This is a genomic window from uncultured Escherichia sp. (assembly GCF_948475835.1).
In the GTDB taxonomy this organism is placed as follows: domain Bacteria; phylum Pseudomonadota; class Gammaproteobacteria; order Enterobacterales; family Enterobacteriaceae; genus ECMA0423.
On sequence record NZ_CAOLGM010000007.1, the window covers coordinates 1 to 57671 of the forward strand.

Annotated in this window: 54 protein-coding genes (1 of these 54 running past the window's edge); 24 read left to right on the plus strand and 30 right to left on the minus strand. The window is 51.6% G+C overall.

The genetic code is table 11. The features are described from left to right. Positions 1–355 (minus strand): HAD-IIB family hydrolase (locus QZF50_RS02610; RefSeq protein WP_250313295.1); only part of this gene is annotated, 355 nt, incomplete at its 3' end. Positions 356–454: 99 nt separating this feature from the next. On the opposite strand from QZF50_RS02610, the gene QZF50_RS02615 reads away from it, so the two are divergent. Both QZF50_RS02615 and queC read left to right on the plus strand, forming a co-directional pair. Continuing rightward, positions 455–2155: an SgrR family transcriptional regulator gene (locus QZF50_RS02615; protein ID WP_001238231.1), complete on the plus strand. Its 1701-nt coding sequence runs from the start codon at positions 455–457 to the stop codon at positions 2153–2155. Positions 2156–2219: 64 nt separating this feature from the next. Then, on the plus strand, positions 2220–2915 hold the full coding sequence (queC, locus tag QZF50_RS02620) for a 7-cyano-7-deazaguanine synthase QueC (protein ID WP_242391566.1): 696 nt from the start codon (positions 2220–2222) through the stop codon (positions 2913–2915). A 51-nt stretch (positions 2916–2966) separates the two neighbouring features. Here queC and fadM read toward each other — a convergent pair whose 3' ends face one another. The 9 genes from fadM to bolA all read right to left on the minus strand — a co-directional run bounded on the left by fadM (position 2967) and on the right by bolA (position 13295). Continuing rightward, the gene (gene fadM, locus QZF50_RS02625; protein ID WP_290388819.1) at positions 2967–3365 is read right to left on the minus strand and encodes a long-chain acyl-CoA thioesterase FadM; all 399 of its coding nucleotides are present in this window, start codon (positions 3363–3365) and stop codon (positions 2967–2969) included. Positions 3366–3458: 93 nt separating this feature from the next. Then, positions 3459–3830 carry a helix-hairpin-helix domain-containing protein gene (locus QZF50_RS02630; protein ID WP_000680312.1) on the minus strand — a complete coding sequence of 124 codons (372 nt, stop codon included), beginning with the start codon at positions 3828–3830 and terminating at the stop codon, positions 3459–3461. 150 nt (positions 3831–3980) lie between these two features. Further along, positions 3981–5852, minus strand: a complete 1872-nt coding sequence (gene ppiD / locus QZF50_RS02635) for a peptidylprolyl isomerase (RefSeq protein ID WP_061892159.1) — start codon at positions 5850–5852, stop codon at positions 3981–3983. Between the two features lie 191 nt (positions 5853–6043). Further along, positions 6044–6334 carry a nucleoid-associated protein HU-beta gene (gene hupB, locus QZF50_RS02640; RefSeq protein ID WP_254892905.1) on the minus strand — a complete coding sequence of 97 codons (291 nt, stop codon included), beginning with the start codon at positions 6332–6334 and terminating at the stop codon, positions 6044–6046. A gap of 190 nt (positions 6335–6524) precedes the next feature. Beyond that, complete coding sequence (lon, locus tag QZF50_RS02645) at positions 6525–8879, minus strand: endopeptidase La (protein WP_001295325.1); 2355 nt, start codon at positions 8877–8879, stop codon at positions 6525–6527. 187 nt (positions 8880–9066) lie between these two features. Next, on the minus strand, positions 9067–10341 hold the full coding sequence (gene clpX, locus QZF50_RS02650) for an ATP-dependent protease ATP-binding subunit ClpX (protein ID WP_000130305.1): 1275 nt from the start codon (positions 10339–10341) through the stop codon (positions 9067–9069). 125 nt (positions 10342–10466) lie between these two features. Further along, positions 10467–11090: an ATP-dependent Clp endopeptidase proteolytic subunit ClpP gene (gene clpP / locus QZF50_RS02655; protein WP_000122253.1), complete on the minus strand. Its 624-nt coding sequence runs from the start codon at positions 11088–11090 to the stop codon at positions 10467–10469. A gap of 245 nt (positions 11091–11335) precedes the next feature. Next, positions 11336–12634 (minus strand): trigger factor, encoded by a 1299-nt coding sequence (tig, locus tag QZF50_RS02660; RefSeq protein WP_001198381.1) that lies wholly within the window; start codon positions 12632–12634, stop codon positions 11336–11338. A gap of 343 nt (positions 12635–12977) precedes the next feature. Then, positions 12978–13295 carry a transcriptional regulator BolA gene (bolA, locus tag QZF50_RS02665; RefSeq protein WP_000973448.1) on the minus strand — a complete coding sequence of 106 codons (318 nt, stop codon included), beginning with the start codon at positions 13293–13295 and terminating at the stop codon, positions 12978–12980. Positions 13296–13599: 304 nt separating this feature from the next. On the opposite strand from bolA, the gene QZF50_RS02670 reads away from it, so the two are divergent. The 9 genes from QZF50_RS02670 to QZF50_RS02710 all read left to right on the plus strand — a co-directional run bounded on the left by QZF50_RS02670 (position 13600) and on the right by QZF50_RS02710 (position 21974). Beyond that, positions 13600–14178: a lipoprotein gene (locus tag QZF50_RS02670; protein WP_001295326.1), complete on the plus strand. Its 579-nt coding sequence runs from the start codon at positions 13600–13602 to the stop codon at positions 14176–14178. A 43-nt stretch (positions 14179–14221) separates the two neighbouring features. Further along, entirely contained in the window at positions 14222–15697 is a 1476-nt protein-coding gene (gene ampG, locus QZF50_RS02675) for a muropeptide MFS transporter AmpG (protein ID WP_000098440.1), read from the plus strand. A gap of 459 nt (positions 15698–16156) precedes the next feature. Continuing rightward, complete coding sequence (cyoA, locus tag QZF50_RS02680; RefSeq protein WP_001239441.1) at positions 16157–17104, plus strand: cytochrome o ubiquinol oxidase subunit II; 948 nt, start codon at positions 16157–16159, stop codon at positions 17102–17104. Between the two features lie 21 nt (positions 17105–17125). Further along, positions 17126–19117, plus strand: a complete 1992-nt coding sequence (gene cyoB, locus QZF50_RS02685) for a cytochrome o ubiquinol oxidase subunit I (protein ID WP_000467180.1) — start codon at positions 17126–17128, stop codon at positions 19115–19117. Next, a complete protein-coding gene (locus tag QZF50_RS02690) occupies positions 19107–19721 on the plus strand; it encodes a cytochrome o ubiquinol oxidase subunit III (RefSeq protein ID WP_000179819.1) in 615 nt (204 codons plus the stop codon). Before cyoB ends, QZF50_RS02690 begins: the two co-directional genes overlap by 11 nt. Further along, complete coding sequence (locus tag QZF50_RS02695) at positions 19721–20050, plus strand: cytochrome o ubiquinol oxidase subunit IV (protein WP_000019869.1); 330 nt, start codon at positions 19721–19723, stop codon at positions 20048–20050. Before QZF50_RS02690 ends, QZF50_RS02695 begins: the two co-directional genes overlap by 1 nt. A gap of 11 nt (positions 20051–20061) precedes the next feature. Then, on the plus strand, positions 20062–20952 hold the full coding sequence (gene cyoE, locus QZF50_RS02700) for a heme o synthase (RefSeq protein ID WP_000971336.1): 891 nt from the start codon (positions 20062–20064) through the stop codon (positions 20950–20952). A 184-nt stretch (positions 20953–21136) separates the two neighbouring features. Beyond that, positions 21137–21448: a DUF1778 domain-containing protein gene (locus tag QZF50_RS02705; protein WP_001297137.1), complete on the plus strand. Its 312-nt coding sequence runs from the start codon at positions 21137–21139 to the stop codon at positions 21446–21448. Then, positions 21432–21974 carry a GNAT family N-acetyltransferase gene (locus QZF50_RS02710; protein ID WP_000227784.1) on the plus strand — a complete coding sequence of 181 codons (543 nt, stop codon included), beginning with the start codon at positions 21432–21434 and terminating at the stop codon, positions 21972–21974. Before QZF50_RS02705 ends, QZF50_RS02710 begins: the two co-directional genes overlap by 17 nt. Before the next feature lie 55 nt (positions 21975–22029). Here the strand turns inward: QZF50_RS02710 and QZF50_RS02715 are convergent, their stop codons facing one another. Beyond that, positions 22030–22965, minus strand: coding sequence for a tetratricopeptide repeat protein (locus QZF50_RS02715; protein ID WP_001368479.1), 936 nt, complete (start codon positions 22963–22965; stop codon positions 22030–22032). A 407-nt stretch (positions 22966–23372) separates the two neighbouring features. Here QZF50_RS02715 and QZF50_RS02720 point away from each other — a divergent pair, with 407 nt between their 5' ends. Further along, the gene (locus QZF50_RS02720) at positions 23373–24737 is read left to right on the plus strand and encodes an MFS transporter (RefSeq protein ID WP_001000960.1); all 1365 of its coding nucleotides are present in this window, start codon (positions 23373–23375) and stop codon (positions 24735–24737) included. Between the two features lie 127 nt (positions 24738–24864). Here the strand turns inward: QZF50_RS02720 and yajQ are convergent, their stop codons facing one another. Further along, positions 24865–25356, minus strand: coding sequence for a nucleotide binding protein YajQ (gene yajQ / locus QZF50_RS02725; protein ID WP_001138904.1), 492 nt, complete (start codon positions 25354–25356; stop codon positions 24865–24867). A gap of 167 nt (positions 25357–25523) precedes the next feature. Between yajQ and panE the strand changes: the two genes are divergently transcribed. After that, positions 25524–26435, plus strand: a complete 912-nt coding sequence (panE, locus tag QZF50_RS02730) for a 2-dehydropantoate 2-reductase (RefSeq protein WP_000705874.1) — start codon at positions 25524–25526, stop codon at positions 26433–26435. Further along, a complete protein-coding gene (gene yajL, locus QZF50_RS02735; protein WP_001276309.1) occupies positions 26398–26988 on the plus strand; it encodes a protein deglycase YajL in 591 nt (196 codons plus the stop codon). The genes panE and yajL overlap by 38 nt, the downstream gene beginning before the upstream one ends. 53 nt (positions 26989–27041) lie before the next feature. On the opposite strand, the gene thiI is transcribed toward yajL, so the two are convergent. Next, complete coding sequence (gene thiI / locus QZF50_RS02740) at positions 27042–28490, minus strand: tRNA uracil 4-sulfurtransferase ThiI (RefSeq protein ID WP_290388820.1); 1449 nt, start codon at positions 28488–28490, stop codon at positions 27042–27044. 205 nt (positions 28491–28695) lie between these two features. On the opposite strand from thiI, the gene xseB reads away from it, so the two are divergent. The 4 genes from xseB to yajO all read left to right on the plus strand — a co-directional run bounded on the left by xseB (position 28696) and on the right by yajO (position 32878). Next, the gene (xseB, locus tag QZF50_RS02745; protein ID WP_001124935.1) at positions 28696–28938 is read left to right on the plus strand and encodes an exodeoxyribonuclease VII small subunit; all 243 of its coding nucleotides are present in this window, start codon (positions 28696–28698) and stop codon (positions 28936–28938) included. Next, a complete protein-coding gene (ispA, locus tag QZF50_RS02750) occupies positions 28938–29837 on the plus strand; it encodes a (2E,6E)-farnesyl diphosphate synthase (protein WP_000347217.1) in 900 nt (299 codons plus the stop codon). The genes xseB and ispA overlap by 1 nt, the downstream gene beginning before the upstream one ends. 24 nt (positions 29838–29861) lie before the next feature. Continuing rightward, on the plus strand, positions 29862–31724 hold the full coding sequence (gene dxs, locus QZF50_RS02755) for a 1-deoxy-D-xylulose-5-phosphate synthase (RefSeq protein ID WP_001583256.1): 1863 nt from the start codon (positions 29862–29864) through the stop codon (positions 31722–31724). A gap of 179 nt (positions 31725–31903) precedes the next feature. Further along, positions 31904–32878: a 1-deoxyxylulose-5-phosphate synthase YajO gene (yajO, locus tag QZF50_RS02760; RefSeq protein WP_001199817.1), complete on the plus strand. Its 975-nt coding sequence runs from the start codon at positions 31904–31906 to the stop codon at positions 32876–32878. A 53-nt stretch (positions 32879–32931) separates the two neighbouring features. Here the strand turns inward: yajO and pgpA are convergent, their stop codons facing one another. The 6 genes from pgpA to nrdR form a co-directional block, all read right to left on the minus strand. Further along, the gene (gene pgpA, locus QZF50_RS02765; RefSeq protein WP_000154049.1) at positions 32932–33450 is read right to left on the minus strand and encodes a phosphatidylglycerophosphatase A; all 519 of its coding nucleotides are present in this window, start codon (positions 33448–33450) and stop codon (positions 32932–32934) included. Then, positions 33428–34405, minus strand: coding sequence for a thiamine-phosphate kinase (gene thiL / locus QZF50_RS02770; RefSeq protein ID WP_000742089.1), 978 nt, complete (start codon positions 34403–34405; stop codon positions 33428–33430). The genes pgpA and thiL overlap by 23 nt, the downstream gene beginning before the upstream one ends. A gap of 77 nt (positions 34406–34482) precedes the next feature. Continuing rightward, positions 34483–34902: a transcription antitermination factor NusB gene (gene nusB, locus QZF50_RS02775; protein WP_000801125.1), complete on the minus strand. Its 420-nt coding sequence runs from the start codon at positions 34900–34902 to the stop codon at positions 34483–34485. A 19-nt stretch (positions 34903–34921) separates the two neighbouring features. Continuing rightward, the gene (gene ribE / locus QZF50_RS02780; protein ID WP_001021161.1) at positions 34922–35392 is read right to left on the minus strand and encodes a 6,7-dimethyl-8-ribityllumazine synthase; all 471 of its coding nucleotides are present in this window, start codon (positions 35390–35392) and stop codon (positions 34922–34924) included. 88 nt (positions 35393–35480) lie between these two features. Next, positions 35481–36584 (minus strand): bifunctional diaminohydroxyphosphoribosylaminopyrimidine deaminase/5-amino-6-(5-phosphoribosylamino)uracil reductase RibD, encoded by a 1104-nt coding sequence (gene ribD / locus QZF50_RS02785; RefSeq protein ID WP_001150472.1) that lies wholly within the window; start codon positions 36582–36584, stop codon positions 35481–35483. A gap of 3 nt (positions 36585–36587) precedes the next feature. Then, complete coding sequence (gene nrdR, locus QZF50_RS02790) at positions 36588–37037, minus strand: transcriptional regulator NrdR (protein ID WP_000543535.1); 450 nt, start codon at positions 37035–37037, stop codon at positions 36588–36590. A gap of 150 nt (positions 37038–37187) precedes the next feature. On the opposite strand from nrdR, the gene QZF50_RS02795 reads away from it, so the two are divergent. Further along, a complete protein-coding gene (locus tag QZF50_RS02795; protein WP_001295327.1) occupies positions 37188–37727 on the plus strand; it encodes a DUF3251 domain-containing protein in 540 nt (179 codons plus the stop codon). A gap of 298 nt (positions 37728–38025) precedes the next feature. Next, positions 38026–38910, plus strand: coding sequence for a nucleoside-specific channel-forming protein Tsx (gene tsx / locus QZF50_RS02800; RefSeq protein WP_001295328.1), 885 nt, complete (start codon positions 38026–38028; stop codon positions 38908–38910). Between the two features lie 176 nt (positions 38911–39086). On the opposite strand, the gene yajD is transcribed toward tsx, so the two are convergent. The 6 genes from yajD to queA form a co-directional block, all read right to left on the minus strand. Continuing rightward, positions 39087–39434 (minus strand): HNH nuclease YajD, encoded by a 348-nt coding sequence (gene yajD, locus QZF50_RS02805; RefSeq protein WP_000974813.1) that lies wholly within the window; start codon positions 39432–39434, stop codon positions 39087–39089. A gap of 128 nt (positions 39435–39562) precedes the next feature. Continuing rightward, positions 39563–40534: a protein translocase subunit SecF gene (gene secF, locus QZF50_RS02810; RefSeq protein ID WP_000046637.1), complete on the minus strand. Its 972-nt coding sequence runs from the start codon at positions 40532–40534 to the stop codon at positions 39563–39565. A 10-nt stretch (positions 40535–40544) separates the two neighbouring features. Beyond that, on the minus strand, positions 40545–42392 hold the full coding sequence (gene secD / locus QZF50_RS02815; protein ID WP_000934822.1) for a protein translocase subunit SecD: 1848 nt from the start codon (positions 42390–42392) through the stop codon (positions 40545–40547). Positions 42393–42419: 27 nt separating this feature from the next. After that, entirely contained in the window at positions 42420–42752 is a 333-nt protein-coding gene (gene yajC, locus QZF50_RS02820; protein ID WP_000007629.1) for a preprotein translocase subunit YajC, read from the minus strand. A 22-nt stretch (positions 42753–42774) separates the two neighbouring features. Further along, the gene (gene tgt, locus QZF50_RS02825; RefSeq protein WP_000667319.1) at positions 42775–43902 is read right to left on the minus strand and encodes a tRNA guanosine(34) transglycosylase Tgt; all 1128 of its coding nucleotides are present in this window, start codon (positions 43900–43902) and stop codon (positions 42775–42777) included. Positions 43903–43957: 55 nt separating this feature from the next. Then, positions 43958–45028: a tRNA preQ1(34) S-adenosylmethionine ribosyltransferase-isomerase QueA gene (queA, locus tag QZF50_RS02830; RefSeq protein WP_001266503.1), complete on the minus strand. Its 1071-nt coding sequence runs from the start codon at positions 45026–45028 to the stop codon at positions 43958–43960. A 92-nt stretch (positions 45029–45120) separates the two neighbouring features. On the opposite strand from queA, the gene acpH reads away from it, so the two are divergent. Beyond that, a complete protein-coding gene (gene acpH, locus QZF50_RS02835; RefSeq protein ID WP_001009884.1) occupies positions 45121–45702 on the plus strand; it encodes an ACP phosphodiesterase in 582 nt (193 codons plus the stop codon). A 4-nt stretch (positions 45703–45706) separates the two neighbouring features. Here the strand turns inward: acpH and malZ are convergent, their stop codons facing one another. The 5 genes from malZ to phoB all read right to left on the minus strand — a co-directional run bounded on the left by malZ (position 45707) and on the right by phoB (position 52897). Next, positions 45707–47524 (minus strand): maltodextrin glucosidase, encoded by a 1818-nt coding sequence (malZ, locus tag QZF50_RS02840; protein ID WP_001299113.1) that lies wholly within the window; start codon positions 47522–47524, stop codon positions 45707–45709. A 155-nt stretch (positions 47525–47679) separates the two neighbouring features. After that, a complete protein-coding gene (gene proY, locus QZF50_RS02845) occupies positions 47680–49053 on the minus strand; it encodes a proline-specific permease ProY (protein ID WP_001295329.1) in 1374 nt (457 codons plus the stop codon). 75 nt (positions 49054–49128) lie between these two features. Then, entirely contained in the window at positions 49129–50448 is a 1320-nt protein-coding gene (gene brnQ, locus QZF50_RS02850; protein WP_000149639.1) for a branched-chain amino acid transporter carrier protein BrnQ, read from the minus strand. Positions 50449–50854: 406 nt separating this feature from the next. After that, positions 50855–52150: a phosphate regulon sensor histidine kinase PhoR gene (phoR, locus tag QZF50_RS02855; RefSeq protein WP_000893600.1), complete on the minus strand. Its 1296-nt coding sequence runs from the start codon at positions 52148–52150 to the stop codon at positions 50855–50857. A 57-nt stretch (positions 52151–52207) separates the two neighbouring features. Then, positions 52208–52897 carry a phosphate response regulator transcription factor PhoB gene (phoB, locus tag QZF50_RS02860; RefSeq protein ID WP_000113933.1) on the minus strand — a complete coding sequence of 230 codons (690 nt, stop codon included), beginning with the start codon at positions 52895–52897 and terminating at the stop codon, positions 52208–52210. Between the two features lie 189 nt (positions 52898–53086). Between phoB and sbcD the strand changes: the two genes are divergently transcribed. The 3 genes from sbcD to araJ all read left to right on the plus strand — a co-directional run. After that, the gene (gene sbcD, locus QZF50_RS02865) at positions 53087–54289 is read left to right on the plus strand and encodes an exonuclease subunit SbcD (RefSeq protein ID WP_001221319.1); all 1203 of its coding nucleotides are present in this window, start codon (positions 53087–53089) and stop codon (positions 54287–54289) included. Next, a complete protein-coding gene (sbcC, locus tag QZF50_RS02870; RefSeq protein ID WP_001471124.1) occupies positions 54286–57429 on the plus strand; it encodes an exonuclease subunit SbcC in 3144 nt (1047 codons plus the stop codon). Before sbcD ends, sbcC begins: the two co-directional genes overlap by 4 nt. A gap of 125 nt (positions 57430–57554) precedes the next feature. After that, positions 57555–57671, plus strand: the start of a protein-coding gene (gene araJ, locus QZF50_RS02875) for an MFS transporter AraJ (RefSeq protein ID WP_290388821.1). Its footprint extends 1068 nt past the window's final position; only the first 117 of its 1185 coding nucleotides appear in the window; its start codon is at positions 57555–57557; its stop codon lies beyond the right edge, outside the window.

Genomic DNA, 57671 nt, shown 5'->3' on the forward strand with positions numbered 1-57671 from the left:
ACGCAGGGATCTCTTTCCCGGTAAACCAACCGTCGTCATTGAAGATATGCATGCTGGCTCGGGTATCCCATTGCTGATACAGCACCAGCTCCGCGACATCCGCAGGTAAATCATCACGATGTAAAAGTTCACCTTCCAGAGAATGCACGCGCGTTCCGTTGCCGGTAATCAAATATGCATCCAGCGATAGCGCCCCGAGAATATGCTGCATCTCCAGCGCATGACGCCCCGTGGCAAAAGTGAGGGTAATGTCGCGTTCACGCAGTCGCGCCAAAGTAGAGAGGGTTTTCTCACCTAAATGATGGTCAGGCATCAATAAAGTGCCATCCATATCAAATGCTGCCAGACGAGCCATTTCTTTCTCCACTCTGTGACACGGTTAATGGTGATTGAGTATCACCTGATATATACGGAAGTAATAGTGAATAGTTAAATAATATTGTTCCGGGTTTATATGCGATTGCTCAACCGTCTTAACCAGTATCAACGTCTGTGGCAACCTTCAGCCGGAAAGCCGCAAACCGTCACCGTCAGCGAACTGGCCGAACGCTGTTTTTGCAGCGAACGCCATGTTCGTACGCTGTTGCGTCAGGCACAGGAGGCGGGATGGCTGGAGTGGCAGGCGCAGTCAGGACGCGGAAAGCGCGGACAATTACGCTTTCTGGTCACGCCGGAATCGCTACGCAATGCGATGATGGAACAGGCACTGGAAACCGGAAAGCAGCAAGATGTGCTGGAGCTGGCGCAACTGGCCCCAGGTGAGCTGCGCACTCTGTTACAGCCGTTTATGGGCGGACAATGGCAAAACGATACACCCACGTTGCGTATTCCCTACTATCGCCCGCTCGAACCGCTACAACCAGGCTTTTTGCCCGGCCGTGCCGAGCAGCATCTCGCCGGGCAGATATTTTCCGGCCTGACCCGCTTCGATAATAATACTCAGCGCCCGATTGGCGATTTAGCGCATCACTGGGAAACCTCTACTGACGGGTTACGCTGGGACTTTTATCTTCGTTCAACCCTACACTGGCATAACGGCGATGCAGTAAAAGCCTCACACTTACACCAGCGATTATTGATGCTGTTACAACTGCCAGCACTGGATCAATTATTTATTAGCGTGAAGCGTATTGAAGTCACCCATCCGCAGTGTCTGACCTTCTTTTTACATCGCCCCGATTACTGGCTTGCGCACCGGCTGGCGAGCTATTGCAGCCATCTGGCGCATCCGCAATTCCCACTGATCGGCACTGGTCCTTTTCGCTTAACACAATTCACAGCGGAGCTGGTGCGCCTGGAGAGCCATGATTATTACCATTTGCGTCATCCGCTGCTTAAAGCGGTTGAGTACTGGATAACTCCGCCGCTTTTCGAAAAAGATTTGGGAACCAGTTGTCGGCATCCCGTGCAAATCACCATCGGCAAACCGGAGGAGCTGCAACGGGTCAGCCAGGTCAGTAGTGGCATCAGTTTAGGTTTTTGCTATTTAACGTTGCGCAAAAGTCCCCGACTCTCCCTCTGGCAGGCGCGAAAAGTGATCTCCATTATTCATCAATCCGGTTTATTACAAACGTTAGAAGTCGGAGAAAACCTGATCACCGCCAGTCATGCATTACTGCCAGGCTGGACTATTCCGCACTGGCAAGTACCGGATGAAGTCAAACTACCGAAAACCTTGACGCTGGTTTATCACTTACCGATAGAACTTCATACCATGGCAGAACGCCTACAGGCGACACTGGCAGCGGAAGGCTGTGAACTCACAATTATTTTTCATAACGCAAAAAACTGGGACGACACGACCCTACTGGCACACGCAGACCTCATGATGGGCGACAGATTAATTGGCGAAGCACCGGAATATACTCTGGAGCAATGGCTACGTTGCGATCCACTATGGCCACATGTTTTCGACGCTCCAGCATATGCACATCTGCAATCGACGCTGGACGCGGTGCAAGTAATGCCTGATGAGGAAAACCGATTTAATGCCCTGAAAGCGGTTTTTAGCCAGTTAATGGCAGACGCGACGCTGACGCCGCTGTTCAACTATCACTATCGCATTAGTGCCCCTCCCGGCGTGAACGGTGTGCGACTGACACCGCGCGGCTGGTTTGAATTTACCGAAGCCTGGCTTCCCGCGCCGTCGCAATGAATAGCTGGTCCGGGTTAATCGCAGGCGTTACCATAACGCTTTTATTGTTCAAGCAGGATTATCTATGAAACGTGCTGTCGTTGTGTTCAGTGGAGGCCAGGATTCCACCACCTGTCTGGTGCAGGCATTACAACAATATGATGAAGTCCATTGCGTGACGTTCGATTACGGTCAGCGACATCGCGCAGAAATCGACGTGGCACGCGAACTGGCGCTGAAACTGGGAGCACGCGCGCATAAGGTTCTTGATGTAACGCTGCTCAACGAGCTGGCGGTCAGCAGCCTGACACGTGACAGCATTCCGGTGCCTGATTATGAACCTGAAGCCGATGGCATCCCGAATACGTTTGTCACAGGGCGTAATATTTTGTTCCTGACGCTGGCGGCAATATATGCGTATCAGGTAAAAGCAGAAGCCGTAATTACCGGCGTCTGTGAAACGGATTTCTCCGGCTACCCGGATTGCCGCGATGAGTTTGTGAAAGCACTAAACCATGCCGTCAGTTTGGGCATGGCGAAAGATATTCGTTTTGAAACGCCGCTGATGTGGATTGATAAAGCGGAAACCTGGGCGCTGGCAGATTATTACGGCAAACTGGATTTAGTCCGTAACGAAACGTTGACCTGCTATAACGGCATTAAAGGCGACGGTTGCGGTCATTGTGCGGCATGTAATTTACGCGCCAACGGTTTGAATCATTATCTGGCCGATAAACCGACGGTGACGGCAGCGATGAAGCAGAAAACCGGGTTGAGGTAATTATTCCGGGTGTCGCCGGATGCGGCTTGAGCATCCGGCACCACAAAACGTTTACTTAACCATCTGCTCCAGCTTTTCGCGCAATTCCCCTTCCAGAGCTAATGCTTTCTGCGTTTTAAGATCAATACAAACAAACGTAATAAGCGCATCCGCTACCACCTGCCCTTCCGGCTCCAGTGTAATGACCTGGCTTAAGATGCCGCTTTTACCGTTTAATTGCTGCAACCGACTGGTAATAGTTAACAGGTCGCTTAATACCGCTGGGCGACGATAGTTAATATTGATATTGACCACGACGAAGGCGATGTTATGGGCCGTCATCCACTGAAAACTGTCGCTATTTTCCAACCCATCCCAGCGGGCTTCTTCGAGAAATTCAAGGTAGCGGGCGTTGTTGACGTGTTGGTAAACGTCGAGATGATATCCACGAACTTTGATTTGTGTTTGCATAGCGCAATAACCTTACGTTGTTGTTATAAGTACAGAGGTCATAACTGGTATGACCTCTTCAGTCTGGCAAAAAATTGCCACTATGCAAATTAATTACAGGGTTAATACCGCCAGATTACGTTCCACCAGCGAATTGCCCATCCCCGGCACCTGCTTTAGATCCTCCACCGTTTTAAACGGACCGTACTCTTCGCGATAACTGACAATCGCCTGCGCTTTCTTCAGGCCAACGCCATTCATCGCGCGGGCTAGCTCTTCCGCGCTGGCATTATTAATGCTGACCCGGGTGCCTTCTTCGTCACTGGCTTTCGCCGGTACTGCTGCTTTACTTTGTGCTGCAGGAGCTTCCGCTTTGGTTTCTACCGCCGTCGGTTTCGCCACAGAAGCTGCCGCCAGCGCGCTATGAGACATTCCGGCACAGGCCAGGGACAGGGTAATGAGCAGTGCTTTAATTCCGTGTTTCATACTGTTTTCTCCTTGTTTGTTAACAGTGGAATCACCTTAACGGCAGTGAAAACAGTAAACAAATGGCAATGTTCAGAAATGGAAAAGGCCGCGAAAGCGACCTTTTCTTGTTACAGCTGCAACGCATTTTTTTGCGAGGCGGCTTCAGGATTATTGCTGTTCCAGCGCATCGCCAATTTTGATTTTCGCCTCTTTACGCAGGTTACTCATCAGAGCTTCAAAGACGATTTGTGCGTTGTTCTGGGTGATACCCTGCACCATCGCTTTTTTCTGATCTTCCGGCATTGAACCTTGTTTCACTTCATCCAGCGCCAGCAGAACCACATTACCTTGCATATCGGTCGCCATACCGTAGCTCGGTTTGTCTTTCGCTGGCAGTGGCAGTGCAAACGCCGCCTGGCTAATCGGGTCACGACCGGAACGGCTTAAGATTTTCGGCTCGCCAAATTTCAGACCGGCAGCCTGCATAGCTTCCGCACCTTTGCCGGCTTTCAAATCAACCAGCAGTTTCTCAGCATCCACTTTCGCCTGTTGTTCAGCTTTGTTGTGCTGAACCAGTGCCTTAACTTGTTCCTGAACATCTGCCAACGGTTTCACCGCTTCCGGTTTGTGCTCGCTGATGCGCAGCACGAATGCGCGGTCGCCGTCTACGGTGATGATGTCAGAGTTGATGCCCGGCGCGCCGTTTTCACCTACCAGACCGCCGTTAAAGATAGCGTCGGCAACCGGCTTGAAGTTCAACTCTTCCGGCAGGTTATCTTTGCTAAACCAACCCGTCTGAGTGGCTTTAACGCCGGCAGCTTGCTCTGCACCGGCCAGAGACTCCGTGTCGTTGCTTGCCGCATCGCTCACTTTCTGCTGCAGCGCATAGTACGCATCGAGGGCTTTTTCGTGTTTCACTTTCGCCGCAATGTCGTCACGTACTTCGTCTAACGATTTCACTTTCGCTGGCTGAATGTCGTCCAGACGTACAATCAGGAAACCGACCGAAGATTTGATGACACCAGACAGTTGCCCTTTTTCTTTCAGACCAGCATTTTTCAGTTCGTCGGGGATAGTGGCATCTTCTAACCAACCCATATCGCCGCCGTTACGGGCAGAGATAATATCGGCAGATTTTTCTTTGGCTAATGCAGCAAAATCACCGCCTTTATTCAGCTCATCAAGTACCGCTTTCGCTTCATCTTCAGTTTTGGTCTGGATGATGCTGTAGCGGGTACGCTGCGGCTGGGTGAATTGATCCTGATGCTGATCGTAGTAGCTCTGGATATCCGCATCGCTAACCGGTTGCTGCATCGTTGCGGCATCCAGCTTGATGTAACTCACGCGGAATTGTTCCGGCGTCATGAAATTGTTTTTGTTTTGTTCGTAGTAGCTGGCAATCTCCTGTTCGGTCACAGGCTGCTTCGCCGCCAGCGCGTTAACATCGATAGTCGCCTCACGCACCACGCGTTGTTGCGCGACCAGTGCCGCCAGCTCGTCGGTTTCACCTTTCAGCATAAAATCGGTACCGGCAACACCGTTAATCAGCTGTTGGGTAGTGAGCTGGTTACGCAGCGCCTGGGCGTACTGATCGGCGGTCATCCCCATCTGGTTGAGGATACCGTTATAGCGGCTGTTATCAAATTTGCCGTCAACCTGGAAGGCTGGGGTCGCGAAAATCGCCTGTTTAACCTGCTCATCACTGATACCCAGTTTCAGCTCACGAGCGTACTGATCCAACAGCGCCTCGTCGATCAGACGATTCAGCACCTGTTGACGCAGGGTTTTCATATAGCCTTCATTCGCTGCCAGCTCGGAGTATTGATCGCCCAGCTGTTGCTGCATGCGATTACGCTCGCTGTTAAAGGCGTTCTCGAACTGCCCACGGCTGATTTCCTGGTCATTCACTTTTGCGGCGTAGTTATTGCTTCCGCCAATCAGGTAACCACTCACGCCGGTCAATATGAACGACACGATAATGATACCGAAAATAATCTTGAGCACGAGACTGTTTGCAGCCGTGCGTAAGCTGTCCATCATGGTGTAACAACACTCCGCTGTAGATGACTGTGTACCTCACGCAACGTATCGATGCGCGCAAAGGCCTATTGTGACAAGAAACGGGGGCAATTGTCAGCCCACAAGACGCAGAAAGTCACCGAATACAAATAAAAAAGGCACATCAGTAGATGCGCCCTTGAACTTCGTCACATCCCCACCGGGGACAACGCTTAGTTTACCGCGTCTTTCAGTGCTTTACCTGCACGGAAGCTCGGTACTTTAGCAGCAGCGATGGTGATCTCTTTACCGGTCTGCGGGTTGCGGCCAGTACGGGCAGCACGCTCTTTAACGGCAAAAGTACCAAAACCTACCAGTGCTACATCATCCCCTTCTTTCAGAGATTCAGTTACGGAAGCAATAATAGCATCTAACGCACGGCCAGCCGCAGCTTTAGAGATATCAGCCCCTGCAGCAATCTTGTCGATCAATTGAGATTTATTCACTCTTCTCTTCCTCTTTATAATTTATATCGCACTTGAATCCTTCAAGGTACGAACGCGCAGCAGTTATATCAGGCCAGCCATCCCCTTACAACACCCCTTAATAAGGGCAAGCCCGATCCGCCATCTAACTTAGCGAGACAAAAAAAGGCTGGCAAGCCCGAATTAGCCTGCCAGCCCTGTTTTTATTAGTGCATTTTGCGCGAGGTCACTATTTTGCAGTCACAACCTGCATACCAGACGGTTCATTTTGTAGCGCCAGAGTCAGAACTTCCTCAATGCGCTTCACAGGATGAATGTCCAGATCGGCAATTACGTTGTCAGGAATCTCTTCCAGATCGCGTTTATTTTCGAACGGAATTAGCACTGTTTTAATCCCGCCGCGATGCGCTGCCAGGAGTTTTTCTTTCAAACCACCGATCGGCAGTACCTGACCACGCAGAGTGATCTCACCGGTCATTGCCACATCGGCACGAACCGGGTTACCGGTCAGGCAAGAAACCAGCGCGGTGCACATAGCAATACCGGCACTCGGACCATCTTTCGGCGTCGCACCTTCCGGAACGTGGACGTGGATGTCACGTTTTTCGTAAAAATCAGGGTTGATCCCCAGTTTTTCCGCACGCGCACGAACCACCGTTAACGCCGCCTGAATAGACTCCTGCATCACTTCGCCGAGCGAACCGGTATAGGTCAGTTTGCCTTTACCCGGAACACATGCGGTTTCAATGGTCAGCAAGTCACCGCCCACTTCCGTCCACGCCAGACCGGTTACCTGACCGACACGGTTTTCGTTATCAGCGCGACCATAGTCGAAACGCTGAACACCGAGGTAGTCATGCAGGTTATCGCCGTTAATTTCGATATGTTTTAATGACTTATCGAGCAGTAACTGCTTAACCGCTTTGCGGCACAGTTTGGAGATTTCACGCTCCAGACCACGCACGCCCGCCTCACGGGTGTAGTAACGAATAATGCCGATAATGGCGCTATCGTCGACGGTCAGCTCACCTTTTTTCAGTGCATTACGTTCAATCTGCTTCGGCAGCAGGTGACGTTTGGCGATGTTCAGTTTTTCATCTTCGGTATAACCGGAGAGGCGAATCACTTCCATACGATCCAGCAGCGGTGCCGGAATGTTCATGGAGTTCGACGTCGCGACAAACATCACGTCGCTGAGATCGTAATCCACTTCCAGGTAGTGGTCGCTGAACGCTACGTTCTGCTCTGGATCCAGCACTTCAAGCAGTGCAGAGGCCGGATCGCCTCGCATGTCAGAAGACATTTTGTCGATCTCATCGAGCAGGAACAGCGGGTTTTTCACGCCCACTTTCGCCATTTTCTGGATCAGTTTACCCGGCATAGAACCGATGTAAGTACGGCGGTGACCACGGATTTCCGCTTCATCACGCACGCCGCCCAGCGCCATACGGACATATTTACGCCCGGTGGCTTTGGCAATGGACTGACCAAGAGAGGTTTTACCTACCCCCGGCGGCCCTACCAGGCAGAGGATCGGTCCCTTGATTTTGTTGACACGGCTTTGAACCGCAAGGTACTCAAGGATGCGATCTTTCACGCGCTCCAGACCATAATGGTCGGTATCAAGGATTTCCTGCGCCTGACGCAGGTCTTTTTTGACCTTGCTGCGCGCATTCCACGGTACCTGTACCATCCAGTCGATATAACCACGCACTACGGTCGCTTCTGCCGACATCGGAGACATCATTTTCAGCTTCTGCAACTCTGCTTCCGCTTTCTCTTTTGCCTCTTTCGGCATCTTCGCCGCGTCGATTTTGCGCTTCAGGGCTTCGTTTTCGTCCGGCGCGTCGTCCATTTCACCGAGTTCTTTCTGAATAGCTTTCATTTGCTCGTTCAGATAGTACTCACGCTGGGATTTCTCCATCTGCTTTTTAACGCGGTTGCGAATGCGTTTCTCAACCTGCAGCAGATCGATTTCCGATTCCATCATTGCCATCAGATATTCCAGACGTTCGTTAACGTCGGACATCTCCAGAACGGACTGTTTGTCAGCCAGTTTCAGCGGCATATGTGCAGCAATGGTATCCGCCAGACGCGCCGGATCGTCGATGCTATTCAGCGACGTCAGCACTTCTGGTGGGATTTTTTTGTTCAGCTTGATGTAGCCTTCGAACTGGCTGATTGCAGTACGCACCAGCACTTCCTGTTCCCGCTCATCAATGGTCGGCGACTCCAGATACTCCGCCTTCGCAGAAAAGTGTTCGCCATTGTCAGAGAGCGCAGAAATACGCGCGCGCTGTAACCCCTCGACCAGCACTTTGACGGTGCCGTCAGGCAGTTTCAGCATCTGCAATATAGAGGCCACGGTCCCGACGGTGAAAAGATCGTTTACACCCGGCTCATCCGTTGAAGCTTCTTTCTGCGCGACCAGCATAATTTTTTTATCATGGTCCATCGCCGCTTCCAGACAACGGATAGATTTTTCCCGCCCGACAAATAAGGGGATGACCATGTGCGGATAAACCACCACATCGCGCAGCGGCAATACGGGGATTTCAATGCGTTCAGAACGCTCAGGATTCATAGAGCTCTCTCTTAGTTTAATTTCCGCCAGGTAATCAGATGACACGACTGTGCTTCACGCCATCTATTAACATGTACGTCAGTATATGGGGATGTTTCCCCCACATTCAACGCCGAGAATAGAGGAAAAATTAAAGGGGAGATAAAATCCCCCCTTTTTGGTTAACTAATTGTATGGGAATGGTTAATTATTCACCAGATGCCTGTTGCGCTTCCGGCTTACCATAAATCAGCAACGGTTTGCTTTGACCATCAATTACCGACTCGTCGATAACCACTTTTTCGACATCTTCCATGGACGGCAGATCGTACATGGTATCGAGCAGTGCGGCTTCTACGATGGAACGCAGGCCACGGGCACCGGTTTTACGCGCCATCGCTTTCTTAGCGATAGCATCCAGCGCCTCGTCACGGAATTCCAGATCCACGCCTTCCAGATTAAACAGCGCCTGATACTGCTTGGTCAGGGCGTTTTTCGGCTCTTTGAGGATCTGAATCAGAGCTTCTTCGCTCAGTTCATTCAACGTTGCGACAACCGGCAGACGACCAATAAACTCAGGGATAAGACCAAACTTGATCAGATCTTCCGGTTCAACCTGCGCCAGCAGCTCGCCTTCGCTTGCTTTGTCGGACTTCGCTTTTACCGTCGCGCCAAAACCAATGCCGGAGCCGGTTTCTACACGGTGGGAAATCACTTTATCCAGACCGGCAAACGCACCGCCACAAATAAACAGGATCTTAGAGGTATCAACCTGCAAGAATTCCTGCTGCGGATGTTTACGCCCACCTTGCGGTGGAACAGCAGCTACCGTACCTTCGATCAGTTTCAACAGTGCCTGCTGTACGCCTTCACCGGAAACGTCTCGGGTAATGGACGGGTTGTCTGACTTACGAGAAATCTTGTCGATTTCATCGATGTAGACAATCCCGCGCTGCGCTTTCTGTACGTCGTAATCGCACTTCTGCAACAGCTTCTGAATGATGTTTTCAACGTCTTCGCCCACATAACCGGCTTCGGTCAGCGTGGTTGCGTCGGCCATGGTGAACGGGACGTCCAGCAGGCGCGCCAGCGTTTCAGCCAGCAGCGTTTTACCGGAACCGGTCGGACCGATCAGCAGAATGTTACTTTTGCCCAACTCGACACCATTGCTGGTATCGCCGTTGCGCAGACGTTTGTAATGGTTGTATACCGCGACCGCCAGCACTTTTTTCGCCTGTTCCTGGCCGATAACGTAATCGTCCAGGTGGTTGCGAATTTCATGCGGCGTCGGTAGCGCACTGCGTTCACGATGCGGTGCAACTTCTTTAATCTCTTCGCGAATGATGTCGTTACATAAATCAACACATTCGTCGCAGATATACACGGATGGACCGGCAATCAGCTTGCGCACTTCATGCTGGCTTTTGCCGCAAAAAGAGCAATACAGCAATTTGCCTGAGCCATCTTTGCGTTTATCTGTCATGGGTCAAAACCTCTTCTTTGTTCTTTGTGCCGCACACGACGACGCAAATGCCATTCTCAGGCGCAAGCCGCTTACAGCGTTGTGCCGCCCTGGATAAGTATAGCGGCACAGTTGCGCCTCTGGCATCAATTACGATGGGTCAGAATCGAATCGACCAGACCGTATTCCACCGCTTCAGGGGCGGAAAGGAAGCGATCGCGCTCGGTATCACGTTCAATCTGTTCTAATGATTGACCCGTATGAAGCGCCATAAGTTCATTCATGCGCCCTTTAACTTTCAGAATTTCACGGGCATGAATTTCGATATCGGTCGCCTGGCCCTGGTAGCCGCCCAACGGTTGGTGAATCATCACGCGCGAATTCGGCAGGCAAAAACGTTTACCTTTTGCCCCTGCGGTCAACAAGAAAGCGCCCATCGAGGCCGCCTGGCCCATACAGATGGTGCTGACATCAGGCTTGATAAACTGCATGGTGTCATAGATAGACATCCCGGCAGTGATCACCCCGCCTGGGGAGTTAATGTACAGATAGATATCTTTTTCTGGGTTTTCCGCTTCCAGGAACAGCATCTGCGCCACAATCAGGTTAGCCATGTGGTCTTCAACCTGGCCAGTCAGAAAAATGACGCGTTCCTTAAGTAGACGAGAATAGATATCAAAAGAGCGCTCACCGCGTGAGGTCTGTTCAATGACCATCGGCACCAGCGCCATATGGGGTGCAAAGTTATCTCGTTCGCCGCTGTATGACATTTCCGTCTCCTGGATAAAATTGAAAAAACCTGCTGTACCGATTGTAACCTTATGGACGGATTATCAGCTAGTCCCTGTGTTATGGGTACGGCATCACCATATTTCAAGCATAACAATCTTTTGTTGTTACGCTAACACCGAAAGAGGCTTTTCGCACGGTTCCATGCAAAATTCATGACAAAAAAAAGCCCACCACCTGGCGGTGACGGGCCTTTGTGCGAATTTAGCGCGTTATGCTGCGTAAATTACGCCTGCTGGTTCATCAGCTCGTTGAAAGTGGTTTCTTTTTCAGTCACTTTCGCTTTCGCCAGTACAGCTTCAACAGCCTGTTCTTCCAGAGCAACATTGCGCATGTTGTCCATCAGTTCTTTGTTTTTGCTGTAGAACTCGATAACTTCTTTCGGATCTTCGTACGCAGAAGCCATCTCTTCGATCAGGCCTTTCACGCGCTCTTCGTCAGCTTTCAGCTCGTTGGTGCGGATAACTTCGCCCAGCAGCAGGCCAACAACTACGCGGCGTTTTGCCTGTTCTTCGAACAGTTCGCGCGGCAGTTCCAGAGCTTGTTTTTCGTTGCCACCGAAACGCTGTGCAGCCTGACGACGCAGAACGTCGATTTCGCTGTCGATCAGCGCAGCCGGTACGTCGATGTCGTTAGCTTTTACCAGACCTTCGATCGCCTGAGACTTAACGCGGTTACGGATGGCGCTCTTCAGCTCGCGCTCCATGTTTTTACGCACTTCAGCGCGCAGACCTTCTACGGAACCATCTTCAACGCCGAAACGTTTGATGAATTCTGCAGTCAGTTCCGGCAGTTCACGCTCTTCAACTTTCTTCAGGTTGATAGCGAATTTCGCTGCTTTACCTTTCAGGTTTTCTGCGTGGTACTCTTCCGGGAAGGTCACGTCGATGGTGAACTCTTCGCCCGCTTTGTGGCCTTTGATACCGTCTTCAAAGCCCGGGATCATACGACCCTGGCCCATCGCCAGTACGAAATCAGACGCTTTGCCGCCTTCGAACTCTTCGCCGTCTACAGAACCGGTGAAGTCGATGGTCACGCGGTCTTCTGCTTCAACAGCGCCGTCTTTGTCTTTCCAGGTTGCCTGCTGTTTACGCAGAGTATCCAGCATGCCGTCAACGTCAGCGTCGGTCACTTCAACGATCGGTTTTTCAACTTCGATCGCTTCCAGACCCTGCAGCTCAACTTCCGGATAAACTTCAAACTCTACAGAGTAGGTGAAGTCTTCACCCAGCTTGTATTCGCCCGGAACATAGGTCGGTGCGCCAGCTGGATTGATTTTTTCTTTAATGATGGCGTCAATGAAGTTACGGCTCATCAGGTCGCCCAGGACGTCCTGGCGTACAGACGCGCCATAACGCTGAGCAACGATATTCATTGGCACTTTGCCTTTGCGGAAGCCGTCAATACGTACTTTTTTCGCAACGTTGACCAGCTCGCTTTTAACAGCGGTCTCGATGCTGTCAGCAGCGATAGTAATCGTTACACGGCGGCCAAGGCCTTGAGTGGTTTCAACTGAAACTTGCATCTTGTTACCTCAAAAAATCACAGTGCTCGGTCAACTCTTACCCCGCAAGCACAGGTTGTTGGCTTCGCGGAACCGGGATGTTCTTATAATCAATCACATTCCCTGTTACCAGAATCATCCCGAAAGCATTCAAATAGGACGCGGCATTATAGCGGCATCACTTTTATGAGTCGAGAACGGTTATTGCGCGCTGTCGCGTATTTTTTCACAATTCCCGAGCAATTTTCGTCTGAATGCTGGGCAAAAAGCGCAAAATCCAGACAAAACAAAACGGCCCGCAGGCCGTTTTTCATAAAATCTTTAGCAACATACTGGAAAAGCGCCGACAGTTGCAAATGCGTTTTTACGCGATGCTTCCTGCTCCACGACAGGGAGGAGAGGCAAAGACGGTGTCCTGCAACCCTTCCCACTCCTTAATAGTGTAAGTATGCAGAGCCAGCGCATGAACGGTAGTAGAGAGTTCCTCCGCTAAAGTACTGTAAATCATTCGATGACGATTCAGAAAACGTTCACCCGTAAAACGATCGCTGACCAGCACAACTTTAAAATGGCTTTCAGAGCCGGCTGGGACATTGTGACGATAGCTTTCATCCACTACTTCGAGGAATACGGGTTGGAACGCCGCCCTTAATTTTTCTTCTATCCGCTCACGTATCATCATGAAATATCTCCTCCGACAACGCTGAGATGTCATCCATCCCTTTAAATACTAGCCGCTTTTACCGTTTCCATTGCAGCTTAACAACAAATATTTAGGTTTCGTCCTGGTTTTTCCGTCAAGCGTATGAAGTTTACTGATTTAAAGATTGAAACACAGGCCTCGCATCAGCGTTTCTTTTACCAGGGGTGATTATTTCGTCAACATGATGAATTTACATGCCTTACCCACTTCCCCTCGCCGTTGGCAATGTTATGATGGCGGGAATTTTTACCAAACACGCTTAAGAGTCTCTGAGAGCCCGAACATGTTCAAAAAAATCCTCTTCCCGTTAGTTGCTCTGTTTATGCTTGCAGGATGCGCAAAACCGCCAACAACTATTGAAGTTTCCCCGACGATTACACTGCCACAGCAGGATCCAAGCCTGATGGGCGTCACCGTAAGCATTAATGGTGCCGATCAGCGTACCGATCAGGCGCTGGCAAAAGTCACCCGCGATAATCAAATCGTTACCCTGACCGCCTCCCGCGATCTGCGTTTCCTGCTGCAAGAAGTGCTGGAAAAACAGATGACCGCGCGTGGTTACATGGTTGGTCCGAATGGCCCGGTTAATCTGCAAATCATCGTTAGCCAACTGTATGCTGACGTGTCCCAGGGCAACGTGCGCTACAACATCGCCACCAAAGCGGATATCGCCATCATCGCTACCGCGCAGAATGGCAACAAAATGACCAAAAACTATCGTGCCAGCTACAACGTTGAAGGTGCGTTCCAGGCCTCCAACAAAAATATCGCCGATGCGGTTAACAGTGTGCTGACCGATACCATCGCTGATATGTCTCAGGACACCAGCATCCACGAATTCATCAAGCAGAACGCGCGTTAATTTCTGCCCTCTGGCCCGGTGCAAGCCGGGCCTGTAGACGCCCATGTCCAGTCAATATTTACGTATTTTTCAACAGCCGCGTTCAGCCATATTGCTGATCCTGGGTTTTGCTTCCGGGCTACCGCTCGCCCTGACATCCGGCACCTTACAGGCCTGGATGACGGTCGAGAATATCGATCTCAAAACCATTGGTTTCTTCTCTCTGGTAGGCCAGGCTTACGTTTTTAAATTCCTCTGGTCACCGCTGATGGACCGCTACACGCCCCCATTTTTTGGGCGGCGGCGCGGTTGGCTGCTCGCCACGCAAATCCTGTTATTAGTCGCCATTGCGGCGATGGGTTTTCTCGAACCAGGCACCCAACTCCGCTGGATGGCGGCACTGGCAGTGGTGATCGCTTTTTGCTCTGCCTCCCAGGATATTGTCTTCGATGCGTGGAAAACCGATGTGCTCCCGGCAGAAGAACGTGGTGCGGGCGCGGCAATCAGCGTTCTGGGTTACCGTTTAGGGATGCTGGTTTCCGGCGGCTTAGCCCTGTGGCTGGCAGATAAATGGCTGGGCTGGCAGGGCATGTACTGGTTGATGGCGGCGCTGTTGATCCCCTGTATTATCGCGACGTTGCTTGCACCAGAACCGACCGACACCATTCCTGTGCCAAAAACGCTGGAACAAGCGGTTGTTGCACCTCTGCGAGATTTCTTTGGTCGCAATAATGCCTGGCTTATTTTGCTTCTTATCGTGCTGTATAAGCTGGGCGACGCATTCGCCATGAGCCTGACAACCACGTTTTTGATTCGCGGCGTCGGGTTTGATGCGGGTGAAGTAGGCGTGGTTAACAAAACGCTTGGCTTACTGGCGACCATTGTTGGCGCATTGTACGGTGGGATTTTGATGCAGCGCCTGTCGCTGTTCCGGGCGCTGCTGATTTTCGGCATTTTACAAGGTGCGTCTAACGCTGGTTACTGGCTGCTGTCGATTACTGATAAGCATCTCTACAGCATGGGCGCAGCCGTCTTTTTCGAAAACCTCTGTGGCGGGATGGGCACATCAGCCTTTGTCGCGCTGTTAATGACGCTGTGTAATAAGTCATTTTCCGCTACTCAATTTGCCCTGCTCTCAGCGCTTTCCGCTGTAGGACGAGTTTATGTCGGCCCCGTGGCGGGTTGGTTTGTTGAAGCACACGGCTGGTCGACATTCTATCTATTCTCCGTCGCCGCTGCCGTACCGGGGCTTATTTTGCTGCTGGTTTGCCGCCAGACGCTTGAATATACACGAGTAAATGACAACTTTATCTCCCGTACCGAATATCCGGCAGGTTATGCCTTTGCCATGTGGACACTGGCGGCGGGCGTCAGCCTGTTGGCCGTGTGGTTACTGCTGTTGACGATGGACACGCTGGATTTGACGCACTTCTCTTTCCTGCCTGCTCTGCTGGAAGTCGGGGTTTTAGTCGCCCTTTCTGGCGTCGTGCTTGGTGGTTTGCTGGATTATCTGGCTCTACGAAAAACGCATCTGACGTAATCTGTAAATATTATTTAGCTGTAGTAATCACTCGCCGTAATTATTACGGCTAAATAAACATCAGTATCGCTTAATAATATTTGTTCTTTTGTGCGGCTTAGCGTTTGGAAATTATTGACGCTATTTATGAATTCTATTTTTCTTACACGATTCAGCTAATTAGTTTTTATTTTCTCACTACCCAGTTGTCACCTTAATGATAATTATTTGTTAAATAATTGTTTTATTTTGTATTGGTTATACCAATTGCCCGTCCAAACTCCTTCTGCACTCCCCTTTCGTTATAACGCCCTTTTGCAACAGCTTCTTAAAATCAACTTGATATGTTTTGCAACATATGTGACCTGACAGCCAAATCCAAGTAACAGGAATTTAATCATGTTTACAGTAATGTAACCTTCCCGTAAAATGCCCACACACTTTAAACGCCACCAGATCCCGTGGAATTGAGGTCGTTAAATGAGACTCAGGAAATACAATAAAAGTTTGGGATGGTTGTCATTATTTGCAGGCACTGTATTGCTCAGTGGCTGTAATTCTGCGCTGTTAGATCCCAAAGGACAGATTGGTCTGGAGCAACGTTCACTGATACTGACGGCATTTGGCCTGATGTTGATTGTCGTTATTCCCGCAATCTTGATGGCTGTTGGTTTCGCCTGGAAGTATCGTGCGAGCAATAAAGATGCTAAGTACAGCCCGAACTGGTCACACTCCAATAAAGTGGAAGCTGTGGTCTGGACGGTACCTATCTTAATCATCATCTTCCTTGCGGTACTGACCTGGAAAACCACTCACGCTCTTGAGCCTAGCAAGCCGCTGGCACACGACGAGAAGCCCATTACCATCGAAGTGGTTTCCATGGACTGGAAATGGTTCTTCATCTACCCGGAACAGGGCATTGCTACCGTGAATGAAATCGCTTTCCCGGCGAACACTCCGGTGTACTTCAAAGTGACCTCCAACTCCGTGATGAACTCCTTCTTCATTCCGCGTCTGGGTAGCCAGATTTATGCCATGGCCGGTATGCAGACTCGCCTGCATCTGATCGCCAACGAACCCGGTACTTATGACGGTATCTCCGCCAGCTACAGCGGGCCGGGCTTCTCAGGCATGAAGTTCAAAGCTATTGCAACACCGGATCGCGCCGAATTCGACCAATGGGTCGCAAAAGCGAAACAGTCGCCGAACACCATGTCTGACATGGCTGCGTTCGAAAAACTGGCCGCGCCTAGCGAATACAACCAGGTGGAATATTTCTCCAACGTGAAACCAGACTTGTTTGCCGATGTGATTAACAAGTTTATGGCTCACGGTAAGAGCATGGACATGACCCAGCCAGAAGGTGAGCACAGTGCACACGAAGGTATGGAAGGCATGGACATGAGCCACGCGGAATCCGCCCATTAAAGGGGTTGAGGAAGAATAAAGATGTTCGGAAAATTATCACTTGATGCAGTCCCGTTCCATGAACCTATCGTCATGGTTACGATCGCTGGCATTATTTTGGGAGGTCTGGCGCTCGTTGGCCTGATCACTTACTTCGGTAAGTGGACCTACCTGTGGAAAGAGTGGCTGACCTCCGTCGACCATAAACGCCTCGGTATCATGTATATCATCGTGGCGATTGTGATGTTGCTGCGTGGTTTTGCTGACGCCATTATGATGCGTAGCCAGCAGGCTCTTGCCTCGGCGGGTGAAGCGGGCTTCCTGCCACCTCACCACTACGATCAGATCTTCACCGCGCACGGCGTGATTATGATCTTCTTCGTGGCGATGCCTTTCGTTATCGGTCTGATGAACCTGGTGGTTCCGCTGCAGATCGGCGCGCGTGACGTTGCGTTCCCGTTCCTCAACAACTTAAGCTTCTGGTTTACTGTTGTTGGTGTGATTCTGGTTAACGTTTCTCTCGGCGTGGGCGAATTTGCGCAGACCGGCTGGCTGGCCTATCCACCGCTATCGGGAATAGAGTACAGTCCGGGAGTCGGTGTTGATTACTGGATATGGAGTCTCCAGCTATCCGGTATAGGTACGACGCTTACCGGTATCAACTTCTTCGTTACCATTCTGAAGATGCGCGCACCGGGCATGACCATGTTCAAGATGCCAGTATTTACCTGGGCATCACTGTGCGCGAACGTACTGATTATTGCTTCCTTCCCAATTCTGACGGTTACCGTCGCGTTGTTGACCCTGGATCGCTATCTGGGCACCCATTTCTTTACCAACGATATGGGTGGCAACATGATGATGTACATCAACCTGATTTGGGCCTGGGGCCACCCGGAAGTTTACATCCTGATCCTGCCTGTTTTCGGTGTGTTCTCCGAAATTGCGGCAACCTTCTCGCGTAAACGTCTGTTTGGTTATACCTCGCTGGTATGGGCAACCGTCTGTATCACCGTGCTGTCGTTCATCGTTTGGCTGCACCACTTCTTTACGATGGGTGCGGGCGCGAACGTAAACGCCTTCTTTGGTATCACCACAATGATTATCGCCATCCCGACCGGGGTGAAGATCTTCAACTGGCTGTTCACCATGTATCAGGGCCGCATCGTGTTCCATTCTGCGATGCTGTGGACCATCGGTTTTATCGTCACTTTCTCGGTGGGCGGGATGACTGGCGTGCTGCTGGCAGTACCGGGCGCGGACTTCGTTCTGCATAACAGCCTGTTCCTGATTGCGCACTTCCATAACGTTATCATCGGCGGCGTGGTCTTCGGCTGCTTCGCAGGGATGACCTACTGGTGGCCTAAAGCATTCGGTTTCAAACTGAATGAAACCTGGGGTAAACGCGCGTTCTGGTTCTGGATCATCGGCTTCTTCGTTGCCTTTATGCCGCTGTATGCGCTGGGCTTCATGGGCATGACCCGTCGTTTGAGCCAGCAGATTGACCCGCAGTTCCACACCATGCTGATGATTGCAGCTAGCGGTGCAGTACTGATTGCGCTGGGTATTCTCTGCCTCGTTATTCAGATGTACGTTTCTATTCGCGACCGCGACCAGAACCGTGACCTGACTGGCGACCCGTGGGGTGGCCGTACGCTGGAGTGGGCAACCTCTTCCCCGCCTCCGTTCTATAACTTTGCCGTTGTGCCGCACGTTCACGAGCGTGATGCATTCTGGGAAATGAAAGAGAAAGGCGAAGCGTATAAAAAGCCTGACCACTATGAAGAAATTCATATGCCGAAAAACAGCGGTGCAGGTATCGTCATTGCAGCTTTCTCCACCATCTTCGGTTTCGCCATGATCTGGCATATCTGGTGGCTGGCGATTGTTGGCTTCGCAGGCATGATCATCACCTGGATCGTGAAAAGCTTCGACGAGGACGTGGATTACTACGTGCCGGTGGCAGAAATCGAAAAACTGGAAAACCAGCATTTCGATGAGATTACTAAGGCAGGGCTGAAAAATGGCAACTGATACTTTGACGCACGCGACTGCCCACGCGCACGAACACGGGCACCACGATGCAGGCGGAACCAAAATCTTCGGATTTTGGATCTACCTGATGAGCGACTGCATTCTGTTCTCAATCTTGTTTGCTACCTATGCCGTTCTGGTGAACGGCACCGCAGGCGGTCCGACAGGTAAGGACATTTTCGAACTGCCGTTCGTTCTGGTTGAAACTTTCTTGCTGTTGTTCAGCTCCATCACCTACGGCATGGCGGCTATCGCCATGTACAAAAACAACAAAAGCCAGGTTATCTCCTGGCTGGCGTTGACCTGGTTGTTTGGTGCCGGATTTATCGGGATGGAAATCTACGAATTCCATCACCTGATTGTTAACGGCATGGGTCCGGATCGCAGCGGCTTCCTGTCAGCGTTCTTTGCGCTGGTCGGCACGCACGGTCTGCACGTCACTTCCGGTCTTATCTGGATGGCGGTGCTGATGGTACAAATCGCTCGTCGCGGCCTGACCAGCACTAACCGTACCCGCATCATGTGCCTGAGCCTGTTCTGGCACTTCCTGGATGTGGTTTGGATCTGTGTGTTCACTGTTGTTTATCTGATGGGGGCGATGTAATGAGTCATTCTACCGATCACAGCGGCGCGTCCCATGGCAGCGTAAAAACCTACATGACAGGCTTTATCCTGTCGATCATTCTGACGGTGATTCCGTTCTGGATGGTGATGACAGGGGCTGCCTCTCCGGCCGTAATTCTGGGAACAATCCTGGCAATGGCAGTGGTACAGGTTCTGGTGCATCTGGTGTGCTTCCTGCACATGAATACCAAATCAGATGAAGGCTGGAACATGACGGCGTTTGTCTTCACCGTGCTAATCATCGCTATCCTGGTTGTAGGCTCCATCTGGATTATGTGGAACCTCAACTACAACATGATGATGCACTAAGAGCGGCGGTTATGATGTTTAAGCAATACCTGCAAGTAACGAAACCAGGCATCATCTTTGGCAACCTGATCTCGGTGATTGGGGGATTCCTGCTGGCCTCAAAGGGCAGCATTGATTATCCCCTGTTTATCTACACGCTGGTTGGGGTGTCACTGGTTGTGGCGTCGGGTTGTGTGTTTAACAACTACATCGACAGGGATATCGACAGAAAGATGGAAAGGACGAAGAATCGGGTGCTGGTTAAAGGCCTGATCTCTCCTGCTGTCTCGCTGGTGTACGCCACCTTGCTGGGTATTGCTGGCTTTATGCTGCTGTGGTTTGGCGCGAATCCGCTGGCCTGCTGGCTGGGGGTGATGGGCTTTGTGGTTTATGTCGGCGTCTATAGCCTGTACATGAAACGCCACTCAGTCTACGGCACATTGATTGGTTCGCTCTCCGGCGCTGCGCCGCCGGTGATTGGCTACTGTGCAGTAACCGGCGAGTTCGATAGCGGCGCAGCGATCCTGCTGGCTATCTTCAGCCTGTGGCAGATGCCTCACTCCTATGCCATCGCCATTTTCCGCTTTAAGGATTACCAGGCGGCAAACATTCCGGTATTGCCAGTGGTAAAAGGCATTTCGGTGGCGAAGAATCACATCACGCTGTATATCATCGCCTTTGCCGTTGCCACGCTGATGCTCTCTCTTGGCGGTTACGCTGGATATAAATATCTGGTGGTCGCCGCGGCGGTTAGCGTCTGGTGGTTAGGTATGGCTCTGCGCGGTTATAAAGTTGCTGATGACAGAATCTGGGCGCGCAAGCTGTTCGGCTTCTCTATCATCGCCATCACTGCCCTCTCGGTGATGATGTCCGTTGATTTTATGGTACCGGACTCGCATACGCTGCTGGCTGCTGTGTGGTAACAAAACCTCTCTATTAAAAAGGTGCTACGGCACCTTTTTTATTGTCTGAGATCAGAGATACGGCTAATAACCGTATGTCTTGACAGAGTGAGCAGATGAACATAAATTAATCATACGGTTGATAGCCGTATTATGTATGAGATCGACTCCCTACGATTTCATTCAGTTAATCAAAGAGGTCATAATGCCTGGAAAAACAGCCACTCTACCCGATGTCGATAAAACGCTGAAAAATGCGCGGGTCGAACTCAAAACTAGTCCCGACGCCAAAAACAAACTTCGTGAAGCTGCGCAAGCCGTTGGGGTAGATTTAAGCGCTTTTATTTTGAGCGCTGCTATGGAACGCGCCGAAAGTGTGCTTGATAACCAACGTCGCCGTGAGCTTTCGAATCAAAGCTGGGAACTGATGAACCAACTCATCGCTGAACCTGCTCAACCGACGCTCGCCCTCAAGGCGTTAATGAAAAGGAAAAACAGCGATGGTCGACAAGCATGAAGAGATTACTCTGCCCATAGTCCTCTCCTGTAATTATCAGTCTGATATTACTTATCCTGGGCAAAAACAGTTTGATTGCGGTAACCCTGTTATCGATAAATTTGTACGCGCATCGCTAAAGAAAAGTGTGCGTAATAGCGACTGTGCGGCTAAAGCACTTATTGACAGACAAAGTGGTGAACTGATCGGCATCTGTACTTTTACGGCATATTCGCTGGAAAAACAACGCGTTTCTGGCGTCCTTCAGGGTTCACAACCTTCAGAAATTGGTGTTGTCAGATTAGTCATGTTGGGGGTAGCACGGAAGTATCAAAAGCGGGGCTTTGGTCAGGACCTACTATGTGATTTTTTTGAACATGTAAAAATAATTCACCAGGCATTACCAATTAAAGGGGTTTATCTTGATGCTGACCCTGCCGCCATTAATTTTTATGCTCGTCTCGGCTTTGTTCAGCTTTCAGCGACACCAAATGCTTTTGGTGCTGTACCTATGTTTTTGGCGATTCAGCATATTCTCGCGGCTTAGATTATTATCGCCACCCGCCAGGGCAAGTTTTGCCTCAGCCGGGGGCTGAGCAGCGTTACCACTTTTGTTCAATTGCCCCCGCTTTCAGCAACTCCACATCCTTGCCGTTAATGGTTGCCGTTGCGGCAACGATTGTGGTCCTTACAGTTGCACAAGATTTTCGCTCAAATTCCGGTTTATAAAGAATAAGAGACGAATTACTGGTAAATGAACCAAATAGGTAATCAGTAAAGCTAATATTCAGCCGGTTTAAACCGAAAGGCGCGAAGCCAACCGTTTGGTTAATCTCCTTACCGGATGGGCGACGAATGCTGAATGTCACGCGAAGATTGGCCACTTCGCCTAATTTATTGGTGGTGGCGAAGAGGCTATCCATGCAGGAAAAACCTTTATCTAAAAAATTATCTCGCATCCCAGAACGGGTAACCGTAATCACGGGTAACGTATCGTCAACCGTTTTTCTGTCAATCATGTCTTTTCGACAAGTAGCCAGAAAGTTTTCTGGGCCACCATAAATGTGGACACCTTTATCAAGATATTCCTTCGCTTTCTTACAATCTACCTCAACATACTGACCATTGGCGTACATAATGCCCAACCTGGACCATGCTAAATTCACACCGTGCTGCGCGGCCTGATTAAATAGTGCATACGCTTTGGCATAATCCACCCGCACCTGCTCACCGTCGTAGTAGATACCCCCCAGCGCTAACGGAGCTTCTCTGTCACCTTGTTTAGCCGCTAACTCGAACCATTTAATCGCTTCCTGAACATCAGGTTTGGTATCATAACGAGGCTGATAATATTCCCAGCCTAACAGGCTCTGCGCGTCGATATCTCCCGATTCAGCCATTTTATGCAGTGTATTTATAACATCGGGAGCAGGTTTACCACCGTATATGCTGTCATACAATTCATGCGCTTTCTCGCTGGCCACCACGCTTGGTGAAACTATCAGCATTACAGAAAATAATATTCTTTTAGTTAACATGTATACCTTTATGTCCTCACTGTCATATATTTCCATAATAATTAACCACCAAACATCCATTTAATGAATAAATACAGTGCCATAAAGGTCCAAGTAATAAGCACACATTTAGCCTGAAACATTATCATCCATGTCACCAAATCGTTTATTTAGTGAGATAAAACTAGCATATTCGTAAGATAAAAAATGCACATAGCAATCAAGAAATGATATTATTACTTTTTTGATGTAAAACTATTTAGTTTTAAAATTCATTTTTTCAACATATAGAGCATTCATTTTATGAATGCAAAAAAACATACCTGACACACAAATTACTCTCCTCTGTAATATTTTCTCATTAACACTCTGTTTACCCAACATGCGCTCCGCACTACACTATGTGGGCATTTTTTTAAGGGGTGGTAATGAACGATTATAAAATGACGCCAGGTGAGAGGCGCGCGACCTGGGGTTTAGGGACCGTATTCTCGTTGCGCATGCTGGGCATGTTTATGGTTCTGCCGGTTCTGACCACGTACGGCATGGCTCTGCAAGGTGCCAGCGAAGCATTAATCGGTATTGCCATTGGTATTTATGGTCTGACTCAGGCCGTTTTTCAGATTCCGTTTGGCCTGCTTTCCGACCGCATTGGTCGCAAACCATTAATTGTCGGTGGGCTGGCGGTGTTTGCCGCCGGTAGCGTTATCGCTGCGCTTTCCGACTCCATCTGGGGAATTATTCTGGGCCGGGCGCTACAAGGCTCTGGAGCAATTGCCGCCGCCGTTATGGCGCTGCTTTCCGATCTCACGCGCGAACAAAACCGCACCAAAGCGATGGCGTTTATCGGCGTGAGCTTTGGCATTACCTTTGCTATTGCGATGGTGCTTGGCCCGATCATCACTCACAAACTTGGGCTGCACGCGCTGTTCTGGATGATCGCTATTCTGGCAACGACCGGCATTGCGTTGACCATTTGGGTTGTGCCCAACAGTAGCACTCACGTACTTAATCGTGAGTCCGGAATGGTGAAAGGCAGTTTCAGTAAAGTGCTGGCGGAACCGCGGCTGCTGAAACTCAACTTTGGCATTATGTGTCTGCATATTTTGCTGATGTCGACGTTTGTTGCCCTGCCCGGACAACTGGCTGATGCAGGGTTCCCGGCGGCTGAACACTGGAAGGTCTATCTGGCGACAATGCTAATCGCCTTTGGCTCGGTCGTGCCTTTCATTATCTACGCTGAAGTTAAGCGCAAAATGAAGCAAGTCTTTGTCTTCTGCGTCGGGTTGATCGTGGTTGCGGAAATTGTGTTGTGGAACGCGCAAACGCAGTTCTGGCAACTGGTGGTCGGCGTGCAGCTTTTCTTTGTGGCGTTTAATTTGATGGAAGCCCTCCTGCCCTCACTTATCAGTAAAGAGTCGCCAGCAGGTTACAAAGGTACGGCGATGGGTGTTTACTCCACCAGCCAGTTTCTTGGCGTGGCGATTGGCGGTTCGCTGGGCGGCTGGATTGACGGCATGTTTGACGGTCAGGGGGTATTTCTCGCTGGCGCAATGCTGGCCGCAGTGTGGCTGACAGTCGCCAGTACCATGAAAGAACCGCCGTATGTCAGCAGTTTGCGCATTGAAATCCCGGCGAACATTGCCGCAAACGAGGCGTTAAAAGTGCGTTTGCTGGAAACTGAAGGCATCAAAGAAGTGTTGATTGCAGAAGAAGAACATTCAGCTTATGTGAAAATCGACAGCAAAGTGACGAATCGCTTTGAGATAGAACAGGCAATTCGTCAGGCATAAAAAACGCGGCGAATTGCCTGCTGCGCTACGCTTATCAGGCCTACAAAGTTTCTGAATTACAAACCTTTGTAGGCCGAATCAGGCGTTCATGCCGCATCTGACATGAACAAAACGCACATAGTCGCGATTAATCGCGGAAGTTTTTGAACTGGAACGGCTGACCGAGATCGCCACCACGTACCATCGCCATGACAGCCTGCAAATCATCACGAGATTTGCCCGTTACGCGGATTTCATCGCCCTGAATTTGCGCCTGCACTTTCAGTTTGCTGTCTTTGATCATCTTGACGATTTTCTTCTGGGTCGCGCTCTCAATGCCCTGTTTCAGTTTCGCTTCCACAAACCAGGTTTTACCGCTATGAACGATATTTTCCGGTACATCCAGTGAACTGCCTTCAATGCCGCGCTTCAGCAGCTTGGCACGCAGAATATCCAGCAACTGATTGACCTGGAAGTCGGACTCGCTCAACACTTTGATGGTTTTGCTGGCGTCGTTCAGCTCAAATGAGGCTTCAACGTTACGGAAGTCAAAACGGGACTCCACTTCGCGACTCGCGTTATCGACCGCGTTACGTGCTTCCTGAAGATCAACTTCAGAGACAATATCGAAAGATGGCATCTTTTCCTCTCCCTTCATTTTTGATGCGAAGCATAATACCTGCAAAGTTAAATAACCAACAGTCCTGCACCAGGAAGTATCCCTTAATTGTGCATAGTCGCAACAGCATGCACAATTAAGGGATAGCCTTATTGAACACCCGGAGTGGTTGCGGGTGAGGAGGAACAATGAAAATTACCGTATTGGGATGCGGTGCCTTAGGGCAATTATGGCTTACAGCACTTTGTAAACAGGGTCACGAAGTTCAGGGCTGGCTGCGCGTACCGCAACCTTATTGTAGTGTGAATCTGGTTGAGACTGATGGTTCGATATTTAACGAATCGCTGACCGCCAACGATCCCGATTTTCTTGCCACCAGCGATCTGCTCCTGGTGACGCTGAAAGCATGGCAGGTTTACGATGCCGTCAAAAGCCTCGCGTCCACACTGCCTGTAACCACGCCAATACTGTTAATTCACAACGGCATGGGCACCATCGAAGAGTTGCAAAACATTCAGCAGCCATTACTGATGGGCACCACCACCCATGCCGCCCGCCGCGACGGCAATGTCATTATTCATGTGGCAAACGGAATCACGCATATTGGTCCGGCACGGCAACAGGATGGCGATTACAGTTATCTGGCGGATATTTTGCAAACCGTGTTGCCTGACGTTGCCTGGCATAACAATATTCGCGCCGAGCTGTGGCGCAAGCTGGCCGTCAACTGTGTGATTAATCCACTGACCGCCATCTGGAATTGCCCGAATGGTGAATTACGTCATCATCCGCAAGAAATTATGCAGATATGCGAAGAAGTCGCGGCAGTGATCGAGCGCGAAGGGCATCATACTTCAGCAGAAGATTTGCGTGATTACGTGATGCAGGTGATTGATGCCACAGCGGAAAATATCTCGTCGATGTTGCAGGATATCCGCGCGCTGCGCCACACCGAAATCGACTATATCAATGGTTTTCTCTTACGCCGCGCCCGCGCGCATGGGATTGCCGTACCGGAAAACACCCGCCTGTTTGAAATGGTAAAAAGAAAGGAGAGTGAATATGAGCGCATCGGCACTGGTTTGCCTCGCCCCTGGTAGTGAAGAGACTGAAGCCGTCACCACTATCGATCTGCTGGTTCGCGGCGGTATCAAAGTCACCACTGCCAGCGTCGCCAGCGATGGCAACCTGGCCATTACCTGCTCGCGCGGCGTGAAGCTGCTGGCGGATGCGCCGCTGGTCGAGGTGGCTGATGGCGAATATGACGTGATCGTACTGCCTGGTGGCATTAAAGGCGCAGAGTGTTTTCGCGATAGTACCCTGCTGGTTGAAACCGTTAAACAGTTCCACCGTTCCGGGCGTATCGTCGCGGCTATTTGCGCCGCGCCAGCCACCGTGCTGGTGCCGCACGATATCTTCCCGATTGGTAATATGACCGGCTTCCCGACGCTGAAAGACAAAATTCCCGCTGAACAATGGCAGGACAAGCGCGTCGTCTGGGATGCACGGGTAAAATTGCTGACCAGCCAGGGGCCGGGGACAGCTATCGACTTTGGTCTGAAAATTATCGACCTGCTGGTTGGGCGCGAGAAAGCCCATGAAGTGGCATCACAACTGGTGATGGCGGCAGGGATTTATAATTATTACGAGTAGTGTCGGATGCGGTAAGCGTCGCATCTGACCAGATGCGACGTTACAACCACAAATTACGGGCGATATACCTTCACATTGTTAAAGCCCTGCTCGCGCAGATAGAGCGCCTGCAGACGGCTCATCACCCCGCGCTCACACCACAGTAGCCAGGTTCTGTTCTGGTCGAGATCGCCAAACTTGGTGCTCAGTTTATAGAACGGCAGAGAAACTACATCAATCCCTTCGACTTTCAGTGGCTTATCTTCCTGTTCATCGATAGAACGGATATCGAGGATCACGTCGTTCGGGCCGAAGCCATTGACGGTTTCCACTTCCACCACTTCCTGCTCGGTCTGCTGGGCGATTTCGCGGATATCAACGTTATTCGCTTCTTCAACCACTTTATCGCGAATGCTGAAGTCGAATTTCTCTTCTTCCGCTTCAATCTTCGACTTAACCGCTTTCACCGTCGGGCTTTTGGAGATAACACCGCAATATTCCGGCATCGTGCGAGCAAAGTCTTCGGTGCCAATCTGGCGAGCCAGGTTGATGATGTGCTCTTTGTCGTAAGAAATCAGCGGACGCAGGATCAGCGTATCGGAGACGTTATCAATCAGGCGCAGGTTGGTCAGCGTCTGACTGGACACCTGGCCGAGCGCTTCGCCGGTGACCAGCGCCTGTACGCCGTAACGTTCAGCCACTTTAGACGCGGCACGCACCATCATACGTTTGAGGATAACGCCCATCTGACCGTCGTCGATTTTCTCGAGAATTTCCCCGACGACCGGTTCGAAATTAATAGCGACAAAACGCACGCGGTGGGAGCTGCCAAAACGGTTCCACAGATAATGCGCCACCTGACGCACGCCAATTTCATGCGCCGCGCCGCCAAGGTTAAAGAAACAGTAATGCACGCGGCAGCCGCGACGCATCAACATATAACTGGAAACACCGGAGTCGAAACCACCGGAAATGAGCGACAGCACATCTTCCTGGGTGCCGATCGGGAAACCGCCAATACCTTCGTAGCGGCCTTTAATCAGCAGGAGACGATCGTCTTCCACTTCCAGATGGACAGTCACTTCCGGATTGGTCAGCTTCACGCGCGCGGACTCAATATGCTGATTTAAACCGCCGCCGACGTAACGTTCCACATCAATCGAGCTAAAATCATGTTTGCCACGGCGCTTCACGCGTACGCAGAAGGTTTTGCCTTCCAGCTGATCGCGATACTGAACCAACGCTTTCTCAAAAATATCGTGCATGTCGGTAAACGGCACGTCTTCGACTTCGAGAATATGGTGGATACCCGGAATACGGGTCAGGGCGTCGCGAATAGCCAGACGCTGGTTTTCATCTTTTGCGCGAACTTCGATGTTATCCCAGTGGCGGACGACAGCGAGCGTCTCATCATAGTGCTTTAAAACGTTACGAATGTTCCCGGTAAGGATTTTTATAAAGCGCAAGCGCACAGATTGGCTTTTGATGGTGATTTCCGGGAACAATTTAATGATAAACTTCATGGCGGCAATGGTTCGTTGGCAAGCCTTAAGCGACTTGTATAGGGAAAAATACAGCAGCCCACACCTGCGGCTGCATCCAGGCGCGGAAGTATACCACTAACATCGCTTTGCTGCGCACATCACCTTACCATTGCGCGTTATTTGCTATTTGCCCTGAGTCCGTTACCATGACGGGGCGAAAAATATTGAGAGTCAGACATTCATTATGCCGAAGAAAAATGAGGCTCCCGCCAGCTTTGAAAAGGCGCTGAGCGAGCTGGAACAGATTGTAACCCGTCTGGAAAGTGGCGACCTGCCGCTGGAAGAGGCGCTGAACGAGTTCGAACGCGGCGTGCAGCTGGCACGTCAGGGGCAGGCCAAATTACAACAAGCCGAACAGCGCGTACAAATTCTGCTGTCTGACAATGAAGACGCCTCTCTAACCCCTTTTACACCGGACAATGAGTAATGGACTTTCCGCAGCAACTCGAAGCCTGCGTTAAGCAGGCCAACCAGGCGCTGAGCCGTTTTATCGCCCCACTGCCCTTTCAGAACACTCCCGTGGTCGAAACCATGCAGTATGGCGCATTATTAGGTGGTAAGCGCCTGCGACCTTTTCTGGTTTATGCCACCGGTCATATGTTCGGCGTTAGCACAAACACGCTGGACGCACCCGCTGCCGCCGTAGAGTGTATCCACGCTTACTCATTAATTCATGATGATTTACCGGCGATGGATGATGACGATCTGCGTCGCGGTTTGCCGACCTGCCATGTGAAGTTTGGCGAAGCAAACGCGATTCTCGCTGGCGACGCTTTACAAACGCTGGCGTTCTCGATTCTAAGCGATGCTGATATGCCGGAAGTGTCGGATCGCGACAGAATTTCGATGATTTCTGAACTGGCGAGCGCCAGCGGTATTGCCGGAATGTGCGGTGGTCAGGCATTAGATTTAGACGCGGAAGGCAAACACGTACCTCTGGACGCGCTTGAGCGTATTCATCGTCATAAAACCGGCGCATTGATTCGCGCCGCCGTTCGCCTTGGTGCATTAAGCGCCGGAGATAAAGGGCGTCGTGCTCTGCCAGTACTCGACAAGTACGCAGAGAGCATCGGCCTTGCCTTCCAGGTTCAGGATGACATCCTGGATGTGGTAGGAGATACTGCAACGTTGGGAAAACGCCAGGGTGCCGACCAGCAACTTGGTAAAAGTACCTACCCTGCACTTCTGGGTCTTGAGCAAGCCCGGAAGAAAGCCCGGGATCTGATCGACGATGCCCGCCAGTCGCTGAAACAACTGGCTGAACAATCACTCGATACCTCGGCACTGGAAGCGCTAGCGGACTACATCATCCAGCGTAATAAATAAACAATAAGTATTAATAGGCCCCTGATGAGTTTTGATATTGCCAAATACCCGACCCTGGCACTGGTCGACTCCACCCAGGAGTTACGACTGTTGCCGAAAGAGAGTTTACCGAAACTCTGCGACGAACTGCGCCGCTATTTACTCGACAGCGTGAGCCGTTCCAGCGGGCACTTCGCCTCCGGGCTGGGCACGGTCGAACTGACCGTGGCGCTGCACTATGTCTACAACACCCCGTTTGACCAATTGATTTGGGATGTGGGGCATCAGGCTTATCCGCATAAAATTTTGACCGGACGCCGCGACAAAATCGGCACCATCCGTCAGAAAGGCGGCCTGCACCCGTTCCCGTGGCGCGGCGAAAGCGAATATGACGTATTAAGCGTCGGGCATTCATCAACCTCCATCAGTGCCGGAATTGGTATTGCGGTTGCTGCCGAGAAAGAAGGCAAAAATCGCCGCACCGTCTGTGTCATTGGCGATGGCGCGATTACCGCTGGCATGGCGTTTGAAGCGATGAATCACGCGGGCGATATCCGTCCTGATATGCTGGTGGTCCTCAACGACAATGAAATGTCGATTTCCGAAAATGTCGGCGCGCTCAATAACCATCTGGCACAGCTGCTTTCCGGTAAGCTTTACTCTTCGCTGCGCGAAGGCGGGAAAAAAGTTTTCTCTGGCGTTCCGCCAATTAAAGAGCTGCTCAAACGTACCGAAGAACATATTAAAGGCATGGTAGTGCCTGGCACGTTGTTTGAAGAGCTGGGCTTTAACTACATCGGCCCGGTTGACGGTCACGATGTGCTGGGGCTTATCACCACGCTGAAGAACATGCGCGACCTGAAAGGCCCGCAGTTCCTGCATATCATGACCAAAAAAGGTCGTGGTTATGAACCGGCAGAAAAAGACCCCATCACTTTCCACGCCGTGCCTAAATTTGATCCCTCCAGCGGTTGTTTGCCGAAAAGTAGCGGCGGTTTGCCGAGCTATTCAAAAATCTTTGGCGACTGGTTGTGCGAAACGGCAGCGAAAGACAACAAGCTGATGGCGATTACTCCGGCGATGCGTGAAGGTTCCGGCATGGTCGAGTTTTCACGTAAATTCCCGGATCGTTACTTCGACGTGGCAATCGCCGAGCAACACGCGGTGACCTTTGCCGCCGGTCTGGCGATTGGTGGGTACAAACCCATTGTCGCGATTTACTCCACTTTCCTGCAACGCGCCTATGATCAGGTGCTGCATGACGTGGCGATTCAAAAGCTCCCGGTCCTGTTCGCCATCGACCGCGCGGGCATTGTTGGTGCTGACGGTCAAACCCATCAGGGCGCTTTTGACCTCTCTTACCTGCGCTGCATACCGGAAATGGTCATTATGACCCCGAGCGATGAAAACGAATGTCGCCAGATGCTCTATACCGGCTATCACTATAACGATGGCCCGTCAGCGGTGCGCTACCCGCGTGGCAACGCGGTCGGCGTGGAACTGACGCCGCTGGAAAAACTACCAATTGGCAAAGGCATTGTGAAGCGTCGTGGCGAGAAACTGGCGATCCTTAACTTTGGTACGCTGATGCCAGAAGCGGCGAAAGTCGCCGAATCGCTGAACGCCACGCTGGTCGATATGCGTTTTGTGAAACCGCTTGATGAAGCGTTAATTCTGGAAATGGCCGCCAGCCATGAAGCGCTGGTCACCGTAGAAGAAAACGCCATTATGGGCGGCGCAGGCAGCGGCGTGAACGAAGTGCTAATGGCCCATCGTAAACCAGTACCCGTGCTGAACATTGGCCTGCCTGACTTCTTTATTCCGCAAGGAACTCAGGAAGAAATGCGCGCCGAACTCGGCCTCGATGCCGCCGGTATGGAAGCCAAAATCATGGCCTGGCTGGCATAATCCCTACTCCACTCCTGCTATGCTTAACAAATTATTCATAGACTCTAAATAATTCGAGTTGCAGGAAGGCGGCAAACGAGTGAAGCCCCAGGAGCTTACATAAGTAAGTGACTGGGGTGAACGAATGCAGCCGCAGCACATGCAACTTGAAGTATGACGAGTATGGCAGGAGTGGCAGCATGCAATACAACCCCTTAGGAAAAACCGACCTTCGCGTTTCCCGACTTTGCCTCGGCTGTATGACCTTTGGCGAGCCAGATCGTGGTAATCACGCATGGACACTGCCGGAAGAAAGCAGCCGTCCCATAATTAAACGCGCGCTGGAAGGCGGCATAAATTTCTTTGATACCGCCAATAGCTATTCCGATGGCAGCAGCGAAGAGATCGTTGGTCGCGCACTGCGGGATTTCGCCCGTCGTGAAGACGTGGTCGTTGCGACGAAAGTGTTCCATCGCGTTGGTGATTTACCGGAAGGATTATCCCGTGCACAAATTTTGCGCTCTATCGACGACAGCCTGCGCCGTCTCGGCATGGATTATGTCGATATCCTGCAAATTCATCGCTGGGATTACAACACGCCGATCGAAGAGACGCTGGAAGCCCTGAACGACGTGGTAAAAGCCGGGAAAGCGCGTTATATCGGCGCGTCATCCATGCACGCTTCGCAGTTTGCTCAGGCCCTGAAGCTACAAAAACAGCACGGCTGGGCGCAGTTTGTCAGTATGCAGGATCACTACAATCTGATTTATCGCGAAGAAGAGCGCGAGATGCTGCCACTGTGTTATCAGGAGGGCGTGGCGGTGATTCCGTGGAGCCCGCTGGCGCGGGGGCGACTGACGCGTCCGTGGGGAGAAACTACCGCACGACTGGTGTCTGATGAGGTGGGGAAAAATCTCTATAAAGAAAGCGATGAAAATGACGCGCAGATCGCAGAGCGGTTAACAGGCGTCAGCGAAGAACTCGGTGCAACACGAGCACAAGTTGCGCTGGCCTGGTTGTTGAGTAAACCGGGCATTGCCGCACCGATTATCGGAACTTCGCGCGAAGAACAGCTTGATGAGCTATTGAACGCGGTGGATATCACTTTGAAGCCGGAACAGATTGCCGAACTGGAAACGCCGTATAAACCGCATCCGGTCGTAGGATTTAAATAAGAGTCCAGGCCTGATGAGACGCAACAAGCGTCACATCAGGCACTGGTGCACAACTACGACAGAATACCCAGCGGCCAGTGATGACCGATAAAGTACAGGATACCTGCGGAGATCACCCCGGCGACAATATCATCGATCATGATCCCCATGCCGCCATGTACATTGCGATCAAACCAGCGGATCGGCCACGGCTTCCACATATCCAGAATACGGAAAATGACGAATCCGGCAGTGACCCACTGCCAGTCATTGGTCGGCAATGCCATGAGCGTGATCCACATGCCGATAAATTCGTCCCAGACAATGCTGCCGTGATCGTGCACGCCCATATCTTTCGCCGTTTGATGACAAAGATAGACGCCGATACAGATCCCCAACATCACCACCAGCGAGTAGAGCTGCCAGGGTAAAAAGGTCATCAGATACCAGAAAGGGATCGCCGCCAGCGATCCCATCGTGCCAGGAACGATCGGGCTTAATCCACTGCCGAATCCGACAGCAAGCAGATGCCACGGATTACTCATCTTCAGGCGACTTTTCGCGACATCTTTATGGCGTGGCAAAATGGTCATATCCTTTCCAGTCAAAGGTGACAGGTTCGCCGTCACGGATAAAACAAAGCCCTTCGATATCGGCGGTCATCTGCCCGATACAGGTAAACGGTACGCCCAGGTGTCCGAGAGCCACATCCAGCGCGCCACGGTTCAGTTCCGGCACAGTGAAACACAACTCGTAATCTTCACCGCCAGAGAGCGCCCAGCGCAGCGCCTGTTCAGGTTCAACATGGCGAGAAAGCGCATCAGAAAACGGCAGCAATGCCAGGTCAATACGTGCGCCGCAGTCGCTGGCTTTCACGATATGCCCGAGATCGGAAATCAGACCGTCAGAGAGATCGATAGCTGAATTTGCCAGATCGCGCAGTGCCTGTCCCTGTAAAATACGCGGCGATGGACGGAGATGACGTTTGATCAAGTAGTCCGCATCTTTAGCATCGGCAACCTGCAAACGGTTTTGCAAAATCGCCAGCCCGGCGGCGCTATCGCCCGGTGTACCGGTCACATAGATCCAGTCACCCGGTTTCGCTCCAGAGCGCGTTAAGGCTCGTCCCATCGGAACAAAGCCGTGGATACCCAACGTCATTGATAATGGCCCACGCGTGGTATCGCCGCCAATGAGTTGCATATCGTAATAATTGAGAAGATCAAACAAACTGTCGCTGAAGGACTCAAGCCACGCTTCGTCTACGTCCGGTAAGGTTAATGCCAGCGTCAGCCAGGCCGGATCGGCCCCCATCGCTGCCAGATCGCTTAGGTTCACCGCCAGTGCTTTATACGCCAGATCAGCAGGATCGATATCATGGAGGAAGTGGTTGCCCGCCACCAGCGTATCAGTGCTGATCGCCAGGGTCTGTTTCTCGGGGATATTGAGAAGAGCGCAATCGTCGCCGATGCCCAGTTCGACATCAAGACGAGAACTTCTTACACGGTCAAAATAACGGGCAATCAGGGAGAACTCGCCACATGCCATACGTTATGCCTCAGCAGGTAAAAAAGAAAAGGCCGGCGATCGCGGAACGGTCTTCCGTGAATCTACCGGCCTGGATATCACTTTTTGTTAGGGCGAATCACAGGTGCTGCTTTATCGAGTACGCCGTTGACGAACTTATGGCTGTCTTCTGCGCCGAACGATTTCGCCAGTTCGATCGCTTCGTTAATGGCCACTTTGTATGGCACATCGCTACGTTTAGACAGCTCGTACAGCGCAATGCGCAGTACTGCTTTTTCTACCTGTCCCAGTTCTTCCAGCAGGCGGGACAGGTATGGCTTCATCAGTCCGTCGAGGTATGCGGTGTTAGTCGCCACCCCGGCCAGCAGCTCACGGAAGTACAGGACGTCAACGTCTTTTACATCCTGTTCAGCCAGGAACTGGTATTCAACATCAGCGATGTCGTTCTGGGACAACTGCCAGGAGTAGAGCGCCTGGACGGCACACTCACGAGCGCGGCGACGAGCAGCAGGTTTCACGGATTTCCCCTTACTAATTTCAGGCCTTGATGGCTTTCAATACATTAATCATTTCAAGCGCGGTCAGTGCAGCTTCTGCACCTTTGTTGCCAGCTTTGGTGCCAGCACGTTCGATCGCTTGTTCAATGCTTTCAGTGGTCAGAACCCCAAAAGCAACCGGAATTTCGCTGTCCTGGGCAACATGCGCCAGGCCGTTGCTTGCACCACCAGCGACATATTCAAAGTGGGCAGTGCCACCACGAATAACCGTACCCAGCGCAATCACCGCGTCGTATTTACCGGTTTTAGCCAGTGCACCCGCCGCCAGCGGCAGCTCATAGGCACCAGGCACCCAAACAACGGTAATGTTTTCATCTTTTACCTGACCGATACGTTTCAGTGCGTCAATTGCACCTTCCAGCAGGCTGTCATTGATAAAGTTGTTGAAACGCGCGATGGTGATGGCGACGCGAGCGTCCGGGGTAGCAACGTTAGCTTCAATAATGTTCATTTTCTTCCTTCGGGTTCGAGTATGGCCCCGCAGGGGGGCGGATTTTAGCATAATATTTCGTGCGCTGCTTCCCTTTCGAGCCGGGAGATCATGCACCCACTAAATGCAGGCAAACATCCGGGCCTACATGACGTATCTCTTTGAATTTAAATTGGGGGGCGTCGGCTAATTTCTCAAGCCCTGGCAGCGTGCATAATCCGCGGGCGTCGCTGCCTAATAGTTTAGGTGCGATATAGACAATCAGCTCATCGACTAAACCCGCCTGCAGCAATGCGCCAGCGAGCGTTGGCCCCGCTTCCACCCAGATGCTGTTAATTTGCTGTTTACCCAGTTGCATCATCAGTACAACCAGATCCAGATGACCTTTATGCTCTGGAATCAGCAAGGTACGCACCGTTTCCGGCCACTCACTAGAATCTTCCTGCGTACGCGCGAACCAGGTTTCGCCGGGCTGCTGCACAATGCGATGTTCCGGCGTCACGCGATTTTGGCTATCAATCACAATACGTACTGGCTGGCGGAGATTTTGTTGCGGGTAGAGCGCCTGAGTTTGTTCATCCAGTTCAGACCAACGCACTGTTAAGGCTGGATCATCCGCCAGCACCGTGGCGCTGCTGGTTAAAATGGCATGACTTTGTGCGCGCTGTCGTTGTACGTCGCGCCGCGCCTGAGGCGAAGTGATCCACTGGCTTTCGCCGCTCGCCATCGCCGTGCGGCCATCAAGCGATGCGCCAAGTTTTAACTGAATATAAGGAAAGCCGGTGCGCATCCGCTTGAGAAAGCCTTTATTCAATTGCTCGGCTTCACTCATCATCAGCCCGTGGCTGACGTCAATGCCAGCCTGTTGCAGACGGTAAAGTCCACGCCCAGCGACCTGCGGGTTAGGATCTTGCATCGAGGCAACCACGCGCGCTACGCCAGCGGCGATGAGTGCGTCACAGCACGGTGGCGTACGACCATGATGGCTACAGGGTTCGAGTGTCACATACGCCGTTGCGCCTTTGGCTTTTTCACCCGCCATACGCAACGCGTGTACTTCGGCATGTGGTTCACCCGCTCGTTGGTGGTAACCTTCACCGACAATTTCGCCATCTTTGACAATGACGCACCCGACATTCGGGTTGGGGTGGGTGGTAAAACGTCCTCGTTGCGCCAGCTTTAGCGCCCGCGCCATGTAATACTCGTCCTGCACGGCTTAGTCCTCCAGGCGCGCGATCTCTTCGCCAAATTCTTTGATATCTTCGAAACTGCGGTAGACAGAGGCAAAACGGATATAGGCGACTTTATCGAGCTTTTTCAATTGCTCCATCACCAGATTGCCAATCATCTTGCTCGGCACTTCGCGCTCACCGGTGGCGCGCAGCTGCGATTTAATATGATTGATTGCCATTTCGACGTCATCGGAACTCACCGGACGTTTTTCCAGCGCCCGCAGCATTCCGCTACGCAATTTCTCTTCATTAAACGGTTCACGCACGTCGTTGCTTTTTACAACACGCGGCATAACCAGCTCCGCCACTTCAAAGGTGGTGAAACGTTCATTACACACCAGACACTGCCGACGGCGGCGTACGGATGAACCCTCGCCCACGAGACGAGAGTCAATTACCTTAGTGTCCACGGCGAAACAGAATGGGCAATGCATACGGCGTCCTGACCAGGTGGTTAACAGAAATCTATTTTACCCTGAACTGACGATACAACAAAGGCGCAACGCTTTTGAGATAAAGGATCGATGCTTTCGCTGCTTTTACCCTCTACCATTAGGCTAATTGCGACGAGAAAGGGACGACCTATGAATACTAACGTTTTTCGACTGCTCCTGCTGGGAAGCCTGTTCAGCCTTAGCGCCTGTGTGCAGCAGAGCGAAGTGCGACAGATGAAACACAGCGTCAGCACGCTGAACCAGGAGATGACGCAACTCAATAAAGAAACGGTCAAAATCACTCAGCAAAACAGGCTGAATGCAAAATCCAGCAGTGGGGTTTACCTTCTGCCAGGAGCGAAAACACCGGCAAGACTGGAAAGCCAGATCGGTACTTTACGTATGTCGCTGGTGAATATTACGCCTGATGCAGATGGCACCACCCTGACGCTACGTATTCAGGGCGAGTCGAATGATCCCTTGCCCGCATTCAGCGGAACTGTTGAATATGGGCAAATTCAGGGAACAATAGACAACTTTCAGGAAATCAATGTGCAGAATCAATTGATTAATGCCCCTGCCAGCGTCCTCGCCCCCAGCGATGTTGATATTCCGTTACAGTTAAAGGGTATTTCTGTAGAACAGTTAGACTTCGTACGTATCCACGATATTCAACCTGTTATGCAGTAAACGTATTTCGGGGCGATTTTGTGCGTCTCGCAACATCTTTCCCCGTCATTTTGTTACTCCGCTTACATCACCCTGATTGATAGTAAAAGTTTGCAACAAGGGTGAAAGTCAGTACAATCCCTGCCCGAATGTGTGTAAACGTGAACGCAATCGATTACGTAAATGATAGAACTGTGAAACGAAACATATTTTTGTGAGCAATGATTTTTATAATAGGCTCCTCTGTATACGAAATATTTAGAAACGCAATTTGCGCCTTTTTCACTCCCGCAAGGGATTTTCAAACAGTGGCATACATATGAAAAAAACATTACTGGCAGCCGGTGCGGTACTGGCGCTCTCTTCGTCTTTTACTGTCAACGCAGCTGAAAACGACAAACCGCAGTATCTTTCCGACTGGTGGCACCAGAGCGTTAACGTTGTCGGAAGCTATCACACCCGTTTCGGACCGCAGATCCGCAACGATACCTACCTTGAGTACGAAGCATTCGCTAAAAAAGACTGGTTCGACTTCTATGGTTATGCGGATGCACCGGTATTCTTCGGCGGTAACTCCGATGCTAAAGGTATCTGGAACCACGGTTCTCCGCTGTTTATGGAAATCGAACCACGTTTCTCCATCGACAAGCTGACCAATACTGACCTTAGCTTCGGTCCGTTCAAAGAGTGGTACTTCGCGAACAACTACATTTACGACATGGGTCGTAATAAAGATGGTCGCCAGAGCACCTGGTACATGGGTCTGGGTACCGACATCGATACTGGTCTGCCGATGAGCCTGTCCATGAACGTCTATGCGAAATACCAGTGGCAGAACTATGGCGCAGCGAACGAAAACGAGTGGGACGGTTACCGTTTCAAAATTAAATACTTTGTGCCGATTACCGATCTGTGGGGCGGTCAGCTGAGCTACATCGGCTTCACCAACTTCGACTGGGGTTCCGATTTAGGGGATGACAGCGGTAACGCAATCAACGGTATTAAGACCCGTACTAATAACTCTATCGCTTCCAGCCATATTCTGGCTCTGAACTACGATCACTGGCACTACTCTGTCGTAGCTCGTTACTGGCACGACGGTGGTCAGTGGAACGACGATGCAGAACTGAACTTCGGCAACGGCAACTTCAACGTTCGCTCTACCGGCTGGGGTGGTTACCTGGTAGTAGGTTACAACTTCTGATTATGAAAATGCCGGGATTTATTCCCGGCATTTCAGATTGTTAACAACGTGCGCTTTGTTCATGCCGGATGCGGCGTAAACGCTTTGTCCGACCCACAAAAGCACGTAAATTCAATATATTGCTGAAATAACGTAGTCCTGATAAGCGTAGCGCATCAGGCAATTTTACGTTTTAATCACTTCTTCTTGTTCATCATCGCTTTCAGGTCAGCGAATGGGTTGTACTTCGCTTCACCGACATCTTTCTGCGCATCTTCCCCTGCGATAACGGTCGTACCATACTGATCCGCTTCGGTATATTTCGAATGCTCATGATCGTGGCAATAGAGACAAAGCAATTCCCAGTTACTGCCATCTTCCGGGTTATTGGTATGGTCGTGATCAATGTGGTGAACAGTAAGTTCACGCAGGTTGGAATAAACAAACTCGCGGGAACAGCGACCGCAGACCCACGGATATATTTTTAATGCTTTTTCGCGATAGCCGCTTTCTAACCGCGCATAGTTTTTTGGGATGATAGCCATGAAGAGTTACCTGGATGAAATGTAGGGTTACGCGCAGTTTCCCAAGATGCGGGGATTTTAGCAATCTCCATACATCAAAAAAAATCCCGATCTTCTGACCGGGATTTTCAACATCAACGGGAACTTGATTACGGCAGAATTGACGGCTGATCCGCCCCTTCTTTTTCCACTTTCTGCTGCAACATGTGTTCGCGCTTCATACCCAGTTTCAGAGCCAACGCAGATGCCACATAGATGGAAGATGCAGTACCGATGGAAACACCGATAAGCATGGTCAGCGAGAAGCCTTCCAGTACCGGACCACCGAAGAGGTACAGCATCAGGATAACCATCAAGGTAGTACCGGATGTGATCAAGGTACGGTGCAGCGTCTGGGTCAAGGACACGTTAAAGATTTCGTAAGGCGTACCGCGACGGATCTTGCGGAAGTTTTCACGAATACGGTCCGATACCACGATACTGTCGTTAAGCGAGTAACCGATAACCGACATCAACGATGCCACAATGGTCAGGTCAATCTCGATATGGAATAACGACAAAATACCCAGCGTAATGATAACGTCGTGCGCCAGCGCAATAACGACCCCTGCCGCCAGTCGCCACTCAAAGCGAAAACCTACGTACACAAGGATAGACAGCAGCGCCGCCATCAACGCCATCGCACCGGTTTGCGCAAGGTCTGCCCCCACGCTCGGACCGACGAACTCAATACGCTTCACTGCTGCATTCTGATTGGTGGATTCGTTAATCACCTTCAGAACCTGGCTGCCCAGCACCTGACCGCCGGTTTCGCCTTCAGCAGGCGGCATACGGACCATGATGTCGTGGCTGCTACCAAAGTTTTGCAGCATTGGCTCTTCAAAACCGGCTTTTTGCAATGCATCACGCATTACGTCAATTTCAGCCGGTTTTTCGAGCGTAATTTCGATAACCGTACCACCGGTGAAATCCAGCCCCCAGTTAAAGCCGCGCACGCCCATAATAACGATAGCGGCGATTAACAGCAGACCAGAGATGCCGAAAGCCCAGTAGTCCCAGCGCATAAAGTCATAGACTTTACGGCCGTGGTTTAGTTGTTCAACAGTATATTCCTGTGCCACATCGCACTCCTCAGATTGACAGCTTCTTGACGCGCTTGCCGCCATATAGCAGGTTTACGATGGCACGCGTACCGACAATCGCGGTAAACATCGACGTCGCCACACCGATACCGGTAGTAATCGCGAACCCTTTAATTGCCCCGGTACCCACTGCGTACAGGATGATGACTTTAATCAGCGTGGTGATGTTCGCATCGAAGATAGAACTGAATGCGCCACGATAACCTTCATCAATTGCCTGTTGAACAGTACGTCCGTTGCTCAACTCTTCTTTAATACGTTCGTTGATCAGTACGTTCGCATCGACCGCCACCGCAAGGGTTAAGACGATACCCGCGATACCTGGCATACTCAGCGTTGCGCCTGGCAACAGCGACATAATGCCGACGATTAAGATCAAGTTGGCAATCAGAGCACTGGTCGCAATCAGACCAAACTTCTTATAGAAGATGATCATGAACAGAATAGAAACCAGCAGACCGGCAAGGCAAGCCTCCAGCCCCTGTTCAATGTTCTGCATACCCAGGGTTGGGCCAATGGTACGTTCTTCAACAATCTGAATCGGCGCGATCAACGCACCGGCACGCAGCAGCAGTGACAGCTGACGGGCTTCGTTCGGGTTGTTGATGCCGGTGATACGGAAGCTGTTACCCAGACGAGACTGGATGTTGGCGATGTTAATCACCTCTTCCTGTTTCACCAGAACCGCACGACCATTTGCATCTTTCTTACCGCTGTCTTTGTACTCCACAAACAGGGTTGCCATCGGTTTGCCGATGTTGTCCTTAGTGAAGTTAGACATGATGTTACCACCAGCGCTATCGAGCGAGATGTTAACCTGCGGTTGGTTGTATTCGTCCTGGCTGGAAGTGGAGTCGGTGATATGGTCACCGGTCAGAATTACGCGTTTGTACAGCACAACTGGCTGACCTTCGCGGGTCTGTTTCACTTCAGAGTCGCCCGGTACGCGACCGGATGCCGCAGCGGCCTGGTCAACGTTGGTGTTTACCAGACGGAATTCCAGCGTTGCCGTCGCACCCAGAATCTCTTTCGCACGCGCAGTGTCCTGAATACCTGGCAGTTCAACAACGATACGGTCAGCACCCTGACGCTGAACCACCGGCTCCGCCACGCCAAGTTGGTTTACACGGTTACGCAGGATATTGATGTTCTGCTGCACCGCATATTCACGCGCTTCACTCAGACGAGCATCGCTCATTACCGCACGCAGCTGGTTGCTGCCCTGGCTACTAATCACCAGGTCCGGATGGCGCTTGCTCAGATACGCAATGGCTTCATCACGAGCTTTAGCATCGCGGAAAGTAATGCTCAGGCCGTAGTTGTTTTCTTTACGAACGGTGGTATACGGGATGCCCTTTTCACGCAGATCGCTGCGCAGGCTATCGATATTTTGTTCCTGGAGTTTGCCAAGCGCGGTGTCCATATCCACTTCCATCAGGAAGTGAACGCCGCCACGCAGGTCAAGGCCGAGCTTCATCGGCTCAGCGTGAATAGCTGCCAGCCAGCGCGGCGTTGCCGGGGCAAGGTTAAGCGCCACGACGTATTTGTCACCCATAACGCCCATTAATGCTTCACGAGCGCGCAGCTGGGTGTCAGTGGAGTCGAAGCGCGCAAGAATAGCGCCCTCTTCCAGTGCCACAGACTTAGCAGTTATTTTTTCTTCTTGTAACGTTTTCTGGACCTGGATCAGCGTTTGCTCACTGGCGGCGACTCCGCGCGCACCAGTGATCTGAACAGCCGGATCCTCACCAAACAGGTTGGGAAGCGCATACAGCAGACCGATGACAATCACCACGATCAGCATGACGTACTTCCACAAAGGATAACGGTTTAACACGGCAATTCCCTTAGGGAAAAATTTTAATTACAGCGCCTTCATGGTGCCTTTCGGCAGGACGGCAGCTACGAAGTCACGTTTAATAACTACTTCAGTGGTGTCATTCAGCGCGATAGCAATGTAGCCGTTTTCCGCTACTTTGGTTACGCGACCAACCAGGCCACCGTTCGTCAGAACTTCATCACCTTTGGCAATGGAGTCCATCAGCTTTTTGTGTTCTTTGGTGCGCTTCTGCTGTGGACGCAGGATCATGAAATAGAAAATCAGACCGAATACCACCAGCATCAAAATCAAAGACATCGGGCTACCTTGCGCCGGTGCACCCGTTGCCGCTACCGCATCAGAAATAAAAAAGCTCATTAAATTTCCCTCATTATTAATATTAATCAACGTTCAAAGGTGGTACTTCTCGCCCCTGACGCTGGTAAAAATCAGTTACGAAGCTCTCTAATTTACCCTCTTCAATAGCCTTGCGTAAACCCGCCATCAAACGCTGGTAGTAACGAAGGTTATGAATGGTGTTGAGTCGCGCGCCTAATATTTCGTTGCAACGGTCAAGATGATGCAAGTAAGCGCGTGAATAATTGCGACAGGTGTAGCAATCACACTCAGGATCGAGTGGGCCAGTATCGCTCTTATACTTCGCATTGCGGATTTTCACCACGCCATCGGTCACGAACAAATGACCATTTCGGGCGTTGCGGGTTGGCATTACGCAGTCAAACATATCGATACCACGACGTACGCCTTCAACCAGGTCTTCTGGTTTACCAACGCCCATCAGGTAACGCGGTTTGTCTGCCGGAATTTGCGGGCATACATGCTCCAGAATGCGGTGCATATCTGCTTTCGGCTCACCCACAGCCAGACCGCCGACAGCGTAGCCATCAAAACCGATATCTACCAGACCTTTAACAGAAATATCACGTAAATCTTCGTAAACGCTGCCCTGAATGATACCAAACAGCGCATTTTTGTTTCCGAGACTGTCAAAACGCTCACGGCTACGCTTCGCCCAACGCAGAGACATCTCCATGGAGCGTTTTGCGTAATCCCAGTCAGCAGGATACGGCGTACACTCATCAAAGATCATGACGATATCCGAACCAAGATCGTACTGAATCTCCATTGATTTTTCAGGATCGAGGAAAATCGGATCGCCGTTGATCGGGTTACGGAAGTGCACGCCCTGTTCGGTGATTTTACGAATATCGCCAAGGCTGAAGACCTGGAAACCGCCGGAGTCGGTGAGGATCGGCCCCTTCCACTGCATAAAATCGTGCAGATCGCCGTGCAGTTTCATGATTTCCTGGCCCGGGCGCAGCCACAGGTGGAAGGTGTTGCCGAGGATAATTTGCGCGCCAGTGGCTTCAACTTCTTCCGGCGTCATCCCTTTTACGGTGCCGTAGGTGCCAACAGGCATAAAACAAGGCGTTTCCACTACGCCACGATCAAAGACCAGGCGGCCACGGCGTGCGCGACCGTCGGTGGTGTCCAGTTCAAATTTCATTTTTTCTCCACTACGTCAGAAAAACAGTCCAACGTTTTAAACCAGCGCCGCGGAATTACTCCCCGACGCGCTCATTAATTGCCTGCGGATTGTACGTGATAAACATCGCATCACCGTAACTAAAAAAGCGATATTTCTCTTCTACCGCTGCTTTATAGGCATTCATGGTGTGTTGATAACCGGCAAAGGCCGAAACCAGCATAATCAGCGTCGATTCCGGCAGGTGGAAGTTTGTCACCAGCGCATCGACCACTTTGTACTGGAAGCCCGGATAGATAAAGATTTGGGTATCGTCAAAGAACGGTTCGATAAGATCGTTTTTCGCCGCCTGAGCCGCGCTTTCCAGCGAACGTACTGAGGTGGTGCCAACCGCAATCACCCGGTTACCGCGCGCTTTCGCCGCCAGTACCGCGTCTACCACATCCTGCGGCACTTCAGCGTATTCCGAGTGCATGATGTGATCTTCAATGGTGTCGACGCGCACCGGCTGGAAGGTGCCCGCACCAACGTGCAACGTCACAAACGCCATCTCCACGCCTTTGGCGCGTAATTTTTCCAGCAAAGGTTCGTCAAAATGCAGACCTGCGGTCGGGGCTGCAACCGCGCCCGGTTTTTCGCTATAAACGGTTTGATAAAGTTCGCGGTCAGCGTCTTCGTCCGGACGGTCGATATACGGCGGCAGCGGCATATGGCCGATGCTGTTGAGAATATCCAGCACCGAGCGTTCATCATTAAATTCGACTTCAAACAGTGCGCCGTGGCGCGCGGTCATTGTTGCGTTAATACTTTCGTCATCGCCCAGCAGCAGTTCTGCGCCAGGTTTTGGCGCTTTCGAGGCGCGAATATGCGCAAGAATGCGTTTGTCGTCGAGCATCCGTTCAACCAGCACTTCAATCTTGCCGCCGCTGGCTTTACGCCCAAACAGGCGCGCCGGGATCACGCGGGTATTATTAAAAACCAGAAGATCGCCGGGGTTGAGCTTATCAAGTAAATCGGTGAAAGTACCGTGCGTCAGCGCGCCCGTCGGCCCGTCCAGCGACAGTAAACGACAGCTACTGCGTTCAGGCATGGGATAGTGGGCAATCAGGGATTCGGGCAATTCAAAGGAGAAATCGGTAACGCGCATGACACTGACTCAGACTAAAATAAGAGGCGGGTAGTCTAGTGCCGGGGCGCTCTCCCTGCAACCTTTACCCCCTTTTGGATAGAATATAATCGATGAATTTTTTAGCTCACCTGCATTTAGCCCATCTCGCGGAAAGCTCGCTTTCCGGCAATTTACTGGCTGATTTCGTACGCGGAAATCCTGAAGAAAGTTTTCCGCCCGACGTCGTGGCTGGCATTCATATGCATCGACGTATCGACGTATTAACCGACAATCTGCCGGAAGTCCGCGAAGCACGGGAATGGTTTCGTAGTGAAACTCGCCGCGTTGCGCCTATTACGCTGGATGTCATGTGGGATCACTTTCTTTCCCGCCACTGGTCGCAGCTGTCGCCGGACTTTCCGCTACAGGAATTTGTCTGTTATGCCCGCGAGCAAGTGATGACGATTTTGCCGGACTCACCGCCACGTTTTATCAATCTGAACAATTACTTGTGGTCAGAGCAGTGGCTGGTGCGCTATCGCGATATGGATTTCATCCAGAACGTGTTAAACGGCATGGCAAGCCGCCGCCCACGTCTGGATGCCCTGCGTGACTCCTGGTACGATTTAGACGCTCATTATGACGCCCTCGAAACCCGCTTCTGGCAGTTTTATCCGCGGATGATGGCGCAGGCGTCACACAAGGCGTTATAAAACGTTAGTTCATCCATACCGTAGCCGAAATGGCAGGCAAAGCCAGAATCCCGTTTGTCAGTTGCCCATGGCCTTCTTTGCGTTGCCATTGCGCGACATTAAGAAACGGTGACGCGGGGAGCACCACTTCACAGGCCTCGCCACGGTTGATTGCCACCAGTACACGTTGCTGATTCAGCACGCGGACAAATACCACTACGTTATCTTCCGCATACAGCACCTGACAGCCGCCACGACGCAGCGCCTGACTTTTCTTACGCAGCGCAATCATTCGCTGGTACAGCGCGAATAACGCCGTATCCTGCTTTTCCACCTGCCAGGGGAACGGTTTACGGCAAAACGGATCGTTTTTGCCATCCAGTCCTACTTCATCACCGTAATAAATGCACGGTACACCAGGCCAGGTGAACAGCCAGACCACCGCCAGCGGCAGGCGCGCAATATCCCGACCGAGCAGCGTTTTAAATCGCGCAGTATCGTGGCTGTCGAGCTGATTAAACATACGTAATTGTTGTTGATGAGAAAGCCCTGCGCGGTAATTATCCATCCAGGCCATACAGGTTTGGGCATCAATTTGCTGCGGATCGTAAGAGATATCGGTATTGGCAAGAAATCCCCACAACGGGAATGTGAAGCCACGATAGTTCATGGCGGCATCTTCCACATCGGCCTGTAACCATTGCCGTGCATCGCCAAAATGTTCGCCGACAATATACGCTTCCGGCTGGGTTTCTTTCGCCGCTTCGGTGATCCCAGCAACGTGCTGCATATTATTGCGCGCCCCACCCGCCTCCCCCAGCATATGCACCACATCCAGCCGCCAGCCGTCCATACTCCACGGCGCTTTCAGCCAATGGCGGACAATACTGTCTTCCCCGCGATAAATTTCATTCACCAGACTTTCCGACTGATAATCCAGCTTCGGCAAGCTGGCATAGCCAAGCCAGTCGAGCGCCGTGCCATCATCACTAAACGAGTACCAGTCGCGCCAGGGCGATTCAGGGTTGTGACAAGCTCCCCCCGTGCCACGATTGTGCCTGTCAAACCAGGCATGGGAATCGCCACTGTGGTTAAACACGCCATCCAGCACCAGCCGCATTCCCAGCTGCTGCGTATTGTGGCGTAAGCGCAGCAACGCCCCATCACCGCCAAACTGCGGATCGACATGGCGATAATCCTCGGTATCGTATTTATGTACGCTGGGAGCTTTAAACACCGGATTGAGATACAGCGCCGTCACGCCAAGCTTTTTCAGATACGGCAGTTTTTCGCTTATCCCGTCCAGATCGCCGCCATAGAACGTTGATCCGCCCGCCTGCGCCGTGACCGGTTCATCCCAGTCACGCAAGATGATCTCTTGTCCGGCTGCATGATGGTAATAGACATGATCCTGTTCAGCTTCACGAGGAAGACTACGCGCAAAACGATCAGGGAAGATCTGATAAAAAATCTGATCCGCAGCCCATTGTGGGCCGATATCCGGTACATCGACGGCAAACTGCTCCAGTCGTGCCGGCGGCATTCGGCTGAAGCCCTGCGGTGTAAACCAACGCTGGCGATCGTGCCACAGCAGTTTGAAACTGTAACGCCGCCGGGGTTGTCCGCTGGAGAGATCAATCGCCGCACGCCATGCGGTGACGCCAGGCTGCTGCTGACTGCGCTGCTTATGCATCGATACTGACATTTCTTCGTTATCGTGTTCTGTACGCAGCATAATGCGCTGCGGTGGGTCTTCGCCCGTCAGCCACAGTGTAATGAGCAGTTGATCTTTGCTTTGTTTAACAAATGGGGGCACCGGCAGGTGCCATGCATTTAACATCATAATTCCCCTGTGATGAAAATCTGATCACCTTGCCATAGCCTAATGCAGGATCACTCATCATCTGAAGGATATTTGGGGGAGGAGGACGGGGGCGGATAACTTTCGGAATAGCCGGATCAGGATTTCCTCCTGAACCGGCTTACAGAACGCAAGGATTACTGGTTTTCAGCCAGCTGACGATCGTGGCGGCGTTTAAACATCCAGCCAATCAACAGCACAACAATCCACGCGAAACCGACATACAGCGAGATACGCGTATCCGGGTGATAACCAATCAACCCGATAATAAAGAGCAGGAAAATCAAACCGCCGATGGTCGTTGCTACCCCACCCGGCACTTTAAATTTCAGCGCCTTAACTTCTTCTGGCGGCAAACGGCGACGGAAGGCAATTTGCGACAGCAGGATCATAATCCACACCCACACCGTGGCGAAGGTTGCCAGCGAAGCGATCACCAGGAAGACGTTTTCCGGCATGATGTAGTTCAGATACACCGCAAACAGCAGCGCGGTAGTCATCACCAGCACCGTAACCCACGGAATACCGCGACGCGACGTTTTGCTGAAAATTTTCGGCGCGCTGCCCTGCTCTGCCATACCGTGGAGCATACGGCCTACGCCAAATACGTCACTGTTAATTGCCGACAGCGAAGCAGTCAGCACAACAAAGTTAAGAATGCTGGCGGCAAAGGTAATGCCCATATGCTGGAACGTCAGCACGAACGGGCTACCGGCAGTGCCAACCTGATTCCACGGGTAGATAGACATAATGACGAACAGCGTACCGACGTAGAACACCAGAATACGCATCGGCACGGAGTTAATCGCACGCGGTATCGATTTCTCAGGATCTTTCGCTTCACCGGCGGTAATCCCGATAATTTCGATCCCACCGTAAGCAAACATCACCATTTGCAACGACATCACCATCCCAAGCCAGCCGTTACTGAAGAAGCCGCCGTTGCTCCACAGGTTATGAATACCGGTCGGTTGCCCGCCGTTGCCAATCCCCCAGATGATGATGCCGAAACCGGCGACAATCATGATGATGATGGTGGCGACTTTAAAGAACGAGAACCAGAATTCCAGCTCACCGAAGACCTTCACGCTCATCAGGTTTACGGCGCAAATGATCAGCACCACGCTCAGTACCCAAATCCAGTGCGGCACCGTCGGGAACCAGACACCCATATAGATACCAAAAGCGGTCACATCGGCGATGGCGACAATAAGGATTTCAAAGCAATAGGTCCAGCCGGTAATGTAACCTGCCAGCGGGCCGAGGTTTTCCTGCGCATAACGCGAGAAAGAGCTGGCTGCCGGGTTATGTACCGACATTTCCCCCAGCGCACGCATAATGATATACGCCGCGATACCACCGATAATATAGGCCAACAACACGCTCGGACCGGCCATTTTGATGGCGTCTGCCGAACCGTAAAACAGCCCGGTGCCAATTGCTGAACCCAGTGCCATAAAGCGTATGTGGCGGGTACTTAGCCCACGCTTTAGCTTGTTCTTACTTTCCATCAATTCCTAACCCATCAACACAATAAAAAACCACGGGGCATCGCAGCCCCGTGGTTAAAACAAATGTTCAGTGATTTAGTGAGCGCTGGAGGTCACCTGACGACCTGCCGCGCGATCCCAGATAATGGCCAGAACCACCATCACCACTGTTGGCATTAACCACGCCAGACCTTGTTCGGCCAGCGGTAAACGCTGCGCCCAGGACGGTAAGATATCGCTGAATGCAGATGCTTTGATCCCGTCGAGAATACCAAAAAGCAGGCTGATAAACATCGGCGGAGCAATCACGCGGGACGAATTATGCCACCATGAGCGTGTAAAACTTAATACAACCAGTGCGATACACGGCGGATAAATAGCGGTCAGCACCGGTACGGAGATCTGGATCAGCTGGCTTAAGCCGAGGTTAGAAACCACCATCGAGAAGCCGCCGAGGATAAACACCAGCGTACGATAAGAGAGCGGTACGTACTGGGCAAAGAATTCTGCACAAGCACAGGTCAGGCCAACTGCCGTTACCAGGCAGGCGATGAAGATTAACGCCGCCAGCAGGAAGCTACCGCCGCCGCCAAAGGTGTGCTGAACGTAAGCATGCAGAATAGCAGCGCCGTTTGCAGACTGATCGACCAGCGACGCGCTGTCTGAACCCAGACGGAACAGCGCCAGGTACAGCAGAGTCAGACCAACACCCGCCATCAGGCCAGCCCAGACGGTATAACGGGTCAGCAGACGCGCTTCGGTAACGCCACGAGAACGCGCCGCGTTAACAATAACGATACCAAACACCATTGCGCCCAGCGTATCCATGGTCAGATAGCCGTTAACGAAGCCGTTAGAAAACGCAGCGTTTTGATAAGCCTCAGTCGCCGTGCTGATAGAACCCGCCGGCCAGACAATCGCGGCAACAGACAGGATGACCAGCGCGATAATTTTCAGCGGCGCAAGGAAGTTGCCCACGGTATCCAGCAGCTTGCCCGGATAGAGCGAAACCAGAATAACGATAGCGAAATAGACCAGGCTGTAGATAAACAGCGGCAGCGCGGAATCACCCGTCAGCGGCGCAATCCCCACTTCAAAGGAAACGGTAGCTGTACGCGGCGTAGCGAAAAGCGGCCCCACCGCCAGGTAACAAACCGTTGCCAGCAGTACGCCAGCGACTTTACCGATTGGCGTGCTGAGGCTGTCAACACCGCCGCCAACTTTTGCCAGCGCCACTACCGTTAATACCGGCAGGCCAACGGCAGTAATGAGGAAGCCGAATGCCGCAGTCCAGACGTGTTCGCCTGCCTGCAAGCCGACCATTGGAGGGAAAATAATGTTACCTGCGCCGACGAACAACGCAAATGTCATAAAGCCCAGAGCGATGATATCGCGCGATCTTAATTGATGGGTCATAAATCATACTGCCTGTGGATGTGGTGTTGTAACGTTAAATTTTTGTGCCAATCCCTGGGGATGATACAGCGGTATATTTAAACAATTTTAGCGGGAAATACTCCCAACCAGGCGCGGCGAAGAATAGTTTTTCGATTTACCGCGTTAATGCAGTCAGTATGACAGCACCTGAAGCGCAATTTAAACGCTTATAACGTTTTAAAGCAAGGAGGGATCTAAAAACCAGAGGTATATAGCGATAAGAAATCACCAACCAGTATAAAACACTATTTCCGTGAAAAAGACATGGCTAATCATGCGAACAAAAAATCACCAACCGTTGTAAAATCTAACGCCCGTATTTTGACTGCAAAGAAAATAAGCCAGCATCGACTGGCTTATGGCAATAAAAGATGACAAAGGCGGATTAATCGCTGTTTTTGGCAATTAAACGTTCCGGGATAACAAAACTGAAACGTGTTCCTTTTCCTACTGTACTCTCAATATTCAGGCGACTTTCGTGATGATTCACAGCATGTTTCACGATCGCTAACCCTAATCCGCTACCGCCGGTTTGCCGGGAACGCGCTTTATCAACGCGATAAAAACGCTCGGTCAGGCGCGGAATATGCTCCGCTGCAATGCCCGGTCCGTTATCTTCAACGCTAAATTCGGCACCGTGCGGCACTCGCTGCCAGCGTACGGTGATATGCGTGCCTTCTGGAGTATGATTCACGGCGTTATAGACCAGGTTCGAAATCGCACTGCGTAGCTGATCTTCGTTGCCAGACACTTTGAGGCCGTTATCTATCTCAAAGGTAAATGTCTGTTTTTTCTGACTCAGAGTCTGAGCCTCACGCTCAACAACGCGCAGCATCATCGGCACATCAACCTTTTCATTGAGCAAATGCGTCGGTGCGGCTTCTATTTTCGACAGCGTCAGCAACTGCTTCACCAGCCCTTCCATCCGCTGGGTCTGCTCGCGCATGGTGTGCAACGCTTTTTCGCGTACCGCGCCTTCCAGCGGCTGCTCATCCATCATCTCCAGGTAACCCTGTAACACGGTCAATGGCGTGCGTAACTCATGGCTCACGTTGGCAAAAAAGTTACGCCGCGCCCCTTCCAGTTGATGCATTTGCGTGACATCACGCGCCACCATCAGCAACTGTTTGTGGGTATAAGGCATGACGCGAATTTCCAGATGCCGCCCGGTGTTGAGCACCAGATTGAGCGGGCGAGAAAAATCACGCGTTTTCAGATATTGCGTAAACTCCGGGTAACGCAGTAGGTTAAGGATGTTCTGCCCGTTATCTTCCGGCCAGCGCAAACCAAGAATTTGTTGCGCCAGACCGTTACACCAGAAAATACCGCCCTCTTCCGTGGTCAGCACCACCGCGTCGGGCAGCGACTCCGCGCCGCTACGAAAGCGTTTAATCAGATTGCCCAGTTCACGGCGGCGTTTTTTATTTCGCAGCTGCATCTGGTGTAAGCCGTATAGTAGCGGTTCCCAGCTACCACGCCCCGGTGGCGGGGTCATACTGCGATCCACCCACAGCCACCATGAAAGGCGCAATAAATTCCAGAAATGCCAGATAAGCAGTCCTGTTACCGATGCCAGCAAAAACCAGGGCAGGTAACCAAAAAATGCACCCAGGATGAAAGCCGGGAGGCAGCAAAGTAGCAGCTCCAGCACCAGCCTTTTCCACGACAGCCGTTCCAGCACGTAAGATACTCCAGTTAAGAAATCATAAGCCCTGCTCTGCGTCCGATGAGCAAGGCGTTAAAAGCGGGTTGAAAAACGATATCCTGTACCGCGCACGGTCTGCACCATGCGGTCATGCCCGCCGGGCTCCAGTGCTTTACGCAGGCGACGAATGTGGACATCGACCGTGCGGTCTTCCACATACACGTTAGTTCCCCAGACGTGGTTTAACAGCTGCTCGCGGCTGTACACGCGCTCAGGATGCGTCATAAAAAAGTGCAGCAGTTTAAATTCTGTCGGCCCCATCTCCAGCGGCTCTTCACCCGCCATCACCCGGTGAGATGTCGGGTCGAGACTTAGCCCCTGCATCTCGATCACCTCTTCCACCGCCATTGGCGAAATACGGCGCATTACCGCTTTGATTCGCGCCACCAGCTCCTTCGGCGAAAACGGCTTGGTGATATAGTCATCCGCCCCGGTTTCAAGGCCGCGCACGCGATCTTCTTCTTCCCCTCTGGCGGTCAACATCACCACTGGAATATCCCGGGTCATCGACTCGCGCTTGAGGTGTTTGATGAACTGGATACCGGAGCCGCCAGGTAACATCCAGTCAAGGAGAATTAAATCCGGCCAGGGTTCATTCAGTTGATTCACAGCACTGTCATAATCTTCCGCTTCGACCGGCTGAAAGCCATTTTGTTCGAGCACGAAGCAGACCATTTCGCGAATTGGAGCTTCATCTTCTACGACCAGAATACGTCTCGCCATGATTTGCCCTGTTGTAATAAATAGGTTGCGATCATTAATGCGACGTCATTATGCGTCAGATTTATGACAGATTTATGAAAAGCTCGTCGCACATATCTTCAGGTTATTGATTTCCGTGGCGCAGAAAAAAGCAAATGGCACATCTGTTTGGGTATAATCGCGCCCATGCTTTTTCGCCAGGGAACCGTTATGCGCATCCTTCACACCTCAGACTGGCATCTCGGCCAGAACTTCTACAGTAAAAGCCGCGAAGCTGAACATCAGGCTTTTCTTGACTGGCTGCTGGAGACAGCACAAACCCATCAGGTGGATGCGATTATTGTTGCCGGTGATGTTTTCGATACCGGCTCGCCGCCCAGTTACGCCCGCACGTTATACAACCGTTTTGTTGTCAATTTACAGCAAACTGGCTGTCATCTGGTGGTACTGGCAGGAAACCATGACTCGGTCGCCACGCTGAATGAATCGCGCGATATCATGGCGTTCCTCAATACTACCGTGGTCGCCAGCGCCGGACATGCGCCGCAAATCTTGCCTCGTCGCGACGGGACGCCAGGCGCAGTGCTGTGCCCCATTCCGTTTTTACGTCCACGTGACATTATTACCAGCCAGGCGGGGCTTAACGGTATTGAAAAACAGCAGCATTTACTGGCAGCGATTACCGATTATTACCAACAACACTATGCCGATGCCTGCAAACTGCGCGGCGATCAGCCTCTGCCCATCATCGCCACGGGACATTTAACGACCGTGGGGGCCAGTAAAAGTGACGCCGTGCGTGACATTTATATTGGCACGCTGGACGCGTTTCCGGCACAAAACTTTCCACCAGCCGACTACATCGCGCTCGGGCATATTCACCGCGCACAGATTATTGGCGGCATGGAACATGTTCGCTATTGCGGTTCCCCCATTCCACTGAGTTTTGATGAATGCGGAAAGAGTAAATATGTCCATCTGGTGACATTTTCAAACGGCAAATTAGAGAGCGTGGAAAACCTGAACGTACCGGTAACGCAACCCATGGCGGTGCTGAAAGGCGATCTGGCGTCGATTACCGCACAGCTAGAACAGTGGCGCGATGTATCGCAGGAGCCACCTGTCTGGCTGGATATCGAAATCACTACTGATGAGTATCTGCATGATATTCAGCGCAAAATCCAGGCATTAACCGAATCATTGCCTGTCGAAGTATTGCTGGTACGTCGGAGTCGTGAACAGCGCGAGCGTGTGTTAGCCAGCCAACAGCGTGAAACCCTCAGCGAACTCAGCGTCGAAGAGGTGTTCAATCGCCGTCTGGCACTGGAAGAACTGGATGAATCGCAGCAGCAACGTCTGCAGCATCTTTTCACCACGACGTTGCATACCCTCGCCGGAGAACACGAAGCATGAAAATTCTCAGCCTGCGCCTGAAAAACCTGAACTCATTAAAAGGCGAATGGAAGATTGATTTCACCCGCGAGCCGTTCGCCAGCAACGGGCTGTTTGCCATTACCGGCCCAACCGGTGCGGGGAAAACCACCCTGCTGGACGCCATTTGTCTGGCGCTGTATCACGAAACTCCGCGTCTCTCTAACGTTTCACAATCGCAAAATGATCTCATGACCCGCGATACCGCCGAATGTCTGGCGGAGGTGGAGTTTGAAGTGAAAGGTGAAGCGTACCGTGCATTCTGGAGCCAGAATCGGGCGCGTAACCAACCCGACGGTAATTTGCAGGTGCCACGCGTAGAGCTGGCGCGCTGCGCCGACGGCAAAATTCTCGCCGACAAAGTGAAAGATAAGCTGGAACTGACAGCGACGTTAACCGGGCTGGATTACGGGCGCTTCACCCGTTCGATGCTGCTTTCGCAGGGGCAATTTGCTGCCTTCCTGAATGCCAAACCCAAAGAACGCGCGGAATTGCTCGAGGAGTTAACCGGCACTGAAATCTACGGGCAAATCTCGGCGATGGTTTTTGAGCAGCACAAATCGGCCCGCACAGAGCTGGAGAAGCTGCAAGCGCAGGCCAGCGGCGTCGCGTTGCTCACGCCGGAACAAGTGCAATCGCTGACAGCGAGTTTGCAGGTACTTACTGACGAAGAAAAACAGTTACTTACCGCGCAGCAGCAAGAACAACAATCACTAAACTGGTTAACGCGTCTGGACGAATTGCAGCAAGAAGCCAGCCGCCGTCAGCAGGCCTTGCAACAGGCGTTAGCCGAAGAAGAAAAAGCGCAACCTCAACTGGCGGCGCTTAGTCTGGCACAACCGGCACGAAATCTTCGTCCACACTGGGAACGCATCGCAGAACACAGCGCGGCGCTGGCGCATATTCGCCAGCAGATTGAAGAAGTAAATACTCGCTTACAGAGCACAATGGCGCTTCGCGCGAGCATTCGCCACCACGCGGCGAAGCAGTCAGCAGAATTACAGCAGCAGCAACAAAGCCTGAATACCTGGTTACAGGAACACGACCGCTTCCGTCAGTGGAACAACGAACTGGCGGGTTGGCGTGCGCAGTTCTCCCAACAAACCAGCGATCGCGAGCATCTGCGGCAATGGCAGCAACAGTTAACCCATGCTGAGCAAAAACTTAATGCGCTTGCGGCGATCACGTTGACGTTAACCGCCGATGAAGTTGCTACCGCCCTGGCGCAACATGCTGAGCAACGCCCACTGCGTCAGCGCCTGGTCGCGCTGCATGGGCAGATTGTTCCCCAACAAAAACGTCTGGCGCAGTTAATGGTCACTATCCAGAATGTCACTCTGGAACAGACGCAACGTAATGCCGCACTTAACGAAATGCGCCAGCGTTATAAAGAAAAGACGCAGCAACTTGCCGATGTGAAAACCATTTGCGAGCAGGAAGCGCGCATTAAAACGCTGGAAGCCCAGCGCGCGCAGTTACAGGCGGGTCAGCCTTGCCCACTTTGTGGTTCCACCAGCCACCCGGCGGTCGAGGCGTATCAGGCGCTAGAGCCTGGTGTTAATCAGTCTCGATTACTGGCGCTGGAAAACGAAGTTAAAAAGCTCGGTGAAGAAGGTGCGACGCTACGTGGGCAACTGGACGCCTTAACAAAGCAGCTTCAGCGTGATGAAAACGAAGCGCAAAGCCTCCGACAAGATGAGCAAGCACTTACTCAACAATGGCAAGCCGTCACGGCCAGCCTCAATATCACCTTGCAGCCACAGGACGATATTCAACCGTGGCTAGATGCACAAGATGAGCACGAACGCCAGCTGCGGTTACTCAGCCAACGACATGAATTACAAGGGCAGATTGCCGCGCATAATCAGCAAATTATCCAGTATCAACAGCAAATTGAACAACGCCAGCAGCAGCTCTTAACGGCATTGGCGGGTTATGCACTGACATTGCCACAGGAAGATGAAGAAGAGAGCTGGTTGGCGACACGTCAGCAAGAAGCGCAGAGCTGGCAGCAACGCCAGAACGAATTAACCGCGCTGCAAAACCGTATTCAGCAGCTGACGCCGATTCTGGAAACGTTGCCGCAAAGTGATGAGCTCCCGCACAGCGAAGAAACTGTGGCGCTGGAAAACTGGCGGCAGGTTCATGAACAATGTCTCGCATTACACAGCCAGCAGCAGACGTTACAGCAACAGGATGTTCTGGCGGCGCAAAGTCTGCAAAAAGCCCATGCGCAGTTTGACACCGCGCTACAGGCCAGCGTCTTTGACGATCAGCAGGCGTTCCTTGCGGCGCTAATGGATGAACAAACACTAACGCAGCTGGAACAGCTCAAGCAGAATCTGGAAAACCAGCGCCGTCAGGCGCAAACGCTGGTCACTCAGACAGCAGAAACGCTGGCACAGCATCAACAACACCGACCTGACGGGTTGGCTCTCACTGTGACGGTGGAGCAGATTCAGCAAGAGTTAGCGCAAACTCACCAAAAGTTGCGTGAAAACACCACGAGTCAAGGCGAGATTCGCCAGCAGCTGAAGCAGGATGCAGATAACCGTCAGCAACAACAAACCTTAATGCAGCAAATTGCTCAAATGACGCAGCAGGTTGAGGACTGGGGATATCTGAATTCGCTAATAGGTTCCAAAGAGGGCGATAAATTCCGCAAGTTTGCCCAGGGGCTGACGCTGGATAATTTAGTCCATCTCGCTAATCAGCAACTTACCCGGCTGCACGGGCGCTATCTGTTACAGCGCAAAGCCAGCGAGGCGCTGGAAGTCGAGGTTGTTGATACCTGGCAGGCAGATGCGGTACGCGATACCCGTACCCTTTCCGGCGGCGAAAGTTTCCTCGTTAGTCTGGCGCTGGCGCTGGCGCTTTCGGATCTGGTCAGCCATAAAACACGTATTGACTCGCTGTTCCTTGATGAAGGTTTTGGCACGCTGGATAGCGAAACGCTGGATACCGCCCTTGATGCGCTGGATGCCCTGAACGCCAGTGGCAAAACCATCGGTGTGATTAGCCACGTAGAAGCGATGAAAGAGCGTATTCCGGTGCAGATCAAAGTGAAAAAGATCAACGGCCTGGGCTACAGCAAACTGGAAAGTACGTTTGCAGTGAAATAACTATTCAGCAGGATAATGAATACAGAGGGGCGAATTATCTCTTGGCCTTGCTGGTCGTTATCCTGCAAGCTATCACTTTATTGGCTACGGTGATTGGTAGCCGTTCTGGTGGTTGTGATGGTGGTATGAAAAAAGTCATTTTATCTTTGGCTCTGGGCACGTTTGGTTTGGGGATGGCCGAATTTGGCATTATGGGCGTGCTCACGGAGCTGGCGCATAACGTAGGAATTTCGATTCCTGCT

What these genes read in the sequence shown, in the direction of transcription:
- tgt (WP_000667319.1), bottom strand. Translation starts at nt 43,902, where the DNA reads ATGAAATTTGAACTGGACACCACCGACGGTCGCGCACGCCGTGGCCGC.
- ampG (WP_000098440.1), top strand. Translation starts at nt 14,222, where the DNA reads ATGTCCAGTCAATATTTACGTATTTTTCAACAGCCGCGTTCAGCCATA.
- QZF50_RS02715 (WP_001368479.1), bottom strand. Translation starts at nt 22,965, where the DNA reads ATGTTAACTAAAAGAATATTATTTTCTGTAATGCTGATAGTTTCACCA.
- brnQ (WP_000149639.1), bottom strand. Translation starts at nt 50,448, where the DNA reads ATGACCCATCAATTAAGATCGCGCGATATCATCGCTCTGGGCTTTATG.
- clpX (WP_000130305.1), bottom strand. Translation starts at nt 10,341, where the DNA reads ATGACAGATAAACGCAAAGATGGCTCAGGCAAATTGCTGTATTGCTCT.
- pgpA (WP_000154049.1), bottom strand. Translation starts at nt 33,450, where the DNA reads ATGACCATTTTGCCACGCCATAAAGATGTCGCGAAAAGTCGCCTGAAG.
- sbcD (WP_001221319.1), top strand. Translation starts at nt 53,087, where the DNA reads ATGCGCATCCTTCACACCTCAGACTGGCATCTCGGCCAGAACTTCTAC.
- clpP (WP_000122253.1), bottom strand. Translation starts at nt 11,090, where the DNA reads ATGTCATACAGCGGCGAACGAGATAACTTTGCACCCCATATGGCGCTG.
- QZF50_RS02670 (WP_001295326.1), top strand. Translation starts at nt 13,600, where the DNA reads ATGTTCAAAAAAATCCTCTTCCCGTTAGTTGCTCTGTTTATGCTTGCA.
- QZF50_RS02795 (WP_001295327.1), top strand. Translation starts at nt 37,188, where the DNA reads ATGAATACTAACGTTTTTCGACTGCTCCTGCTGGGAAGCCTGTTCAGC.
- malZ (WP_001299113.1), bottom strand. Translation starts at nt 47,524, where the DNA reads ATGATGTTAAATGCATGGCACCTGCCGGTGCCCCCATTTGTTAAACAA.
- panE (WP_000705874.1), top strand. Translation starts at nt 25,524, where the DNA reads ATGAAAATTACCGTATTGGGATGCGGTGCCTTAGGGCAATTATGGCTT.
- yajD (WP_000974813.1), bottom strand. Translation starts at nt 39,434, where the DNA reads ATGGCTATCATCCCAAAAAACTATGCGCGGTTAGAAAGCGGCTATCGC.
- fadM (WP_290388819.1), bottom strand. Translation starts at nt 3,365, where the DNA reads ATGCAAACACAAATCAAAGTTCGTGGATATCATCTCGACGTTTACCAA.
- queA (WP_001266503.1), bottom strand. Translation starts at nt 45,028, where the DNA reads ATGCGCGTTACCGATTTCTCCTTTGAATTGCCCGAATCCCTGATTGCC.
- ispA (WP_000347217.1), top strand. Translation starts at nt 28,938, where the DNA reads ATGGACTTTCCGCAGCAACTCGAAGCCTGCGTTAAGCAGGCCAACCAG.
- nrdR (WP_000543535.1), bottom strand. Translation starts at nt 37,037, where the DNA reads ATGCATTGCCCATTCTGTTTCGCCGTGGACACTAAGGTAATTGACTCT.
- proY (WP_001295329.1), bottom strand. Translation starts at nt 49,053, where the DNA reads ATGGAAAGTAAGAACAAGCTAAAGCGTGGGCTAAGTACCCGCCACATA.
- QZF50_RS02690 (WP_000179819.1), top strand. Translation starts at nt 19,107, where the DNA reads ATGGCAACTGATACTTTGACGCACGCGACTGCCCACGCGCACGAACAC.
- bolA (WP_000973448.1), bottom strand. Translation starts at nt 13,295, where the DNA reads ATGATGATACGTGAGCGGATAGAAGAAAAATTAAGGGCGGCGTTCCAA.
- cyoE (WP_000971336.1), top strand. Translation starts at nt 20,062, where the DNA reads ATGATGTTTAAGCAATACCTGCAAGTAACGAAACCAGGCATCATCTTT.
- ppiD (WP_061892159.1), bottom strand. Translation starts at nt 5,852, where the DNA reads ATGATGGACAGCTTACGCACGGCTGCAAACAGTCTCGTGCTCAAGATT.
- thiL (WP_000742089.1), bottom strand. Translation starts at nt 34,405, where the DNA reads ATGGCATGTGGCGAGTTCTCCCTGATTGCCCGTTATTTTGACCGTGTA.
- tig (WP_001198381.1), bottom strand. Translation starts at nt 12,634, where the DNA reads ATGCAAGTTTCAGTTGAAACCACTCAAGGCCTTGGCCGCCGTGTAACG.
- queC (WP_242391566.1), top strand. Translation starts at nt 2,220, where the DNA reads ATGAAACGTGCTGTCGTTGTGTTCAGTGGAGGCCAGGATTCCACCACC.
- ribE (WP_001021161.1), bottom strand. Translation starts at nt 35,392, where the DNA reads ATGAACATTATTGAAGCTAACGTTGCTACCCCGGACGCTCGCGTCGCC.
- yajO (WP_001199817.1), top strand. Translation starts at nt 31,904, where the DNA reads ATGCAATACAACCCCTTAGGAAAAACCGACCTTCGCGTTTCCCGACTT.
- QZF50_RS02720 (WP_001000960.1), top strand. Translation starts at nt 23,373, where the DNA reads ATGAACGATTATAAAATGACGCCAGGTGAGAGGCGCGCGACCTGGGGT.
- acpH (WP_001009884.1), top strand. Translation starts at nt 45,121, where the DNA reads ATGAATTTTTTAGCTCACCTGCATTTAGCCCATCTCGCGGAAAGCTCG.
- QZF50_RS02705 (WP_001297137.1), top strand. Translation starts at nt 21,137, where the DNA reads ATGCCTGGAAAAACAGCCACTCTACCCGATGTCGATAAAACGCTGAAA.
- sbcC (WP_001471124.1), top strand. Translation starts at nt 54,286, where the DNA reads ATGAAAATTCTCAGCCTGCGCCTGAAAAACCTGAACTCATTAAAAGGC.
- yajC (WP_000007629.1), bottom strand. Translation starts at nt 42,752, where the DNA reads ATGAGCTTTTTTATTTCTGATGCGGTAGCGGCAACGGGTGCACCGGCG.
- yajL (WP_001276309.1), top strand. Translation starts at nt 26,398, where the DNA reads ATGAGCGCATCGGCACTGGTTTGCCTCGCCCCTGGTAGTGAAGAGACT.
- tsx (WP_001295328.1), top strand. Translation starts at nt 38,026, where the DNA reads ATGAAAAAAACATTACTGGCAGCCGGTGCGGTACTGGCGCTCTCTTCG.
- yajQ (WP_001138904.1), bottom strand. Translation starts at nt 25,356, where the DNA reads ATGCCATCTTTCGATATTGTCTCTGAAGTTGATCTTCAGGAAGCACGT.
- cyoB (WP_000467180.1), top strand. Translation starts at nt 17,126, where the DNA reads ATGTTCGGAAAATTATCACTTGATGCAGTCCCGTTCCATGAACCTATC.
- QZF50_RS02630 (WP_000680312.1), bottom strand. Translation starts at nt 3,830, where the DNA reads ATGAAACACGGAATTAAAGCACTGCTCATTACCCTGTCCCTGGCCTGT.
- lon (WP_001295325.1), bottom strand. Translation starts at nt 8,879, where the DNA reads ATGAATCCTGAGCGTTCTGAACGCATTGAAATCCCCGTATTGCCGCTG.
- dxs (WP_001583256.1), top strand. Translation starts at nt 29,862, where the DNA reads ATGAGTTTTGATATTGCCAAATACCCGACCCTGGCACTGGTCGACTCC.
- QZF50_RS02710 (WP_000227784.1), top strand. Translation starts at nt 21,432, where the DNA reads ATGGTCGACAAGCATGAAGAGATTACTCTGCCCATAGTCCTCTCCTGT.
- thiI (WP_290388820.1), bottom strand. Translation starts at nt 28,490, where the DNA reads ATGAAGTTTATCATTAAATTGTTCCCGGAAATCACCATCAAAAGCCAA.
- QZF50_RS02695 (WP_000019869.1), top strand. Translation starts at nt 19,721, where the DNA reads ATGAGTCATTCTACCGATCACAGCGGCGCGTCCCATGGCAGCGTAAAA.
- phoB (WP_000113933.1), bottom strand. Translation starts at nt 52,897, where the DNA reads ATGGCGAGACGTATTCTGGTCGTAGAAGATGAAGCTCCAATTCGCGAA.
- QZF50_RS02615 (WP_001238231.1), top strand. Translation starts at nt 455, where the DNA reads ATGCGATTGCTCAACCGTCTTAACCAGTATCAACGTCTGTGGCAACCT.
- cyoA (WP_001239441.1), top strand. Translation starts at nt 16,157, where the DNA reads ATGAGACTCAGGAAATACAATAAAAGTTTGGGATGGTTGTCATTATTT.
- xseB (WP_001124935.1), top strand. Translation starts at nt 28,696, where the DNA reads ATGCCGAAGAAAAATGAGGCTCCCGCCAGCTTTGAAAAGGCGCTGAGC.